Source organism: Qipengyuania sp. SS22 (assembly GCF_025736935.1).
Classification (GTDB): Bacteria; Pseudomonadota; Alphaproteobacteria; order Sphingomonadales; family Sphingomonadaceae; genus Qipengyuania.
In genome coordinates, this window is sequence record NZ_CP107048.1 from 1 (window position 1) to 56,141 (window position 56,141).

Here is a 56,141-nt window from a genome sequence, read left to right on the forward strand (position 1 = left end):
CGGCAGCGTCAGATGGTGGCGAGCCGCTTGGTCAGCAGCTTTTCGGTGACCTGGAACGTCCGCTCGTTGTCGACATCGATGGCGCAGTGCCCGTGGCTCATCTCGATCGGCACCATTGCAAAGCCGAACCGGCGCGAAACCTGCGCGAAGAGTTTTTCCTTGGTGCCCCAGCCGAGGAAGAAGCGGATCAGGTTGATCACGCCGAAGGCCTTGGCGATGCGCTTCGGGAATTTCACGAACTGCCCGCCGCCGCGCATGATCTCGGCCGCGGCGAGCGCCTGCGGACTGCCAATCCAGTAAGCGTTGCAGTTCGAATAGCCGCCGTCGGAAAATTCGTAGAACTTCTTCTGCCCTTCGGGATCGGCGGCCTGCACGTCTTCCTTGTGCGCCAATGCCGCGGCGGCGCCCGCACCGCTGGCGATCGCCTTATCGGCAAATTCGGTGAAATCCTCGGGCAACCACAGGCAATTGTCGGCGGTGGTGATGAGGATCGGATAATCCGCGCCCTCGGCCCCGGCGAAGACGCTGTCGACGAGGTTGAACGCGCCGGGCTTGAACACCAGCCGGCCTTCGGCCTGCAGCTTGGCGATCGAGGGAATGGCGGCAATTTCGTCGGCTTCATGCGCCACGACACGGATTTCGCCGATGCGCGGGCTCGCGGCGACATTCATCACCACGCGTTCGATCATCGGCATGCCGCCAACGGGAACGACGCATTTCTGGGCCACATTGGCGCGCTCGGCGAGCGGATCGAGCACGCCCGAACGCTTGCCCGCCATGATCAGCGCGGTGACCTTGCCATTGTTATCGTGTGTCATGGCCGCGCAAATAGGACCGAACGGCGCGGTTGTCACTGTTGGCCGGTTAAGGCACGGGGATGGCGTGCGAATTATCTTCTCTCGCAAGGGGTTCGACAGCGCCTCGGGCGGCGGACCGTCGCCGATCGTGGGCGGGCGGCCGGTCAGCTTGCCGATCCCCGCGGGCACCGCCTCGCGTACCACCTATGGCGATCTCGGGCTGGGCGAATTGGCAGCGCGGGCCAGCCGCGGACGTGTCGACGCAAAGACATTGTGCCACCACGACCCGATGTTCCTCGCCGATGGCACCTGCCTGTTCGGCCAGTGCGGCGCGGCGCAGACGCATCTGGCGAACCGTGGCGTGGGACTGGGGGATGTGTTCCTGTTCTTCGGCCTGTTCCGCGCCGAAGGCGGCGATCTCCACCACCGGATTTTCGGCTATCTCGAAGTGGCCGAGATTACCGATCTTGCGCGCGGAGCACCCGATTGCCTGGTCGAGCGCGGCCATCCGCATGCGCTGGCGCTCCATGCCGCGAATGACGTGATTTACGCGGGCCCCGGCGTGGAAGCGCGGCACGCCAGCGATGCGCTGCGGCTCACGGTCCCCGAGGGACCGCCATCCTTATGGAACCGCCCCGCGTGGCTCAAACACGGCGGGCTGAGCTATCACGACCGCACCGACCGCTGGCTGCGCGGCGGGCGTCTGAAAAGCGTGGCGCGCGGGCAGGAATTCGTTGCCGATATCGGCCGCCGCACGGCCCCGCGCGAATGGCTCGCGCGGGTGATCGAGGACCTCAAAGCGTCTTGATGATCGCCGAGAAGTCGAGCCCGCCGTTGTCCTCGGCGAATTGCTCGTAAAGCTCCTTTGCTTGGCGACCGAGCGGGGTCGAGGCATCGGCGGTCTCGGCCGCTTCCATCGCCAGCTTGAGATCCTTGAGCATCAGTCCGGTGGCGAAGCCGCCCTGGTAGTCCTTGTCCGCCGGGCTTTCGATGCCGACGCCGGGCAGGGGGGTGTAAGCATTGAGCGACCAGCAATAGCCCGAGGACTGCGAACTGATCTCGTAGAACTTTTGCGGATCGAGCCCGAGCTTCTCGGCCATTTTCATCGCCTCGGCAGTGCCGATCATCGAGATGGCGAGCAGCATGTTGTTGCAGATCTTGGCGGTCTGCCCCGCGCCGGCATCGCCTGCGTGGATCACTGCCTTGCCCATCGCGTTCAGCACCTCTTCGGCGCGCTTGAACGCTTTCTCGGTGCCGCCGACCATGAAGGTCAGCGTTCCGCCATTCGCCGCCGCAATGCCGCCCGAAACCGGCGCGTCGACCATGTCGTAACCGGCGGCCTCGGCTCTGGCGATGACTTCCTTGGCAGTGGCGACGTCGATGGTCGAGCAATCGAGTAGCACCGCACCGGCGGGTGCCTTGCCGATGACGCTGTCTTGATAAACCGACTTCACGATGGCGCCATTGGGCAGCATCGAAACCACTGCGTCGACGCCCTGAACGGCTTCGGCGGCATCGGTGAAGGGCGTGCAACCATTGTCCTTAGCCGCGGCAAGCGCTTCCTCGCTGAGGTCGAAGGCGTTCACGGCATGCCCCGCCTTGACGAGGTTGGCGGCCATCCCGCCACCCATATTGCCGAGGCCGATAAAGGCGATTTTCATGGTGTATCCTCTCGCAAATTGCTGCGCCCGGGCGACACTCGGGCGACAAAGGCGACAGTGTGTCGCCCCAATCCAACATCGCAAGATGCTGAACTCTCGTGTATTTTTGGGCCGAAGGCGACAGCCTTGCCGATATGACGCCCCCCGGCCCAGGTGGCGGCGGCCCAGCCGGAAACGGGCTTAACAGTTTTGCGGCGGCGTAGGAAAGCGGTGCATTCGCACCAATGGCTTACCGCCCCTTCCACTTGCCTTCGCGCTTCTCGACGAAGGCGGCCATGCCTTCGGCCTTGTCCTCGCTCGCGGCGAGGATCTGGAAGATGCGGCGTTCGATGATCAGGCCCTGGTCGAGGCTGGTCTCGAAAGCGGCATTGACCATTTCCTTGTTCGCGATTGCGGCCATCGGCGGCATGCTGGCAATCTGCGCGGCGGTCTTCAGCGCTTCGTCGAGCAGCGTGTCATGCGGCACGACGCGCGCGACCAGATTGCTGCGCTCGGCTTCCGCGGCATCCATCATCCGGCCCGTCAGGCACATTTCCATCGCCTTGGACTTGCCCACTGCCTTGGTCAGGCGCTGCGATCCGCCCATGCCCGGCGCAACGCCCAGCTTGATTTCGGGCTGGCCGAACTTGGCGTTTTCCGAAGCGATGATGAAGTCGGCCATCATCGCCAGCTCGCAGCCGCCGCCCAGCGCGAAGCCGTTGACCGCGGCGATCCAGGGCTTGCGCGTCTTCTTCACGATCTCGCTGGTCCACGGACTGAAGAAATCCTCGAGATAGAAATCCGCAGCGGCCTTCTCGCTCATTTCCTTGATGTCCGCGCCCGCGGCAAAAGCCTTGTCGCCCGATCCGGTCAGCACCGCGCAGAGCTGGCTGCTATCGGCCTGATAAGCGGCGAACGCTTCGGTCAATTCCTTCAGGATCGTGCTGTTGAGTGCGTTGAGCGCTTGGGGGCGGTTGAGCGTGATCAGCGTCACTGCATCGCGCTGTTCGACGGTGATGGTTTCGTAAGCCAAGGTTCTCTCCACGTCGCTCCTGCGAGAGCAGGAGCCTAGATGACTAACAGGCCGCGCGGAACAACCGCGGCGGCGTATGGGCCTCTGCCTGCGCAGGGGCGACGAATCTTAGTTGCCGAGCGGCGTCCATTCCTCGCCCTGGGGCAGCGGGGCGAAGATGCTGTCGATCAGTTCCTCGCTTACGCCTTCGGGGGTTGCCGGGTTCCATTGGGGATCGCCGGTCTTGTCGACGATCACCGCGCGCACGCCCTCGGCAAAGTCGGGCCGGGTCAGCACGCGGCTGGCGATGCGGTATTCCATGCGCATGTTGTCGGCAAAGCTGCCGAGCTTGGCGCTGTCCGCCAACTGGCGCAGTGCGACCTTGCAGGTCTGCGGGCTCTTGCTGCGCAGCGTGGCGAGCTCCTTTGCCGCCCAGTCGCTATCGTCTGCCTCGAGGCTGGCGAGGATGTCCTCGTAGCGATCCGAGGCGAAGTGCTTCTTGATCAGCGCGGCATTCTCTTCCAGCCGCGCGGCCGGCGGGGTGATCGATAGTTCGGACAGGATACCGCCGATCCGATCGGGATGCTCGATAATGCGCGCCTTGGCTTCGGCGAGTTTCTCGGCGGGCAGGTAATGCGTGGCGATACCCGCCCAGACGCATTCGGCGCCGTCGAGCCGCGCACCGGTCAGCGCGAGGAACTGGCCGAGCCGCCCGCCCAGCCGCGAGAGGTGCCAGCCGCCGCCCACGTCGGGGAACAGGCCGATCCCGCTTTCGGGCATGGCGAAGCGCGTGTTCTCGGTCGCGACGCGATACTCGCAGGGCAGCGCAATGCCCACGCCGCCGCCCATGGTGATCCCGTCCATGAAGGCCACGATGGGCTTGTCATATTCGAACATCTGGTGGTTGAGCTGGTATTCGTCGTGGAAGAACTCGCGCCCGCTTTTACCGCCGTCGTTAAGCGCGGAATGGCGCAGCAGGTTGATGTCGCCACCCGCGCAGAAGCCGCGGCCTTCGGCATGGTCGAGAATAACGGCCTCGACCGTATCGTCGCCAGCCCAATCGGCCAGCGCCGCGCTCATCGCGTGGCACATGTCCAGCGTCAGCGCGTGGAGCGCCTTGGGGCGGTTGAGCGAGAGGTGGCCGGTGCGGCCATGGGTGTGGATGTTCACTTCGTCGGTCATGCGGCTTTCTCGTATTCGATCAGGTCCCAGCGATTGCCGAAAGGGTCGTTAAATACGGCGACAGTGCCGTAGCTCTCGCGGCGCGGGCTTTCTTCGAAAGAAATGCCCGCGTCGCTCAGTTTGCGGTGGGTTGCGGCGAAGTCGTCCGTCTGGAGAAACAGGCCGACCCGGCCGCCGAACTGGTTGCCGATGGCGGCGCGCTGCTCGTCGCCCTTGGCCTTGGCAAGCAGGATGCGTCCACCCGTCTTGCCGCCGACGACGAGCCAGCGTTTGCCATCGCCAAGATCGCTGTCCTCGATCAGGTCGAAATCGAGCACCTGGGTGAAGAAGGCCGCGGCTTCGTCGTAATCGGGGATGACCAGCGCCACCAGTGCAAGGCCGGTCGCGCTCACTGGCGCAGCATTTCCCGGCCCACGATCATGCGCATGACCTGATTGGTGCCTTCGAGGATCGAATGGACGCGCAGATCGCGCCAGAAACGTTCGATGGGGTATTCTTTCAGATAGCCATAACCGCCGAACAGCTGCAGCGCATTGTTGACGACATTGCTGCCGCTGTCGGTCGCCAGCCGCTTAGCCATGGCGGAGAACTTGCTCTTGTCGGGCGCATTGTCGGTGACCTTCGCAGCCGCCAGATAAAGCAGCGCGCGCGCCGCTTCCAATTCGGTCGCCATGTCGGCGAGCATGAACTGCGTGTTCTGGAAATCGGCAATCGCCTGGCCGAACTGCTGGCGTTCCTTGGTATAATTCACCGCCTCGTCGAGACAGCGCTGCGCCCCGCCGAGCGAACAGGCGCCGATGTTCAAGCGCCCGCCGTCGAGTCCCATCATGGCATAGCGGAAGCCGTCGCCTTCGGGGCCGACGCGGTTGGCCACCGGCACCCGCGCATCCTCGAAGATCAACTGCGCGGTCGGGCTGGCATTCCAGCCGAGCTTCTTTTCCGGCTTGCCGAAGGACACGCCGGGCGTGTCCTTGTCGATCACCAGGCAGGTGACGCCCTTGGTCTTGTGCTCGCCCGTGCGGACCATGGTGACATAGACATCGTTGAAGCCCGCACCCGAAATGAACTGCTTGGTCCCGTTGAGGACGTAGTGGTCGCCGTCGAGCCTGGCGCTGGTCTTGAGCCCCGCGGCGTCCGAACCGCTGCCGGGTTCGGTCAGCGCATAGCTGGCGACCTTCTCCATCGTGACGAGGTCGGGCAGGTACCGCGCCTTCAGTTCCTCGCCGCCGAAGCGGTCGATCATCCAGGCGGCCATGTTGTGGATCGAAATGAACGAGCTGGTCGCGGGGCAGCCATAGGCCATGGCTTCCATGATCAGCGCCGCTTCGAGCCGGCCCAAGCCGATGCCGCCCGCTTCCTCGGACACGTAGATCGCGCCAAAGCCCAGCTCGGCGCTTTGCTTGATCACGTCGATGGGGAAATGCGCCGTCTGGTCCCATTCGCCCGCATGCGGGGTGATGTTGTCGGCGGTGAAGCGCTGCGCCACTTCCTGGATCGCGAGCTGCTCTTCGGTAAGCTGGAATTGTCCTGTCATGTCGAGTGACCTAGCGGTGGTGAGGGGGCGTGAAAAGGGCTGCGGCAGTCAGCCTTCGATGATTGCTTCGGCCTCGATTTCGACTTTCCATTCCGGTCGGCATAGCCATGCCACACCTGCCATCGTTGCGGTGGGCGGGGCCTCGCCAAAGAAGCGGGCATGGACTTCGCCGACCGCTTCCTGGTCGGCCGGATCGGTCAATAGCATCCGCGTGCGCACGACATCTTTCGCGCTGCCGCCCAGTTCCTCGATCGCGCGCAGGATGAGCACGAAACAGCGTTCGGCCTCGGCCGCGGCGCCGCCCTGGGTGGAACTGCCGTCATCTTCGATCGGTCCGGTCCCGGCGACGAGGATGCGATTGCCGTCACGCACTGCGCGGGCGAAGCCGAACTGCGTTTCGAAAGGCGAGCCGGTGAAGGCGCGGCGGCGCGTCATCCGCAGGTAATCTTGGTGATCAGCTGCGCTTCGTCATAGCGTACGTTCACGCGATCGGTGCGGTAATCCATCGTCCACGCCGAATTGGGCGGGCCCCAGCGCAGTACTTCGGCGCCGCTGTCCGCCAGGATTGCGGCACCCGCTTCCTCGGTCGCTTCACGGCCGACATGCACCCGCGCCGAAGCTGCGTCGCAGACCCTGACCATGGCATCGCGGGGCGGTTCCGAGGGTGCAGGTGCGGGTTCGGTATAGCCGGCGCAAGCTGCCAGCGGCAGGGCAAGCGCGGTAAGGATCAGGATACGCATGGTAACACTCCCTATTCACATTTCTTGAGCGGCATCGGTTCGAACTGCTCTTCACCGACAGGCATGGAAGTGAGCGTGCGTCCACCTTCCGTCAGCGTGAAGCGGCGTGCCATCTCCCATGTTTCGCCTTCGCCTTCCATTGCCAGCGAAACGACGATGTCCTGCGGGCTGCCGACTTCGATCCGCGTCACATCGCCATGCGATTCGTAGAACTGCATGGTCTCAGGGCCGATATCGACACGCATGTCGGATGCCGGGTCGCAGCTTCCCTCGACATAGTCCCATACGCCGCGGAACGCAGCGGGGATTGTCTCGGCGACCACCGGTTCGGGCGATCCGGCCCCGTCGCCAATCCCGCCATCGGGTTCGACCGGCATCATCGTTTCGGCAGGTTCTGGCTCGGCCGCGTTGTCGGACGCGCCCGAACAGGCGGCAAGCAGGATGACCAGCGACAAGGTGGCGGGGAACAGTGTGCGTTTCATCGTCTCTCTCCAGATTTGCGTGCCGCGGCGTTTATCCCATCGTCGGAATAACGAAGGCGTTCGATCCATCGCCGCCGCCATCGGGCCAGCGCTGGGTGACCTTCTTGGCCTTGGTCCAGAACTTCAGGCCTTCCTGGCCATACTGGTCGGTGTCGCCGAAGCCCGAACGTTTCCACCCGCCGAAGCTGTGATAGCTGACCGGCACGGGAATCGGAACGTTGATCCCGACCATGCCGACATTGACACGGTGCGCGAATTCGCGCGCCGCATGGCCGTTGCGCGTGAAGATCGCGACGCCATTGCCATACTGGTGTTCGCTCGGCAGCCGGACGGCGTCCTCGAAATCCTTGGCGCGCACGATCTGGAGGACCGGGCCGAAGATTTCCTCGCGGTAGCTTTCCATGTCGGTGGTGACGCGGTCGAGCAGCGTCGGGCCGACGAAAAAGCCTTTCTCGTGGCCCTGCAGGGTGAAACCGCGTCCGTCGATGACCACCTCGGCACCTTCCTGTTCGGCAGTGTCGATCCACTGTTCTACCCGCGCCTTGTGCTCGGGTGTGACGACCGGGCCGTAATGCGCGTCGGGATCGGTCGAGACGCCGATGCGCAGCGCATTGATCGCAGGGATCAGCTTCTCGCGCAGCCTGTCCGCCGTGTCCTCGCCAACGGGCACGACCACCGGCAGCGCCATGCAGCGTTCACCCGCGGACCCGAAGGCAGCCCCGGCGAGATCGCCCACCACCTGGTCGAGATCGGCATCGGGCATGACGATGCCGTGGTTCTTCGCGCCGCCCATGGCCTGCACACGCTTGCCCGCAGCGACACCGCGCTTGTAGACGTAATGCGCGATATCGCTCGACCCGACGAAGCTGACCGCGGCGATGTCCTCGTGATCGAGGATCGCATCGACCATTTCCTTATCGCCGTGGACGACCTGCAGCAGCCCCTCGGGCGCGCCGGCCTCGACGAACAGTTCGGCCAGCCGGATCGGCACGCTGGGATCGCGTTCGGACGGCTTGAGGATGAAGGCATTGCCCGCCGCGATCGCCATGCCGAACATCCACATCGGGATCATCGCGGGGAAGTTGAACGGGGTGATGCCCGCCCCGATGCCGAGCGGCTGGCGCATCGAATAAACGTCGATGCCGGGACCCGCGCCTTGCGAATATTCGCCCTTGAGCGCCTGCGGGATGCCGCAGGCATATTCGATCACTTCGAGCCCGCGCTGCACATCGCCGTGCGCATCGTCGACGACCTTGCCGTGCTCGCTGGCAAGCAGCTCGGCCAGTTCCTGCTTGTTGGCTTCGACCAGCCGTTTGAATTCGAACATCACCCGCGCGCGGCGCTGCGGGTTGGTCGCCGCCCATTCGGGCTGGACCTTCCTGGCGGCGGCGACCGCGCGGTCGAGCAAGGCGGCGTCGCCCAGCGGAACCTCGGCCTGGACTTCGCCCGTCGAGGGGTTCCAGATCTTGTGGGTGCGGGCCGTGGGAGCGCTCGCTCCGCCGGCGATGAAATGGTCAAGCTGACGCATGAAAGTTCCTCTCTTTTCTTTGCAACGGCCCATACGCGCGCAAGGTCCGAAAGCAACCGGTATCGGGTGAAACCTTTGCCGCGCGCGGCTAGCCGACGGCCGCCATCATCTGCGCGCACAGGATCGCGCCATAGGTCCCCAGCGCATAGCCCAGCACGGCCAATAGTACGCCGACCGGGGCCAGCGCGGGATGGAACGCCGCCGCCACCACCGGCGCCGAGGCCGCGCCGCCGATATTGGCCTTGCTGCCCACCGCGACGAAGAAGAACGGCGCCTTGATGAGCTTGGCGACCGCGAGCAGCAGGATGACGTGGAACAGCATCCAGATGAAGCCGATCGCCATGAAGGCGGGCGCATCGGCGATCTTGGTCACATCCATCCGCGTGCCGATCACCGCCACCAGCAGGAAGATGAACAGAACGCCGAACTTGCTGGCGCCAATACCTTCGAGCTTGCGGGCGCGGGTGAAGCTGGCGGCCAGCCCCGCGGTGGTGGCGATCACCACGACCCAGAAGAATTCGCTCGCCAGCGTGGCGTCCTCGCCCTGCGCCGCGGCGAACCAGCCGCCCAGCCAGCCGCCGAGCAGATGCGCGAGACCGACGATGGCGAAGGTCACCCCGAACAGCAGGACATAGTCATTGGCCTTGGCGACGCGTTCGATGCTGGCGGTGTAATCGGCCATCGTGTCTCGCAGCCGGGCGATCGACGAACTGTCCGCGCCCAGCCATTTGTCGACGCGTTCATGCGCGCCCGCGCCATAGAGCAGGAAGACCATCCAGATTTCCGCCACGATGATGTCGACCGCCAGCAGCGCGGCGAAGCCTTCGAGCGGATAGCCATATACTTCGAGCATGGCGGTCTGGTTGGCACCGCCGCCGATCCAGCTTCCTGCCAGCGTCGCCAGCCCGCGCCAGGCGGCGGTGTCGCCCGCACCGATGATCGAAGGTTCGAACTGCGCCACGATCCACAGCGCCAGCGGCCCGCCCAGCACGATGCCGACCGTCGCGGTCAGGAACATGACGATCGCCTTGTTGCCGAGACCGAGGATACCCTTGATGTCGATCGACAGCGTCATCAGGAACAGCGCGGCGGGAAGGAAATAGTCCTTCGCCACCGGCCACAGATTGCTCTCGGATACGTCGATCAGCCCGAAGGTCGTCATCAGGCTGGGGACGAGATAGCAGACCAGGATGATCGGTACGAAAACGTAGAACCGCTGCCATCCGGGCCGGTCGCGCGTCGCAAATACGAAGCCCAGAACCAGGGCCAGAAGCCCGAAGATAATCCTGTCGTCACTGATCATGGGTGTCGCGGCCTGTCCTTCAGATATGCGTTTGCGCGCGGCCTAGCGCGGCGGCGGGGGAAAGCCAATCGGGGCGCCGGGATCGTGCCCGACTGCACCGCATTCCCGAACGCTCGCCCCTCGTTAGCGCAAGCTAACGCATGTCAGTCTCGGATCAACGAGCGCGCAAGCGCGTTTGGCCGGTAGTGATATGCGCGTCCGACCGGGCGCGCGGTCGCATACGTGGGGTTTGCGCAGCGCGCCGATCCTGCGGCCTTCTGTTGGGTTTATCGCGAGGTTTCCAGTGTTCACGCAACTCAATCCGCCGCTTCCGGTGCTGGTAACCGACAAGGGTGCGGGGCTGGCTTTTGCGGTGATCGACTACGGGGTCGAGCACAATCTGATCTGGGTCACCGCGCTCGACGGGTCGGGCGAGATCTGGTGCGCGCCCAATCCCAAGGTACGCCTGCAGGCAAACTGGTCGATGGGCCGCACGAAAGACACCAGCCTGCAATTTGTGCCCGAGGGGGTGTCGTCGCAATGAAGCCCGGCGTTCTGGCGGTCGACGATAGCGTCGCCCGCGACATCGAAGCGCAGTTTCGTGCGCATATCGCCGATACGGCGTTCCCCTGCGTCGGCGCGAAATCGGCGCAGGCGCGCGACCTGCTCGACGTGCTCGTCGCGCACGACATGCGCAGCGGGTGGGACGATCTGCGGATCCACGACCGGCTCATCGAATGGGCCGAGCAATATCGCAACGACCCCGCAGGGCTGCGCAGCATGGCGGTGGTGTTCGAACAACCCGGTTCGCTCGACGAGAACGAATATGAAAACCTGCTGTGGGAACGGCTCCAGTCCTTTGCTGAAAAGGACAATTGGCTCGGCCAGAGCTACGATCCCAGCGTCAGCCCCGACCCCACCGATCCGCATTTCTCGCTCAGCTTCGGCGGCGAAGCCTATTTCGTCGTCGGCCTGCACCCGCATGCCTCGCGCCCGGCGCGGCGCTTTGCCTATCCGACGATGGTCTTCAACCTGCACAACCAGTTCGAGGCGTTGCGTGAGGACGGGCGGTACGAACGCATGCGCGAGGCGATCCTTGATCGCGACCGCACGCTGGCGGGCGATATCAATCCCATGCTCGCCCGCCACGGCGAAAGCAGCGAAGCGCGCCAATATAGCGGCCGGGCCGTCGACGACGACTGGACCTGCCCGTTTCGCGATCCCCGATTGGAGAAGCAATGAACCGCATAGAACCACGCAGCGGCGTGGCGTTCGAACTGCCCAAAGGCGCGCAGCTCACCGTCTGCGATCCCGAAGGCAGCCAGGTATCCGACCTGCTGGCCTATAATGCGCAGGATGTCCGCGAAGTCATCTCCAACGGGCGCACCTTCGATTACGAAGAGACGATCCGGCTGGGCCGCGGGCACCGCCTGTGGTCGAACCGGTCGAACCCGATGCTGTCGATCACGTCGGACACGGTCAAACGGCACGATTTCCTGCTGACGCCGTGTTCGGAAGACACCTTCAAGCACTTCTATCCCGACAAGCCGCTCCATCGCGGCTGCTTCGGCAATCTGGTCGAGGCGCTGGAGCCGTATGGCATCGGGCCGGACGATATTCCGACCGCGTTCAACCTGTTCATGAATGTCCCCGTCGATGGCGACAGCGGTGTCCTGACGGTCAAGCCGCCGCTGAGCGAGCCGGGCGATACGATCGTAATGCGGGCCGAGATGGATTTGATCATCGGCCTGACCGCCTGTTCGGCCTACGATTCCAACGGCGGGTCGTTCAGGCCGATCGACTATCAGGTGAGCACGAGTGGCTGAGGCGCTGAACCTCTGGTCCGGCTGGGCCAGAATGCTCGAAATCGCCGGCAATGCCTTTCTCTTCTATGTCCTGATCATCATCATGGTTCGCGTGGTCGGCAAACGCACGACCAGCGAACTCAACAATTTCGACTGGATCATCAATGTCGCGGTCGGCAGCTTGGCGGCCAGCGGTATCCTGCTGCGCAATGTCGCCACGCTCGATGCGGTCACCGCGATCATCGTGCTGGCCGCCTGCCAGTATCTGACCACAAAAATGGTCCAGAAGAGCGGGACCGCCGCCGATGTGGTCAAGGCGGAGCCGACCCTGTTGACGCATAAGGGCGACTATCTGCGTGACGCGATGGAACGTACGCGGATTTCGGAGGAAGAGATCAAGACCGCGCTGCGGCAAAGCGGTATCACGGCCAATGCCGATGCCAATTGGGTAGTGCTGGAAACCAATGGCGAGCTGTCGGTGATCCCGCGCCAGGACGTTCGCTGGGGCGAGGCCGACGCGCTGTCGGGTGTTCACTGCCCGGACGATCTCGAAGACTAGTCCCAGTCTTCCTTCACCTTCAGCGGCCCGTCGCCATAGAGGTAGTCGGGGTCGAACTGCGCATAGCGCTTCAGCGCGGCCCAATCATTGGTGTACAGGTCGCCGCGCCGGATTTCGGCGATACCCAGCTCGCGTAACTTGCCCACCGCGCGGTTGGCGTGGATCGCGCTCACCCCGCACATATCGGCCATGTCGAACTGGGTGAAAGGCGTCCGCAGCGCGCGCGTTACGCCGCGCCCGACCAGCTCCAGCCGCGTGTGTAATTCGGCATAGAGATGCGCGATCCGCTGCGGCGCATCGAGCTGTTCGAGCGTCTGGATCCACTTGCGGTGTATCGCCGCGTCGAGCAGCGTGGCGAACCACATCGCGCGCGCCACGCCCGGCCGGTCGCGCATCACCTTGCGCAGCGTCTCGTGGCTGACCGAACCGACTTTTACCTTGCCCGCCGCGTCGATATTGTGATCGAGCCGCTTGAGCGCGAAGGCATGCAGATCGACGAAATCGCCCGGGACATGGACGCCGGTGATATAGCGCTTCTTCTCGCTCTCGATCGTGCGGAAGATATAGCCGTCGATCAGGATCATGCTGCGGTCGGTCTTCACGCCGCGAGCGAGCAGGCGCGCGCCGTCATCGTGCTCATCGACCGCCTCCACGAGCCCTTCGATATATTGCAGATCGTCGAGACTGAGATTCTGCCGCAGGCGACCCGCGAGGAAGTTGCCGGTCAGCGGGAAACTTGCCGTTCCCAAGAGTTCGGTGGTCCCGTTCATCGGGCGCCGTAAAGCAACTTGTGCAAACAGCGTCTATTAACGGATGTTAGCTTTCTGTTCTTTTTGTGCCGGGCGATCATTTTTCGTCCGATCGGCAAGTCAGCAAGTGCTCGGTCGTCTCTTGTATTCTCCGCAAGGGGTGCGTGCAGTGCGGGGTGAAATCGGACACTTTTCCGCCGGGGAGATAGCCCCAGGTTTGCAGCCGCTTGGCCAGGTCGCCGCTTGCGCGGTGCGCGGTGCGATAGTCGGCATTGCCATCGCGCAATTCGATGCCCGGGTCGTGATCCTCGAGATCGAGAAATGCGAACAGCGCCTGCCGCGTTACATCGGGGCGGGCGACGAGATCCTCGTAGCGGATGACCAGTGAGGCATGCAGGTATGGCAGGTCCGCGGCAACGATATCATAGGCATCGAGCGCATAGCGGATGAGCGTATCGGGCTCGTCATCGACCCATTTGGCCAGCGCTGCCGCCATTATTTCGGGGTGGCGCAGGATCACGATGAATTGCGAGGTGGGAAACAGCTGCTGGTACAAGCGCATGCGGGTCAGGTTCACCGGCGATTTTTCAAGCCACCATGGTTTGGCCCGGTCCAGCCACTGCGACCAGTCCGACAGCATGCGCTGCTGCGTCTCCAGCGTATTCCAGCGCGATGCCTCGGTATGATGCTGGTGCGGATCGGTCGCATAATGCCCCGGTCGGCCATCGCGCGCGGTATGCGGGATACCGCCCTGCAGATAGCAGCCTTCGTTCTCGGGGACCGGCGCGCCTTCGATCCCGCCGACCGCCGGATGCGCGCCGAGAATGCGTGCCAGCAGGCTTGTCCCGGTGCGATGCAGCCCGGCGACGAACACGAACCGGTTGTGGCGGTGGCTCAAGCGAATTCGCGCAGCGACAGCGCGCCGTCGCCGTAGAGGTAATCTGGGTTGAAGCCGGCGTAGGCCTCGAGCCTTTCGCGATCGGCAATCCGTACCTTGCCGCGCTGGAAATCGGCCAGGCCGTTCTTCCTCAGGTCGGCCAGTGCGCGGTTGGTATGGATCGAGGTCGCGCCGCACATATCGGCAATGTCGCTCTGCCGCAGCGGAGTTTCGAAGCCATCGGCATAGCCAAGGCCGACCATTTCGAGCCGCCGCCAGATCTCGGCGAAGATATGCGCAATGCGCTTGGGCGCGGTCAGTTGCTCGAGCTTCATGATCCATTCGCGGTGCATCGCCGCGTCGAGCAGGGTCGAGAACCAGAACAGGCGCGCCAGATGCGGGCGGTTCGCCATTACGTCGGCGATCGCCGCATGCGGCACCTGACCAAGCTTCACCGAACCCACGCAATCGATGTTGTGATCGAGCCGCTTGAGCGCAAAACAGTGCAGGTCGACGAAATCTCCCGGCACATGGAAGCTCACGCCATAGCGCCGGTCCTCGCTTTCCAGCGTGCGCAGGATGAAGCCGTCGATCAGCAGCGTGGAGCAATCGCATACATCGCCGCGCGCGATCAGCCGCTCGCCATCTTCCAGCGTCAGGGTCCGCGAGACCAAACCTTCGAGTTCGGACTTCTCGGCATCGGTCATGTCGTGCCGCAAGCGCCCGGTCAGGAACCGTCCGGTCATGGGATAGCGGTCCAGCTCGTCGGTGAGCGCCATCATTTCCTCCTGTCGAGAGAATGCAATGCGATGCCGGCCGTTCCGGTAGCACACTGTATAAATGTTAGCTTTGCGGAGCGGCGGCAGATGGCGCGTTTGCCTGACATGTCTCGCAATTGCCTGATCCGCCCATGAAAATCGCGGTCCTCGCCCATATCCGCCATGCCATCGCCGAACCCTTCGGGGGCGGGATGGAGGCGCATTGCGACATGCTGTGCCGCGGGCTTCGCGCGGCGGGTCACGAGGTCGATCTCTTCGCCGCCGAAGGATCGCATGACGAGAACCTCGTGCCGATCTGCGCCGCGCCCTATGACGAGGTGCTGCCATGGCGCGTTTATCGCGGGACCAGCGAACTCGCCGCCTATCAGCGCGCCGCTTTCGAACGCGTGTTGCTCAAGATCGGCGGCGGCGGGTATGATGTGGTCCACAACAACTCGCTCTTTCCCGAAATCATCGCCTGGTGCGCGCAAGCGGGTATCCCCTGCGTCACCTCGCAGCACGTGCCGCCCTTCGGCACGATGTTCGATGCGGTGGAAGCGGCACGTGCGCAGCCGCACATCGGCTTCACTGTGACCTCGCATGACCAGCAATCGCTATGGGCCGATCGCGGCTGCCCTGGTCTCGATGTGATCTCCAACGGTATCGATACCGACCGCTGGGTGCCGGCGGGCGAGCCGGGCGACTATTTGACATGGGTGGGCCGTATCGTCCCCGACAAGGGGCTGGCCGAGGCGATCCAGGCGGCGCGCAAGGTGCGGGCCCGGTTGAAGATCTTCGGACCGGTCGAGGATGCCGCGTATTTTACTGCGAAGGTCGAACCCTTCCTGTCCGAGGGCATCGAGTTCCACGGGCACCGCTCGACTGAAAGGCTACGTCAGGAGGTCGCGCAGGCCCGGGGCGCGTTGGTCACGCCCCTGTGGGACGAACCGTTCGGTCTGGTGGCAGCGGAAGCGCTGTCCTGCGGCACGCCCGTCGCCGGGTTCAATCGCGGGGCGCTGTCCGAAGTGGTCGGCGACTGCGGCATCCTGGTCAAAGGCGGCGATGTCGGCGCGCTGGCGCACGCCATCCGCCGACTTGACTCGATCGACCGAACCGCGTGCCGCGAGCGGGCGACGAGCATGCTCTCGATCGAGGCGATGATCGCGGGGTACGAGCGGTGCTACGCCAAGGTCATCGCCGGGGCGCGGCTCGCTTCCTTGCCGCGGCTTGCCTGGGCCTCGAGCTGTTCGAGCACCACCGAACTGCTCGCATAGGGCTGGTGTTCCTGTTGCCGGGTGAGCGCGAAATGCGCCTCGCCCGGTTCGCGCAGCTTGATCCAGCCGCCGCGTCCGTCGGGCTCGATCAGCCCCATCAGGCGGAACGCACGCAGCCAGTGCTGCATCGTCGGTTCGCCCCATTTCTCCGCAAAGATCTGTGCATTGGCGACGACGCTGTCGAGATGGTGCACCGGCGGCATGTGGTGCTTATGATACTGGTGATAGGCCTTCGCCCCGCGCGCCCACCACAGCGGGACGTCATGCGCCGCAATGGTGCGCCCGAAATCGGTATCCTCGCCGCCATAGCCGACATAGCGCGGATCGAACCCGCCCAGTTCTTGGAAGGTCTTGGTCCGAAGCGCAAAATTGAGCGACCAGAAGCAGCGGTAATCGCCGCAATGGCCGACCATCCCGCGCGGTGGTCCGGCCCGGTCGGAATGCTTGACCGCCAACCGTTCGAACTTCGTATAGTCGATACCGTCCTCGGTCGCGCCCTGCGGAAGATAGCCGACTTCGCCCATCAGCACGCCTTCATTGAAGGCAGAGGCGGCGGCATAATCCTCGATCAATCCCGGCGCGGGGATGCAGTCGACATCGAGGAAGACCAGCAATTCGCCGCGCGCATGTTCGGCGGCGGTGTTCCTCGCTTCCGCGAGGCAAATGTCCCCGCTGCCGAGCAACACCTGCCGGATCGGGAAGCTGGTGCTGGGTAGCTCGTAACGGTGGTCCTGCATGACCGCGATCACCAGTTCGCAAGGCGGGCGGCGCGAATGGTTCAGTCCGCTGACCAGATTGCGCAGATGGTCTTCGCGTCCATGCGCGAGCGTGCATACCGAAATCGTCATGCCACGACCTCCAGCGCGGGCTTGCTGTCCATTCCCTGCCACAGCTCGGTCGCGAGCGTGTCCAGCCATGCCGCGGCCGCTTCGGCCGGGTGTGGTTCGATGATCGCCCGCTGCTGTTCGACATCGATCAGCGCCGCGGCCGACCACAGCCGCTGCCACGCGGCGGGGTGCGAAGGCCAGTGGCGCGACACCGCCGCCAGCCCTTCGCGATCGAGCACTTCGGCCTTGCAGAACTGCTCGTCGAAATAGCGCCATTCGGGAATGACTACCCATGGCTTGCCCGCCGCCAGCACCATGTGCACGGTAGTATTTCCGCAGGACGAAACCACGCGATCCGCTGCGGCGATCCAGTCGCGCGGATTCTCGACCCAGCCGCGATGGTCGAGATTGCCCGGCGGGGTCTCGTGCCATTCGCTGCGGACCTTGCCGATGGTGATCCAGCGGGCCTCGGGTTCGGCGCGCGCGCCCAGCGTCAGCGGGGTCGACGGAGTGCCTTCACCACCGCCGCCGGCAATGACCAGCACGATTTCGTCTTCCCCGCCCAGTCCGAGTTTGCGCCGCGCTTCGCGCTTGGTGGGAAACTGCGTGCAGTCGATCCCCACGCCCGAGGCATAATGCGTCTTCCGGCGCAGATAGGCCGGGCGGTCATGCTGTTCGATCTGCTCCGAATAGGGGGCGAGCAGGCCGACCGCGCTATCATAGGCGGCGAGATGCCCCGGATCGCCGCGTTCGCCATGCTGGAGCACCGCGACATGCGGCACCGAACACAGCCGCGCCAACTGGCCAAGTTCGGCGGAGACATCGGTTACGAAGAGGCTGGGTCGTGCCTGCGCGAACCACCCCGAAATCGTTGCGAACGCATCGGTGATCGTTGGCCAGCCGAGCGGGGCGCAATGAACCGTCTCGGGCATCGGAAGCGCGGCCATGGCAGGCGCTTCCCGTCCGGTCGGCTCGAACAGCGAGGGGATCGTGCGGATTTCGATCCGCTCGTCGAGCGCCGGGAAGATGTCGTCCCGTGCGCAGAACAGCGTCACGCCGCGCGACCCGATCAATTCATTGGCGATCGCCGCCGCGCGCTCGGCATGGCCGCGCCCCTGGTGGTGGACGAAATAGCCGATGGGGCCGGTCATGCTCATGCTGGAATCCTTGTATCCTGGCGCTCGCGAAGCCGCTGCGCGCGGTGCTGCGCGAGGATGCCCTCGAGCGTGCCGGAGGCGTGGCTACGCCGCGCCAGATAGACATTGGGACGCCTTGCCAATGCGGCGATCTCCGCCGCGTGATTGCCGACCATGATCGCGTTCTGGCAGGCGGTCAGCATATCCTCGTCATTGCCGCTGTCGCCGGCCGCGAAGACCTGTTCGACCGGCACATCGAACATGCGTGCGACATGCCCCATCGCCGCTGCCTTGCCAGCCATGGGCGGCAGGACGTCGAGCAGGCGGTCGTGGCTGAATACGACGCGCGCCGGGATGCCATGGCTGCGCAGCCGATCCTCGACCTGCGCCGCCAAATCGGGCGAGCTGGCGAAATAGCTGCGCTTGAAGGGGCGTTGCTCGTAGCTCGCCTGCGGGATCAGTCCCGGCAGGTCGCCCAGCGCCTCGTCGATGGCAGTGGGGTGCCATTCATAGCTGATGCCATCGGCATAATCGGTATCCAGCACCAACGTGCCGCCGCGCTCGACATAGATCTCGGTCCCGACCGAAGTGATCCAGGCGCGCGGGTCGGGCAGCTTCCAGTCACGCACCAGTCGGCGCGCTTCGACGATCGAGCGACCGGTGGCGATCACAAAACCGAACTGCGCCTGCCGCTGGAAGAACTGGCCGATGCGCAGCGCACCGCGGTCGCAGCCGGTGAGCGTGTTGTCGAGATCGCTGACCAACAGGTGAGCAGGCCGCGGACGCAACGGGGTGGCGGGCGCGGTGACCTGCCTGGCAATCGCCATGAAGCCGCCCGCATAGGCATCCCAATTGACCCCCCGGCTGTTGGCCTGCGCATTATGCGAGCATGTGTCCCACAGTCGGCGATCGGTGACCAATTGCTCGATCGCCTGGCTTATTTCGCTCTCGCTCCCCGGGTCGACCAGCAAGCCATGCTCGAGTTCGCCGACGATATCCTGCGGGCCGCCGATCTTGGTGGCGACGACGGGAACGCCATGCGCGGCGGCCTCGACCAGTGTCAGGCCGTAGGGCTCCATCAGCGCGGGATTGACGAACACGCCGCGCGTCCGGGCGGCGAGGGTATAGAGCTCCTTCACCTGCTGGCGCGTGTGCGACTTGGGATAGGCGACGCTGCCGTAGAGATCATGGCGGTCGACCGCATCGATGAGACCGCGCAGCACATCCTGCTGCTCCGCTTCGCCCGATTGCAGATCGTCGCGCAGCCCGGCGAGGACGACCAGATTGCATTGCTCGCGCAGCGTAGCCGACTTGCCGAAGGCTTCGACGAGCCGGACGAGATTCTTCTTGTGGACGGGGCGGGCAATCGCCAGCAGCACCGGCTTCATCGGTTCGCGCAGGAAGGGGGAGATCAGTTCGATCGCCGAAGAGATTTCGCTGCCCGCGGAACTGCGGTCGATACCCGGGATGAGGCGATGGATCTTGCCGATCCGGGACGAAGGATAGGCCGCCAGCTGCCGTTCGCATTCGTCGCGTGACGAGCCGATGATGGCGCGCGCACCCGCAATCGCCCGATCCTCTTCCGCGATCCGCGCATCGAGCGGGGCGCTCGGCGCATCCATCGCGAGGCGCTTGTCCATGCCGAGCGAATGCGCGGTGTAAATGAAGGGAATGCCCAGCGCGTCTTCGACCTTGCGCGCCACATCCGCTGCATCGGCAAAATGCGCATGTATCAGGTCGGGGAGCCGCTCGCGCTGTTTGAGCTCCGCGATCAGCGCCTCGGTAAAGGCGGCGCGGTCGGCGCTCAGCGCCTCCTTGGCCAGATAGCGCCGATTGCCGCTGTCGATCCGCCGTACCACCAGCTTGGGGCCAAGCCATTCCTCGGCCTCGGCATGGATCGCGCCGAGCCGCGGATCGTCGAACCGCCGCGTAATGATTTCTGTCATTTCCACATCGCCGCGCCGGGCAAGCGCTTCCATCTCGCCCAGGATATAGGTGATGTGCCCCCCCGTATCTTCGGTGATCCCGTACCGGACCGGCTCGCCTTTCAGGCAGCCGCCGAGTGCGAGCGATACGATATGCAAAACTGGTCCCCTTGATTGGCTTCGCCCAGCTAACGGGCGAAGCCGCGTCGCCGCCTCCCAACCATCATTGCGTAAGCTGGGAACAGGGGATGGCCGAAGGGGTTAGCGGCGCCCGGCGGGGTTCTGCGACGAGAGCGCGAGCAGGTCTTCGGGCGTATCGATGTCCGCCAGCGTGGCGGCGCTGGCCGGAGCGATCGCACTTGCGTCCGCCAAACCGAGGCTCCGTGCGCCCGCTTCGCCTTGCAAGGCGCAGAGGCGATCGAAGATGCTGCGTGGAAAGCCCGCCGGGGATCCCTCGGCGCCGCTGGCATAACGCGTGAAGACCGGACCGCCGGTTTCGGCCAGCAGGCGAAGATGGGCAGGCTCGACGAAGGGCATATCGGCCAGCGCAATGACCACGCGCGAACAATCCTGCGCAGCACGCACGCCTGCCGCAATCGATGTCCCCATACCCTCGGCGGCGCGGTCATTGGTCACCGCATGCCAGCCGCTCCGCGCCGGGATGGCGGAATGCGGGCCGCTCACAATGTAACGCTGCGCAAAGCCCGCCTCTTCCGCTGCTAGCGCGACCCATGACCACAGCGGCTGACCGCGGAAGTCCTGGGTGAGCTTGTCGCGGCCGAACCGCTTTCCCCGGCCCGCAGCGAGGAAGATGAACCCGACCCCGGGGTCAATCGGCGGCACGCAATCGCTCATATTCGGCAACGATTTCCGCCAGCGCGGACAGCGCCAGCGTGGTGGGGGATTTGCAGGAGGGGATCAGTCCGATCGGGCTGCGGATGGAGGCAATCGCCTGCTCGTCCACGCCGCGCGCAGCTAGCGTCAGCGCGCGGTCCATCCGCGCATTTTCGCCGCCCTGCGCGCCAATGTAGAAAGCCTCGCCCGAGGTTATTTGTTCGAACAGCGCGGCTTCCCATTCGTGGTCGTGGAACAGCAGCAGCGCGGCAGTCCAGCGGTCGAGTGTGATATGCGGGGCGGGCGAGCCGAGCGTGAGGTGGTCTTTGCGATGGGTCTCGATATGCAGCCTCATCGCTGCGCCAAGCTGCGCGAAGGCTTCGAGCTCGGGCCCTTCGCCGATAACCGCGATTTTCAGGCGCGGCTGATAGCGGCGCTCAGCCAGCGGGGACGGGGATGGCAGCGGGAGAACGGCCGGGCGGCGGCTGTCGAGTGCTTGCACGATATCGCGGCAGGCGATGCGCTGGGGTGCAGGGTCGAGCAGGATATCCAGCCCGCCGCCACAGGGCAGGCGGAAGTCGATCATCGCCGAACCGCTCCCGTAGCGGATGACGCGTGGGCCGGTTTGCGCGTGCAGATCGCTGACAAGTTGCGCTTCGAGACAGCCATCGGACAGGTTGCCTATGGTTGTCCCATCGGGACGCACTGCCAGTTGCGCGCCCAGCCGCCGCGAAAAGCTGCCTTCGATACCGACGATCGTACACAGGCCGACCCCGGGTTCGCAGGCGGCGACCAGTGCGGCGTGATCCTCGTCGACATCCTGCCGAAATGTCTGCTCGGCCAGCATCAATCGGGCATGGCCGCCAACACGCGGTCGGGGGTCATCGGATAGTCGAACAGCCGTGCGCCGCAGGCGTGGTAGATCGCATTGGCAATCGCCGCCGCCCCGCCGCACATGCCCAGCTCGCCGATGCCCTTGGCCTGGATCGGGCTAGCAGCGGGATCGCGTTCCTCGACCATGATGACCTCGAGGTCGGGCACATCGCGATGCACGGGGACATGGTATTCGGCGAGATCGCAATTCACCAGATGGCCGTCGCGCGGATCGAATTCGAGCGCTTCGGTCAGCGCCGCGCCGATGCTCCAGGTGATCCCGCCGAAGCATTGCGAGCGCGCGGTCTTGCGGTTGAGCACGCGGCCGAAGCCAAACGCGCCGAGCATGCGATCGACGCGGGTCTCGCCGGTGTAGTGGTTGACCCGCACCTGTGCGAAGAACGCGCCAAACCCGGCCGCGGTAAAGTCGTCGTCGATCGCGCCGGGTTCGTAATGGCCTTCCTGCGCGAGTTCGGTGCCATCGAGCAGTTGCACCAGCGTTTTGCCGCCGACGACCTGGCCATTGGCGAGATCGAGTTCGGTCTCCGCCACGCCGACACGCGACGCCAGTTCCTCGCGCAGCGCCTTGCACGCCACATAGACCGCCGAACCACTCGAAGCCGCGCCCCAGCTGCCGCCCGAACCCGGTCCGCGTGGATGGCGGGTATCGCCCAGATCGACCAACACGTCGGCGGTATCGAGACCGAGCATTTCCCCCGCGATCTGCGCCAGGATGGTATAGGTCCCGGTGCCGATATCGGTCATGTCGGTTTCGACCAGCGCAGTGCCATCGGGCTTGAGCGTGACGCGGGCATTGGCCTCGCCGACATTGTGGACACGGGCCGCGCTCGCCATTCCGGTCCCCACCCACCATTCACCCTCGCGCGTCATCCGCGGTTTGCGCGGACCCGCATCCCAGCCAAAGGCATCGGCGCCCTGCCGGAGGCATTCGGCGAGCTTGTGCGACGAGAACGGCAGGCCCTCCTCGGGATCTTCCTTGGGGATATTGCGCAGCCGCAGTTCGACCGGATCGATACCGACCTCTTCGGCGAGCACGTCCATCGCGCCTTCGAGCGCCGGCATACCGACCGCTTCGCCCGGTGCGCGGACCGAGCCGGCGGTCATAAGGTGGATGCGCGCGACGTTGAGCATAAGCTCGCGATTATCCCCGCCATAAAGGAAGTGCGAGGATTGCAGCACGGGCTCGGCGAAGGTTTCGCCCGGCAGGTTCGACACCAGCGCCTCATGGCCAAAGCCGACCAGCCCGCCATCCGCATCCGCTGCCAGCCGCAGGCGCTGGGTCGTCTCCGACCGGCGCATGATGCATTGAAACACCTGCTGGCGCGACATGACGACACGCACCGGGCGCTCGAGTTCCATGGCAGCGAGAGAGGCGGCGACGGTCTCCTCGCTGATCCCCAGCTTGGAGCCGAACCCGCCCCCGACGAAGCGCGAAACCAGCCTGACCTTGTCTTCGTCCAGACCCAGCGAGTCCGCCAGTTCGGAGATGTTATAGTTCAGCATCTGGAGCGATGCATGGACGGTCAGTTTCTCGCCGTCCCATTCGGCAATGGCGGCATGGGGTTCCATTGCCGCCGAGGCGTGCCCCTTGGTGGTGTAGGTAACGTCGACGCTATGCGCGGCGGTGGACATGGCCTGCGCCAGGTCGCCTTGCCGGACGGTCTCGTCTTCCTGCTCCTCGGGCTCGACATTGGCCGGAGACAGCGGCGCGCCGGGCTCTTCGCGATATTCGACAACCAGATGCTTCGCTGCGTCGCGTGCCTGTTCGAACGTCTCCGCCACCACCAGCGCGATCGGCTGGCCCCAATAGCAGACGGTTTGCGGCGATTGCTGCGGTGCCTCGTTCGCGGTGCCCTGCGCGGCGCGCGTGGTCAGCCGCTGATCGTCGATCACCGCAATGACGCCCGCTCGGCCCAGCACGCTATCCTTGTCGATGCGGACGATCTCGCCGTGCGTGATCGTCGCCGTGACCAGCACGCCTTCGGCGCAGCCGTCCACCGGGTATTCGGCAGCATAGGGTGCGGTTCCGGTGACCTTGGCCAGCCCTTCGACACGGCTGAGTGGTTTCCCGATTACGCCCTGCTTCATCGAATCCAGCCGGTTGGCGGTATCGGGTTCGTCCTGCTTGAGATGCGCGCTCATGCGGCGTCCTCCGTCGCTTGCGACAGCACCGCATGCAGGGTGCGCCGCGCCAGGGGGATCTTGAAGTCGTTCTCGCCATAGCCGCGCGCGCCTTCGAGAAGCACGTCGGCCGCGGCATCGAACAGTTCGGTGGACGGGACTTGGCCGATTAGCGTCTCGGCAATCCGCTGATCGTGCCACGGTTTGTGCGCCAGCCCGCCAAAGGCGAGATCGGCGCGTGAAATCTTGCCGTCCTTCACTTCGACCACCGCCGCAATCGACACCAGGGCGAAGGCATAGGACGAGCGTTCGCGCACCTTGCGGTAAAGCTGCGTCCCGCCCACCGGGCGCGGAAGCGTAACCGCAGTGATCACTTCGCCGGGTTCGAGGACGTTCTCGATCCATGGCGTATCGCCGGGCAGGCAGTGGAAATCGCGCACCGGGACCGTCCGTTCGGCATCTTCGCCGGTGGCAATATGGACCGTCGCATCGAGCGCGCTCAGCGCCACAGCCATGTCTCCGGGATAGGTGGCGATGCAGTCTTCACTGGTGCCGAGGATCGCATGCAGCTTGGCAATCCCGTCGATCGCGCCGCAGCCGCTACCGGGTTCGCGCTTGTTGCACGGCTGGTCGATATTCATGAAATAGAAGCAGCGGGTGCGCTGGCACAGATTGCCGCCGGTCGTGGCCTTGTTGCGCAATTGCTGCGTCGCCCCGGCCAGGATCGCCCGCGCGAGCACGGGATAGTCCGCGCGGACCCGCGGATGCACCGCGGTCGCGGTATTTGTCGCTAGCGCGCCGATGCGCAGACCGCCATCGTCGGTATCCTCGATTTCCGCAAAGCCCACCCGGTTGACATCGGCCAGCTGCCCCGGCGTTTCGACCTGCAGTTTCATCAGGTCGAGCAGATTGGTCCCGCCCGCGATTGCAGTGGTTTCGGGTTCGGCGAGCATCTGCGCCGCATCCGCCAGCGTCCGTGCGCGATTGTATTGGAAAGGCCTCATGCGACCTCCTCCGCCGCGACTTCGCGAATGGCGGCGACGATATTGGCATAGGCGCCGCAGCGGCACAGATTGCCGCTCATCCGCTCGCGGATTTCCTCGTCGCTCAGTTCGATGGCGTCCAGATCGCCGCTCGCATCGCTCGGCCAGTCATTCGCCAGCTCCTCGATCAGCGCAGTAGCCGAACAGATTTGCCCTGGCGTGCAATAGCCGCACTGGAAGCCGTCATGCTCAAGGAATGCGCGCTGCAGGGCCGAGGGCGCGTCGGGCGTGCCCAGCCCCTCGATGGTCGTCACACTGTCGCCGTCATGCATCGCGGCGAGCGTCAGGCAGCTGTTGATGCGGATGCCGTTGACGATCACCGTGCAGGCCCCGCACTGGCCATGGTCGCAGCCCTTTTTGGTGCCGGTCAGGCCGACATCGCGGCGCAGGAAATCGAGAAGGGAGACCCGCGGGTCGTCGGGGATCGGGTGCTGGTTTCCGTTAACGGATATCGTGTCGGCCAAGGACGCCTCCTTTACCCGATTAACCCTTTCCGGGCTAAAGGTGTCCGCGTCTCTGAAAATATCCGGTCGGTGCTGCCGCCTACAGGTCGGGCAGCCGCTGGTCGGCAAAACCCCAGCCGTGCAGCGATTTCGACTGCGCGCGATCAAGCAGGGTCTTGGCATCGTCGATAGAATAGGGATGCGCATTGTCCATCCCTTTCAGCTCGTTCCACGCGAGCGGAATGGCGACCGGCGCGCCCGAGCGAGCGCGCGCCGAATAGGGCAGTACGGCAGTCGAGCCGCGCTGGTTGCGCAGCCAGTCGATGAAGATCCGTCCCTTGCGCTTGGCCTTGCTCATGGTGGCGGTAAACCGGTCGGGCTCGGCCATGCTCAGCGCTTCGGCGAACCGGCGCGAGAAATCCTTGTGCTGGTTCCAGTCATGGCCGGGGGTCAGCGGCACCACCACATGCACGCCCTTGCCGCCCGTCAGCATGGCAAAGCTGGTCAGCCCGAGATCGGCCAGCTGCGCGCGAATATCGCGCGCCGCCTGTTTGACCTCGTCGAACCCCAGCCCCTCGTCGGGATCGAGATCGAAGATCATCCGGTCGGGCCGTTCGACCGCATCCGAGCGCGCGCACCAGCCGTGGAACTCAATCGTACCCATCTGCACGCATTGAAGCAGCCCGCGCGCCTCGTCGATGAACAGGTAATCCTCGTGCCCACCATCTTTCTCGCGGATCGGTACGTGGTGCACCGCATCGCCGAAGCTGCCGCTGTCGTGCTTCTGGAAAAAGCACTTCTTCGCGCGGCCTGACGGGCAGCGCACCAGGCTGATGGGGCGCCGCGCGGCGAAGGGCAGCATGATCGGGGCGACCGCGTCGTAATAGTCCGCCAGCGCGCCCTTCGTCTGGCCGCTGTCGGGAAAAATCACCCGGTCGCGGCTGGAGATTTTCACCGCGTCACTGGTTTCGACCGGCTTGGCTGGTGCCTCGGGTTTGACGCTGCTCGCATCCTTGTCATCGCGCAGACCTAGGTAGCTGCCGTGGCGGACATTCCCGTCGGCGGTAAACTCGGCAAAGGCGATTTCCGCGACCAGCTTGGGCGTGACCCAGGTGACTCCGCGCGAGGATGCCCGATCAACCTCGGCGGGCGGGGTCTTGCGCTTCAGACGCTTCATCTTGCCAGCTAGATCGTCGAGATCGTCGGCGGAAAAGCCGGTGCCGACATTGCCCTTGTACACCAGGTCGCCGCCTTCATGCTGCGCCACCAGCAGCGAAGCGAACGGCCGCCCCTTCGCGCTCGACTTCTTCCATCCGATGATCACGAATTCCTGCCGCCGGGTGCATTTGACTTTCACCCAGGACTTGCTGCGGCGCCCCGCATACTTGCCATCGACCGTCTTTGAGATGATCCCTTCCTGCCCCGCACCGCACATCGTCCGGTAAAGCTTCTCGCCCGCGCCCAGCACATGTTCGGCGACATGGATCGGCGGATCGGCGGCGTCGAGCAGGGCTTCGAGACGTTCCTTGCGTTCGATATTGGGCAGACCGGTCAGATCCTCGCCATCGAGTTCGAGCAGGTCGAAGGCATAGAAGGCGAGCTTGTCCTCCTTGCCCTGCGATCCATGCCCGCGCTTAAGCACTTGTTGCAGGGTGGAGAAATCGGGATTGCCCTTGCTGTCGTAAGCGACGACTTCGCCGTCGATCAGGCACGAGGGCAGATCGAGCGCGGCAATCGCCTCGACCAACGGGCCGAACTTGTCGGTCCAGTCCTTGCCGTTGCGGGTGAACACGCGGACCGTATCGCGCTTGACCGCCACCAACGTGCGATAGCCGTCGAACTTGATCTCGTGCATCCAGCGATTGCCGGCGGGCACGTCGTCGACCAGAGTCGCGAGCTGCGGCTTGCGGTAATCGGGCAGCGGGGCAACCTTGCGGCGTTTGGATTTGGATTTGCCGACATTGCGGGCGGAGGCCTTCTGCATTTGCGCAAGGAAAGCATCGTCCTTCTTCCCCGCCAGCGGATATTCGCCCTGCTTGTCGCTGGCGATTTCGGCCATCGAACGTCCGGTCAGCACGCTGGTCAATTCGCGCTGGACCAGCCCATCGCCCGCTTCGGCATGGTCGTCCTGCAATTTGCGCAGCAGCCAGTTCTCGCGCTTCTCCCCGGGCTTCTGCTTGAGCCGGATCAGCAGCCATTCGCCCTTCATCCGTTCGCCTTCGAGACAGAAGTGCAGGTGCCCTTCGTCCAGATCGCTGGCGCTCTTGCCCTCGATCGGCTCCCACGTTCCGCGGTCCCACAGCATCACCGTACCGCCGCCATATTCGCCTTTGGGTATGACCCCTTCGAAATCGGCATAGGACATCGGATGGTCTTCGGTCCGCACCGCCAGCCGCTTGATGTCGGGATCGGGGGATGGTCCCTTGGTCACTGCCCAGCTTTTCAGCACTCCGTCGACTTCCAGCCGCAGGTCCCAGTGCAGCCGGGTCGCGTCATGCTTCTGGACGATGAAGCGATTGCCGGTCTCGCTGGCGAGCGGCTTGCCTGACGGTTCGGGCGTAAGCGAAAAATCGCGCTTGGCGTTGTATTCGGCGAGGGGGTCCTTGCGCGCGGCCATGGTCTAGGCGGACTTCTTGCCGCGCGATGTCTTCTTGGGCTTCTCCTCCCCAACCGACTTCTTCAGCGCCGCCATCAGATCGATGACGTTGGAGCCGCTGGCACTGTCGGGATCGTCGACATCCTCGATCACCGCGGTCTTGCTCTTCGACTTCGCCTTCTTGTCGATCAGCTTGCGCAGCGCCTGACCGTAGCGATCCTGAAACTCGCTCGCATCGAAGGGCGCGCTTTTCTGCTCGATCAGCGTGTTCGCCAGCTCGAGCAGTTCCTTCTTGGGCTTGGCATCGTCGATGTCGTCGAAGAACGACTGGCCTGCGCGCACTTCGTCGGCGTAGCGCAGCGTTTCCAGCAGCAGGCCCCGACCGCATGGCTTGATCGCGACCAGTTTCTCGCTGCCGCGCACCGACAGCTGGCCCAGCGCGACCTTCTTGGCCTTGCGCAGCGCTTCGCGCAGCACGATGAACGCTTCCTCGGCGAGCTCGTCCTGCGGCGCGACGTAATAGGGCTTTTCGAAATACAGCGGGTCGATTTCGCAGGCGTCGACGAATTGCACCAGTTCCAGCGTCCGCTTGCTCTCGATCCTGACCGCGTCGATCTCGTCCTCGTCGAGCAGGACGTAATTGCCCTTCGAAACCTCGTAGCCCTTGATGATTTCGTCGCGGTCGACCGGTCCGATCCCCGGCACGACCTTCTCGTAGGAGATGCGCTTGCCGCTGGGTTCGTGGATCTGGTTGAAGCGGATCTTCGCCCCCGACTTGGTCGCGGAATAGATTTCCACCGGGATCGAAACCAGCGCCAGCCTGATCTGTCCCTGCCAATACGCGCGTGCTGCCATGTGCCTTCCCTTCAGGCGAAACAGCGTTCCGGGCGCATATGCGTTCCTGCGCGCGTGGACGGCGGCGCGTCCGGCGCCCCACTCCCTTGCAGGGCGGGAGCCCCTCAGTCCTGTATTGACCAAATACCGGGGATCGTGGCAAGCGGCCCGCGCATTACAGGCAGCGCGAGCGAGCCGACCGACAACCCTCGTGGTGGCCAGCTCGATTTCTCCGCGATTGCCAGTGCCTTGCGGGTGTAGCTCAATGGTAGAGCAGCAGCTTCCCAAGCTGACGACGAGGGTTCGATTCCCTTCACCCGCTCCAGCCCTTCCGCCGGCGCGACTATGCGGACTCGGCGCGACTATGCGGACTCGGCGCGACTATGCGGACTCGGCGCTGGTTAGCCGGCGGCGAAGGTGCCGGTGTCGAAGAAATGCGCGATTTTCCTGCGTTCGCGCGCGATATCGAAGCCCTTCTGCGCCAGCCAGCCATCATCGAAGATCGTATCGGCATAGCGCGCGCCGTCGTCGCACAGGATCGAGACGATCGACCCCTTAATCCCGCGCGCGGCCATCTCGGAGGCGAGCGTCGCGCAGGCCCAGACATTGGTCCCGGTCGAGCCGCCGCAGCGCCGGCCGAGCCGTTCGCTCACCTCGTGCGTGGCGGCGATCGAACAGGCATCGGTGATGGTTTCCATCCGGTCGACCACATCGGGCAGGAAGCTCGGTTCGACCCGCTGCCTGCCGATCCCCTCGATACAGCCTGAAGGATGCTCGACCCGCTCGATCGAGCGATCCGCCCAATGGCGGTGGAATACCGAGCCCTCGGGGTCGGCGACGCAAATCCGCGTGGCATGGCGGTTGTAGCGCGCGAAGCGGCCGATCGTGGCCGAGGTCCCGCCGGTGCCCGCGCCGCAGACGATCCATTGCGGGACCGGATACGGTTCATACGCCATCTGCGCGAAGATCGATTCGGCGATATTGTTGTTGGCGCGCCAGTCGGTCGCGCGCTCGGCATAGGTGAACTGGTCGATGTAATGCCCGCCCAGATCGGCCGCGAGCGATTGCGCCGCGCCGTACATTTCCGCCGGATGGTCGACGTAATGGCATTCGCCGCCGTAGAAGGCGATCGCGTCGATCTTCGCCTGCGCAGTAGAGCGGGGGACGACGGCAATGAAACGCAGGCCGAGCATCCGCGCGAAATAGGCCTCGGACACGGCGGTCGAGCCGCTTGAAGCCTCGATCACCGGCGTGCCGTCGCAGATCCAGCCATTGCACAGGCCGTAGAGAAACAATGAGCGGGCAAGCCGGTGCTTGAGGCTGCCCGTGGGATGGCTCGATTCGTCTTTCAGATAGATCGCGACGTCGGGCAGCGCGGGGACGGGCAGGGGGATCAGGTGGGTGTCGGCCGAGCGGTTGAAATCCGCTTCGATCCGTCCGATCGCCCAGCTTGCCCATTCGCGCTTCGTCATCATGGGGCCCTTCTATCGCACAGACGGGGGAGGGGAAGCCCCGTGGGCGAGGCTATCCTCCGAACACGCTATCTCGGCGGCATGCGGATTGCGCCGTCGAGCCGGAACTGGTGCGCGTTGATATAGCTGTTGCGCGCAATCTCGCAGATGAGGGAGGCGAATTCCTCCGGATGGCCGAGCCGCTTGGGGAAGGGTACGCTGGCATTGAGCTGGTCCCACATCTGCGGGTTGCGGTCCTTCATGCCGAGCATCAGCGGCGTTGCGAAAATGCCGGGCATGACCGAGTTTACGCGAATGCCGAGGTCCATCAGATCGCGCGCCATCGGCAGGACGAGGCCGTTTACCCCGGCTTTGCAACTGCCATAGATGACCTGGCCGATTTGCCCGTCCTGCGCGGCGACGCTGGCAGTCAGCGTGATGCAGCCGCGCTCGCCATCCTCGTTCAGCGGTTCCGCATTGGCCATGCCCAGCGCCGAGAGGCTGGCGATCCGGTAGGACGAAACGAGGATGCCCTCCGCTCCGAATGCGTAATCCTCGGTCGACAGCCGTTTGTAGCCGCCGCTTGCCTTGTCCCAGCCGAGCGTCTTGCCGCGGCGGCTGGTCATTGCACAATGGACTGTTACGCGCTCCTGGCCATGCGCGCCGCGCGCCTTGGCGAAACCGTCGATGACCGCTTGTTCGTCGGTGATATCGACATGCGCGAAGGTGCCGCCGATGGCCCTGGCATGCGCTTCGCCGGCTTCGTCATTCACGTCGAAGATCGTCACCTTGAGCCCCGCATCGGCCAGCGCCTGCGCGCTCGCCTTGCCCAGACCCGATGCCCCGCCGGTGACGACGGCAGCCATGCCCTGTTCCAGTTTCACTCTTGCTCTCCCCTCTATGTTTCCCTTGCGCCCGTGCTATCGCAAGCGGCCGGGTAGAGGAAGGGGAGCCGAGACTGCCATGACATCGCTGCTGTTTGCCATGGTCGCCAGCTTCCTGACCGCGACGGGAGCGCGCGACCAATTGCTCGTCGCGCGGCTGGCGGGCGTGCTGGGCGCGTCCACCCCATTGCTCGTCGTGGCGCTGGCCAGTTCGGCCGTCACTGCGGGTATCGCGGCATGGGCGGGGGCCTGGCTGGCCGAGACCATGTCGGAAGATGCGGCGACCATGTTCGTCGCCATCGCCCTGCTGCTCGCGGCGGCCGAATGCGCGTGGCCCAATCGCGAAAAGACGCCGAGGGAACCGACCCGCTCGCTCGGCGCGATCGCGATCGTGCTCTTCGCGCGGCAATTGACCGATGCCTCGCGTTTCCTTGTCGCGGCTTTCGCGGTGGTCTTCGCCTACTGGCCGCTCGCGGGGCTGGGCGGGGCGCTGGGCGGCGGCGGCGCAGTGGCGGTGGGCTGGACGCTCGGATTGGCGCTGGAGGAAAGGCTCCCGCTGCGCGCAATCAGGATCGCGCTGGCGTTGATCCTGTTTATCCTTGCCGCAGTTACGGGACTGAGCGCACGCGGCATTATCGGATAAACCGATCACTGAGACCGCCCATAATCGAGAAACCCAAGCCGAAGTTTCGCGTTAGTCTGGTGAATTCCATATTTACGAAGGGGCAAATCATAATGGCAGAAGTTGGCGATAATTCGAAAGCCGGTCTCGTGAGCGCGCTCAATGGCGCGCTGGCCGATACCGTGGCACTCTATTTCAAGACCAAGAACTTCCACTGGCATGTGGCAGGGCCGCGTTTTCGCGACCTTCACGTCCTGTTCGACGAACAGGCTGCCCAGCTGGTCGGCACGGTCGACGATCTCGGCGAGCGCGTGCGCAAGAACGACGAATACACGCTCACCTCGATCGGCAGTGTGACGAAGAACACCCGGATCAAGGATCAGGACGATGTCACGCTCTCGGCCGACGCGATGGTCAAGGAACTGCGCGATGACAACAAGACGCTCCACAAGCGCCTCGGCGAAGTGAAGGAGGCGGCCGAAGAAGCGGGCGATAACGCCACCAGCGGCGTGGTCGACGACTGGATCGACGAATGCGAGGAGCGCATCTGGTTCCTCAACCAGACCAGTAAGTAGGCAACCCGCACCATACAGGTACACTGGCCGCCTTTCCCCTTGGGGAAGGGCGGCCTTGGTGTATCAGGGATGCATGGAAAATGTGACCATCGTCGAGGGCTGCAATGATGCGGCCATAGCCGACTGGCTGGCAACACGGCTGGGCGAGGCGCTGAGCGCGAGCGCCGGACCGGTAACGATCACCGTGCCGGGCGGTTCGACCCCGTTCCCGATTATCGAAGCGTTGCTGACGCACGATCTCGACTGGACCCGGCTGGTCGTCTGGCCAGGCGACGACCGGGTGGTGCCCGAAGATCATGCTGCATCGAACACCGGCCGGTTGCGCGACCTCTTCGAACCTGCGGGGGCCGAAGTGGTCACGCTGACCGAAATGGAAGCGGTGCCGCCGTTCGCGCTGGCCTGGCTCGGCATGGGCACCGACGGCCATATCGCCTCGCTCTTCCCCAATACCGATCCGCAGGTCGACGATCCGCGCCGGATCGTGCGCCTGACCCCCGATCCGCTGCCACCCGAGGCGCCCTTCGACCGGATCAGCCTGACCATGCCTGCGCTGCTCGACAGCGCGGCATTGCTGTTCGTCATCCGCGGTGACCGAAAGCGTGCCATTTTCGAACAAGCCCTTGTGGGCAAACATGATTTCCCGGTTGCGCGTCTGCTGGGCGCAGCTAAACAGCCGGTCACATGCTTCACCTGATACCCAAGCCGCTGCATCGGTTGGTACTCCGTCTGGCCCACCGATTGCGCCATCACTGGCGCAAGGCCAGCGGCCGGACGGGTGCGGGGGTGAGCGTGATCGCGCGCGACCTCGGCGGTCAGATTTTGCTGGTGCGTCACAGCTACGGTCCGCCGGGCTGGTTCCTGCCCGGCGGCGGGATCGGGCGCCGCGAAACTCCCGAACAGGCCGCCCATCGCGAAATCCGCGAGGAAATCAGTTGCACCGTCGAAGGGCTGAAACTGCTGGGGGTGATCGAGGAAGAACTCTCGGGCGCTCCGCAGAGCGCACATATCTTTGCCGGTGTGGTCGATGCGATGCCGCGGGTGGACGGGCGCGAAGTGGTGGAAGCGCGGTTTTTCCCGATCCATTCGCTGCCCGAACCGCTCAGCGCGCGCACCGCGGCGCGGCTTGCACTGTGGCAGAACCGCAAGAACTGACCTGCGGATTCGGCTCGGGTCCTAGAGAAGCGATAGCTGCGCGTCGGGGCGCTGGTCCTCGTCATCGCCCTCGCGTTCGAGCTTCGACAGCGTCAGCCCCATCAGCCGGATCGGCATGGGCAGCGGCAGCACCTCTTCGAGCAGCGCGCGGCCGATCGCGGCGAATTCGGCCTTGCTGGCGATCGGCTGGTCGAGAGTTTTCGCGCGGCTGAAAATCTGGAAATCGCTGTATTTCATCTTGAGCGTGACCGTGCGGCCGCGGGCTTCGGCACGCTCGATATAGCCCCAGACGATATCGATAATGTCTTCCATCGTCTCGCGCAGTTCTGCACCTGCGGACAAATCGCGGCTGAAGGTCCGTTCGCCGCCGACCGATTTGCGGATACGGCTCGAGCGGACCGGGCGCAGGTCGATCCCGCGTGCGGCGCGGTAGAGATAGTCCGCAAAACTGCCGAAATGCGCGCGCAGCCACTCGATCTCCCTGGCCGCGATATCGCCGCCCGTCTCGATCCCCAGCCGCGCCATCTTTTCCGCGCCCTTGGGGCCGACCCCGTGGAACCGGCGGATCGGCAGTTCGGCAACGAAGGCCGCGCCTTGCCCGGGGCGAATGACGCAGAGCCCGTCGGGCTTGTTCTGGTCGCTGGCGATCTTGGCGAGAAACTTGTTGTAGCTCACCCCCGCGCTTGCGGTCAGCCGCGTCGTGGCGCGGATTTCCTGCCGGATCAGCTCGGCAATCCGCGTGGCGCTACCGATACCGAGCTTGTCCTCGGTCACATCGAGATAGGCTTCGTCGAGGCTCAGCGGTTCGACCAGTTCGGTATGGTGGCGGAAGATCGCGCGGATTTGCTGGCTGACCGCGCGATAGACGTCGAAGCGGCTCTTGCAGAAGATCAGGTCGGGACACAGCCGCTTTGCGGTGACCGAGGGCATGGCGCTACGCACGCCGAACCGCCGCGCTTCGTAACTGGCGGCGGCGACCACGCCGCGCCCGCTCGACCCGCCCACCGCCACCGGCTTGCCGCGCAGTTCGGGATTGTCGCGCTGTTCGACGCTGGCGAAAAATGCATCCATATCGACATGGATGATCTTCCGCAGCCCATCGGCTTCGCCTGCCTCCTCCGTGTCTTTCGCGTCACTCATGATGGACCCCAGATAGGACTGTGGGTTGCAAAGCGGAACCTTGTCCGTCACCTGCCATTTGGTGCAGATGCGAAACGAACCCCTTGCCGGCGGCGAGCGCCCGATAGCCCAAGCCGCCCATGGGCGACGGATCGGCGAGCGCGAGCTCATCTGGATGATGGCCCTGCTGATGGCGTGCAACGCCTTTGGCATCGACGCAATCCTGCCCGCGCTCGACGAATTGGCGATCACGCTGGGCGCGGCGGGGAACGACCGGCAATTCGTGGTCGCGGTCTATCTGCTCGCCGCGGGGATCGGCACGCTGGTCCCCGGCGCCTTTGCCGATCGCTATGGCCGGCGGCCGGTGCTGTTCACTGCGCTGGCTTTCTACATCGTCCTGTCGCTCGCTTGCGCGGCGGCGACCAGTTTCTCGCAATTGATCGTGCTGCGCGCGCTGCAGGGGTTCTTTGCCGCAGGCATAATCGCGCTGCCCCCGGCGATCATCCGCGACCGCGTGGGCGGCGACAAGATGGCACGGATGATGAGCCTTATCTTCGTGATCTTCCTGCTGGTGCCCGCCGTGGCACCCAGCATCGGGCAGGGCGTCCTGCTGCTCCTGGGCGACTGGCGGTGGATCTTCGTGGCGATGGCGGTGCTGGGCGTGGCGATGACCGCCTGGGTCTATGTCCGCCTGCCCGAAACGCTGCACGAGGCCGACAAGCAAGCAATCGACATCGCGGTCATCGCCAACAACATGCGCAGCGCGGTGACCTTGCGCTCGACGATCGGCTATACGCTGGCCAGCGCGCTGGTGTTCGGCGGGCTGTTCGGCTTCATCAATTCCTCGCAGCAGCTGATCGGCGAGGCGTTTGGCGCTGGGGACATGTTCCCGCTGCTGTTCGCGATCTGCGCCGGCTGCATGGCGCTCGCCAACTGGTCCAACAGCCGGATCGTCGAACGCGTCGGTGCGCGGCGGGTGAGCCATACCGCGCTGTTCCTGTTCATCATCATCGCCGGGCTGCAGCTGTGGTTCGCCATCCAGCCGAACGAAAGCCTGTGGACCTTCCTCCCGCTGATGGCGGCGAATATGAGCCTGCTTGGCTTTATCGGCGCGAACTTCGGGTCGATTGCGATGCAGCCCTTTCGCCACATCGCGGGTGCCGCATCGAGCGCGCAAAGTTTCCTGCGGATGACCACCGGCGCGCTGCTCGGCGCCGGCGTGGGCTATGCCTATGACGGCACCGCGCGCCCGCTGGCGCTGGCGCTGCTGGTAACGGCGCTCGCTAGCCTGCTGCTGGTGCTTTATTCGGAGCGCGGCGTGCTGTTCGGCCCGCCCGAACCCGATATGGACGAAGACTAGGCTTCGCTTTCCAGCCTGCGCCAGGCAAGCTCGGCATATTCACACAGCAACGGGCGGGTGTCGCGCGGGTCGATGATGTCCTCGACATTGAAGCGTTCGGCGCTGCGGAAGGGCGAGGTTACCTGGTCCAGCCGCGCGCGGATCGCGGCGAGTTCGGCTTCCGGGTCCTCGGCGGCTTCGAGATCGGACTTGTAGGCCACTTCCAATCCGCCCGCGATGGGCAGGCTGCCCCAGTCGCCCGACGGCCAGCAGAAGCGGTACTGGTAGGTCTCGGCATTCGACATGGCGCTGCCGGCAATACCATAGGCGCGGCGCAGCACGACCGAGGCGAGCGGGACGCTGGCCTTGTAGACCGCGTTCATCGCCTGCACCCCGTAGCGGATCGTCCCTGCCATTTCCGCTTCGCGCCCGATCATGAAACCGGGATTGTCGACCAGATGGACGATCGGAAGGCGGAACTGGTCGGCCAGCTTGATGAAGCGTTCGACCTTCTCGCTCGATTTTGCATCCCACGACCCGCCGAGATAGGACGGGTCGCTGGCAAGCACCGCCACCGGCCAGCCGTCGAGCCGGGCCAGCGCGGTGATGCAGGCGCGGCCCCACATGCGGCCGATTTCGAACACGGTGCCCTGGTCGAACACCATCTCCATGCAGCGACGCATCGAATAGACCGCCTTGGGATCGCGCGGGACGAGACTCAGCAAATCCTCCTCGCGCCGATGGACCGGATCGGTGCAGTTGGACCGGCGCGCGAGCTGGCCGACATGTTCGGGCATGAAGGCGAGGAAATGACGAGCGCGCGCGAAGGCCTCTGCCTCGCTGGCAACCTCGTCGTCGACCACGCCATTGCGCGTATGGATGCCGCTGCCACCGAGGTCTTCCTTGGCCTGCTGGTGGTCGGTCGACCCCTTGTAGCTTTCGCCCAGTCCGTCGACCACTGCCGGGCCGGCCGCGAAGATCTGGCTCAGGCCTTTGACCATGACCGAATAATGGCTGGCGACCACACGCGCCGCACCGAGGCCTGCAGTGGGGCCAAGCGCGAGCGCGACCACCGGGATTGTATCGAGATTGGTTACCACGTCGCCCCAGCCGGGGACCGCGGGAATGTATGTCGCGCCGATCTGTTCGAGCGTCTTGACGCTGCCGCCGCCGCCGGTGCCGTCGATCATGCGGATGATCGGCAGCTTGAGCTCGTGCGCCATCTTCTCCGCCTGGACCATCTTGCGGCTGATCCCGGCATCCGCCGCGCCGCCGCGAATGGTGAAATCATCCGCCGTGGCGACGACCGGGCGGCCGTTTACGAGCGCCTTGCCGAACAGGAAGGGGGCAGGCAGGACGCTCTCGAGATTGCCGTCTTCGTCGTAGCTGCCCTTGCCCGCGATCTTGCCGATCTCGCGGAAGGTGCCGTCATCACAGAGCGCGGCGAGCCGGGCGCGGGCATCCATCTTGCCGCGGCCATGCTGGCGGGCAACCTTGTCGGGCCCGCCCATTTCCTCGGCCAGCGCTTCACGTCGGCGCAGTTCCTCGAGTTCTTTTTCCCAGGTCATCCCCACCCCATAAGCAAACCGTCATCCCAGCGAAAGCTGGGAACGCTTTCCACCGGGCACGACTTCGATGGCGATCCCAGCTTTCGCTGGGATGACGGCTATTCCTCGGTCGGCACTACCACGCACAGCACCGCCTCGACCTGCACCTGCCCGCCTTCGTTGGCGGCGAGTTCGGTCACGGTCCCATCGAACGGCGCGGTAAGCGCGTGTTCCATCTTCATTGCTTCGAGCACTATCAGGCGCTGGCCGGCGGTGACCGCATCGCCCTCGGCCACATCGACCGCGATGACCTTGCCCGGCATGGGGGCGAGGATCGCCCCGTCGCCAGCTGCAGCGGCCCCGCTGCCGCGGCTTTCGAGCGCGAATTCGAAACTCTGGCCGTCCGCAAAGACCACGGTCCGCGCATCTTCGACGAAGCCGGTCGCATGCGCGGCATCGCGCTCGCCGGTCACGGCAATGGTCCGGCTTTCGCCCTTGTAGCACAGCGTGGTGGCAACGCGCGGCGCGGCATTGAGGCGAAATCCGATCGCCGCCGGAGCGGTTTCTTCCAGCGCATCGAGCAAGGTAAAATCGGCTGCGGCCTGCCAGATCGCATCATCGGGTGCGTCGTCGCCGACCAGCCGGTCGAGCTTGCGTTCGATAAAGCCGGTGTCGAGTTCGGCCTCGACGAAATCGTCTTCGAGCAGCGCGTTGGCAAGGAAGGCGGCGTTGGTCTTGACCGGCCACACTTCGACGCTCTCGGCAATGTCGGCCAGTGTCTCGATCGCCCTGTCGCGCGTCTCTTCCCACACCACCAGCTTGGCCACCATCGGATCGTAATGCGGAGAAATCATATCGCCCTCGGCGACACCCGTTTCGATCCGTCCCGTGCTGCCGAGGTCGAAATGGTCGAGCGGGCCGGTCGAAGGGAGAAAGCCGCTGGCCGGATCCTCCGCATAGAGCCGCGCTTCAATGGCGTGGCCGTCTATGCGCAGATCTTCCTGCTTCAGCGGGATCGGCTCGCCGCTGGCGACGCGCAGCTGCCACTCCACAAGATCCACCCCGGTGATCTCTTCGGTCACCGGATGCTCCACCTGCAGGCGAGTGTTCATCTCCATGAAGAAGATGCGGTCGGCGCGCAGGCCTTCGCTGGCGTCGGCGATGAATTCGATCGTGCCCGCGCCCTCGTAATCGACCGCCTTGGCCGCGCGCACGGCGGCGGCGCAGATTTCCTCGCGCGTGCCAGCGTCCATGCCGGGGGAGGGGGCTTCCTCGATCACCTTCTGGTGGCGGCGCTGCAATGAACAGTCGCGTTCGAACAGGTGGACGACATTGCCGTGGCTGTCGCCGAACACCTGCACCTCGATATGACGCGGCGAGGTGATCCACTTCTCCAGCAGCACTTCGTCATTGGAGAAGCTGGCCTTCGCCTCGCGGCGGCAGCTTTCGAGCGCGGCTTCGAAATCCTTGGGCGCGTCGACCTTGCGCATCCCTTTGCCGCCGCCGCCTGCGACGGCCTTGATCAGCACGGGATAGCCGATCGCGTCGGCTTCGGACTTGAGGCGCGCGACCGATTGGTCTTCGCCTTCATAGCCCGGCGTTACGGGAACGCCCGCTGCGCGCATCAGCTTCTTGGCGGCATCCTTCAGCCCCATCGCCTCGATGCTCGACGGCTTGGGGCCGACCCAGATCAGCCCCGCGTCGATCACGGCCTGCGCAAAGGCAGCGTTCTCGGACAGGAAGCCGTAGCCCGGGTGGATAGCATCCGCACCGGTCTGCTTGGCCGCGGCGATGATCTTGTCGCCGACGAGATAGCTTTCGGCGGCGGGCGAGGGGCCGATATGCACTGCCTCGTCGGCTTGCCGGACATGCAGCGCCCTGGCGTCGGCGTCCGAATAGACCGCGACCGTCGCCACGCCCATGGCGCGCGCGGTGCGGATGATGCGGCAGGCAATTTCGCCGCGATTGGCGATAAGGAGCTTTTGGATCATGGCGGTGCCGCTAACCCATTTCCAGGGTCTTTGCGAGGGGTTGGCGAAGCGATCTGCCGCGCCGGGTATCGGCTGAACTCGGGAAGCCATCTCGAGCGGCCCCGAATCCAAATCGCGGGTGCCTACCAGCCGGCCACCGGCTTGAAATCGTGGCGCGACCAGATGATCGGCTCCTGCGGCTGGGCCGGGCGGTTCCAGATCGCCTCGAAGAAGGCAGCGAACATATGCCACACCTTCTCCAACCCGTTCACCCGGGTTCGCGTGTCCCAGGCCAACTGCCCGCGATCAAGAACCTTGCGCCCGATCGCGCCATAGATCCGTGCTGCGGCCAATACCGCCCAGCGCTGGCGGAAGCGCAGGCGCTTGGCACCCAGCTTGGCCGCTGCCTCGTGCTTTTCCATCAACGCGATCAGGCGCGGCATCAGGCTGGCGAGCTTGAAACGGTTTTCGGGCAGCGCGTGTTCGCCCGCCTGCCAGCCCATCGTATCGAGCCAGGTCCGCGGCAGGTAACAGCGCCCGGCCTCGGCATCCTCGACGATATCGCGCGCGATATTGGCCATCTGGAATGCCAGCCCGAGGTCGCAGGCGCGATCGAGCGTGTCGCCATCGTCCGGGTGCACCCCCATGATCCGCGCCATCATGATTCCTACCGCGCCCGCGACGTGATAGCAGTAGCGCAGCATGTCGGCTTCGGTGGTGGGGCTCCAGCGCGCGGCGTCGAGCGCAAACCCGGCGATCACGTCGTTGGCCTCGGCCAGCGTCAGCCCGCATTCGTCGGCGACAAGGCCGAAAGCGTCGAAGGCGGCATCGGCGGTCGGCTGTTCCTCGAAGGCCCGCTTGGTGAGGACGCGCAGCGCCTGCACCCGGTCCTCGGCATCTTTCAGATTGCCCTGGTCGCCCAGCGGGCCGCCCTTGTCCTGATTGTCGGCAATGTCGTCGCAGCGGCGGCACCAGGCGTAGAGCAGCCAGCTGCGCTCGCGCGTGGCGCGGTCGAACAGCTTCGAGGCAGCGGCGAAGCTGTGCGAGCCCTGCTCGATCGACTCGAGCGATTTGTCGACCAGTACCGCGCGATCGCGGCCACCCCCGGCGCGGGCCGGGGTGGCGCGCAAATAGCGCGACTGGACGAGGGTGCGCGGCTTGCTCAGAGGTCGTCGGCCTTCATCTGGAAGATCGGGGTGTGCGGTTCATAGGCTGCCATCCGGTCCAGCAGCCCGGCAAGCGTGGTGTCATGCACCAGGATCTTCTGATGCACCGGACGCACAAAGCCGACCTGCGCCATCTTGCTGTTGAAGGCGATCAGTTCGTCGTAAAAGCCGAAGGCGTTGAGCAGACCGACCGGATTGCCGTGATAGCCCAATTGCGCCCAGCTCATCGCTTCCCACAATTCGTCCATCGTGCCGACCCCGCCGGGAATGGTGACGAAACCGTCGCTGAGATCGGTGAAACGCTGCTTGCGTTCGTGCATGCCGCCGACGGTGTAGAGCTCGGTACAATCGTGATTGGCGACTTCGCTATTGGCCAGTGCATCGGGGATCACGCCAATCACTTCGCCGCCCGCTTCCAGCGCGCCGCGCGCGGTCGCGCCCATCAGGCCGAGGCGTCCGCCGCCATAGACCACGCCGATGCCGCGCTCGGCCAGTCCGCGCCCGACATCATACGCCAGCTGGATATAGCGCGGGTCGCCGGGCGAGGCGGAGCCGCAATAGACGGCGATACGGTTCAGTTTGCGGCTCATTCCGCGAGATCCTCCAGCATCAGTCCGGCAGTCGCCTTGGCGCTGCCCACGACGCCGGGAATCCCGGCGCCGGGATGAGTCCCTGCCCCGACGAGGTAGAAATTGTCCAGCACATCATCGCGATTGTGCCCGCGGAAATAGGCGCTCTGCGTCAGCACCGGCTCGAGACTGAAGGCGCTGCCCATATGCGCGTTCAGATCCATCGCGAAATCGCGCGGTGCGTAGTGGAACTTGGTGACGATCCGCGCCTGGAGATCGGGGATCAGTCGGCGTTCGAGTTCATCCAGGATGCGCTTCTCGAGCAGCGGGCCCATTTCCTCCCAATCGACCGCCAGCTTGCCCATATGCGCGACCGGGACCAGCGCGTAGAACGTGCTCATCCCCTCGGGCGCCATGGTCGGATCGGTCACCGTGGGATGGTGCAGGTAGATCGAGAAATCCTGCGGCAGCACGCCGTGATCGTAAATATCCTCGAGCAGGCCCTTATAGCGCGGCCCGAACAGGATCATGTGGTGCGGGATACCCGGCCAGCTGCCCTCGATCCCGAAATGGACCACGAACAGGCTCGGGCTGTAGCTCTTGCGCGACAGGCTGCGGGCATAATCCGCGCCGCGCTTGGATCCGGCGAGCAGGTCCTTGTAGCTGTGCATGATATCGGCATTGCTGGCCACGGCATCGAAGCGTTCGCGCCAGCCCGAGTGCGTTTCGACCTCGCTCACCTGCTTGCCCAGCGTGTGGATTTGGACCACCGGATCATGCATCCGCACGGTCCCGCCGAGCCGTTCGAAATGGCGCACCATGCCCGCGATCAGGCGATTGGTGCCGCCCTTGGCCCACCACACGCCGCCATCCATTTCGAGCTTGTGGATCAGCGCATAGATGCTGCTGGTCTTCATCGGGTTGCCGCCCACCAGCAGCGTGTGGAAGCTCAGCGCCTCGCGCAGCTTCTCATTGTCGACGAAGCTCGATACCATCGAATAGACGCTGCGCCAGGCCTGCTGCTTGGCCAGTGCGGGCGCCGCCTTGAGCATCGACTTGAAATCGAGGAAGGGCACATGGCCCAGCTTGACATAGCCTTCTTCGTAAACCGCCGCGGAATATTCGAGGAAGCGCTGGTAGCCCGCGACATCGGACGGGTTGAGCTGCGCGATTTCGCGGAACAGCTGTTCCTCGTCGTTCGAATAATCGAACTGCGTCCCGTCGGGCCAGGCGAGCCGGTAGAACGGCATCACCGGCATCAGTTCGACATCCTCGGCAATGTCGTGCCCCGACAGCGCCCACAATTCCTTGAGGCAGTCGGGATCGGTGATGACCGTCGGACCCGCATCGAAGGTGAAGCCGTCGCGTTCCCAGAAATAGGCGCGCCCGCCCGGCTGGTCGCGCGCTTCGACCACGGTGGTCTGGATACCGGCGGATTGCAGCCGGATCGCCAGCGCCAACCCGCCAAAGCCCGCACCGATGACGCAGGCGGTGCGGCCGGTGGCAACGGGCTCGCGCGGTTCGACGGGATCGCTGGTGGAGAGGGGGGTGACGGTGTCGGGGGTCATGGAGATCTTTCATGGACGAGCGGCCTGCCCTTGCCAAGCAGCGCCCGGATGGCAGCGAATACAGGTACGGGCGGTTTGCCCGAGAGGATGCGCAGCTTGTCGAGGCGCGTCGTGCGCCCCGCATAGAAGCGTTCGACCAGCGGTTCGCGCAGGCGATAGAAGCGCTCGAACACGCGATAGCGTTCCTCGGGCCGCGCCGCATCGAACAGCATCCGGCCAAGGCTGCGGTAAAAACGCATCGCGCGCCAGTGATCGCGCGCGCGCTTGTCGAACAATGCGGCAAGCTGTTCGCCCGGCAGCCGCGCCTCGCGCGCCAGCGCCAGCGCATTGGCGACCGCGAAGGGCAGGGTATAGCTGGTCAGCGGATGGACGAAGCCGCCACGCGCGCCAGCGCGCACCACGCCCGGCGGACCCAGATCGCGGCGATAGGCGGCAAAATCGCCCCCGGTAATGACCGGCAGCACGCCGGTCTCGCCGCCGAGGATGTCGCCGTGCCAGCCCGCCCTTTCGCAATAGCGGTCGATCCGGCCCGACAGCGCATTGCGATCGAGCACGGGCTCGTCGGCGTAATAGGTATCCTCGACGAACAGCTCCTCTGCCCCCAGCGGCAGGCTGTAGACGAAGCGGTAGGCGCCGTGTTGCCGGACATGGGCATCCATCACGATCGGGCGGGTGACATCATGCGGCATGGAGGTGCGCAGATGGCGACCCATGAACACCTGCCAGCCGCCGCGCAGATGCGGCGAAGGCTCGAAGTCGCGGCAATCGACCACCACCCGCGCAGGAATGTGCTCGCCATCCTCCAGCGTGACCCCATCGGGGGCAAGCCGGGTGACGCTGGCCTGCGTGCGGATTGCGTCCTGCGGCAGTTCGCGGCGCAGCGCAGCGTCGAAATCGTGGCTGGCGAGCGAGCGATAGGTCGATGACAGGCGCCGCTCATGGCCGGGGAAGCGCACCGTGTAGCCCGCATCCCATTCGGTTTTGCGAAATTCAGCAAGCAACGCGGTGCCATCCGCGTCGAGATCGCTGGTGAACCAGCTCCAGCGGTGGTTGCCACCAAGCGTGTCCTTCGCCTCGAACAGCGCGATGAGCATATGCGGATGCGCGCGATGGACCGCCAGCGCGGCCAGCCCGCCAGCCAGCCCGCCGCCGACGATAGCCAGATCGATCATGCGCCCGCTCATTGACGCAGGACTTAGGGGTGAAGCGCACATGCGGCAAACGGTTTGGTACAAGCGACGGGAACGTGGCACTGTGACGATAGTTGGACGACAATTAGATTTACCGAGGGATCCATCATGAAGTCACTGTTCGCCGCAACCGGTTCGCTTGCGCTTATCTGCGCGACACCTGCGCTCGCCCAGAATGTCGAGGCACTGCCCGAGGGCGGCGAAGATGTCGTTTACGACGACACCTGGATCTCGATCGGCGCCGGAGCCGTCTATTCCCCCAGCTACGACGGGTCGGACGATTACGTCGTGTCGGCAATTCCCATCATCCAGGGCAAGATCGGCGGCGTCCGCATCAGCCCGCGCCCCGGCGGCGCAGCGCTCGATTTCGTCAATGACGATAGCGACGGCGCGAAAATTTCCGCGGGCGTGGCGGCCAAGCTGAACCGCAACCGGGCCTCGCAGATCGAGGACGAGGTCGTGCTGTCCTACGGCGAACTCGACACGGCCTTCGAAGTCGGCCCCACGATCGGCGTCAGCCTGCCGGGCGTGCTCAACCCCTACGACAGCCTCAGCTTCAACATCGACACGTTGTGGGATGTTGCCGGGGCGCATGACGGCATGACCGTCAATCCCAGCGTCACCTACTTCACCCCGGTCAGCCGCGGTGCGGCGATTTCGCTCTCGGTCAGCGGCACCTATGTCGACGACGATTATGCCGAATACTACTATTCGGTCCCTGCTGGCGGCGCGCTGCCAGCCTTCCAGGCCGATGGCGGCTGGAACAGCGTCGGCGTGAACCTGTTGACCGGCATCGATCTCGATGGCGATTTGACCAATGGCGGTCTCGCCCTCATCGCGCTGGGCGGTTATTCGCGCCAGCTGGGCGATTCCAAGCGGACCCCGTTCACCGCGATCCGCGGCAGTGCCGATCAGTGGATGGGCGCACTCGGGATCGGCTATACTTTCTGATATGGCTTGATACGCGCGGGCCGTGCGGGCATCCCCTTGCGAAACCAAGGGGATAGAGAATGAGAACCACCGCACTGCTCGCGCTCGCCGGAGCGCTGATCGCCACGCCCGCACTGGCCGACACCACCGTCATCCATGCGGGGGCGGTGATCGTCGATGCCGACAGCGCCCCGCGCGGGGCGTCCACCATTACCGTGACCGATGGACGGATCGTCTCGATCACCGATGGTTTCGACATCGGCCCCGCGGATGCGAAGACGGTCGACCTCAAGACCAAGACGATCGCCCCCGGCATGATCGACCTGCATGTCCATCTGACCGGCGACCCCGGCGGCGACTTCTGGAAAGGCGCGGTCGAACCCGATGAATGGGATGTCGTCGTCGGCGCCAAGAATGCCCGGCTGACCGCGCTCGCCGGGTTCACCACCGTACGCGAAGCGGGCAGCGGCCCCGCCAGCGCCTTCTCGCTGCGGCGCGGAACCGCAGAAGGATTCATCGACGGTCCGCGCATCATCGCCGCTGGGCCCGCGCTTGCGATCGTGGGCGGGCATGGCGATGTCAGCGGCTTCCGCCCCGAGGTCAACGAACTGCTCGACAGCGGGTTCACCTGCACCGGCGCGGTCGAATGCGCCGAGAAGGTCCGCCTCGCCAGCCAGAATGGCGCGGATATTATCAAGATCACCGCCACAGGCGGCGTGCTCAGCCAGCAGGGCCGCGGGCTCGAAGCGCATTTCACCGATCCCGAGATGAAGAGCATTGCCGATACCGCGCATTCGCTCGGCCTCAAGGTCATGGCGCATGCGCATGGCGCACGCGGGATCGAGGCTGCCAGCCGCGCGGGTATCGATTCGATCGAACACGGCACCTATCTCGACGAAGCTGCCGCGCGGGCGATGAAGGCGAATGGCACTGTGCTGGTGCCCACGCTGATGGCGTTCAAGGGGGTCACCGAACGGCTGGGCCAGGGCGTCTATACGCCAGTGGTCGAAGCCAAGATCCGCGACGTCGCCGATACCGCACGCGTGTTCATGGGCAAGGCGCTGCGCTGGGGGGTGCCGATCGCTTTCGGCACCGATGCAGGCGTGTTCGGCCATGGCCGCAATGCAGGCGAATTCGCGCTGATGGTCGAACAGGGCATGAGCCACCGTGATGCCTTTGCCTCCGCGACGACCAATGCTGCGAAGGTGCTGGGCATGGAAGGCCAGATCGGCCGGCTGGCACCGGGCTATTCCGCCGACATCATCGCGGTCGACGGCAACCCGCTGGACGATACCGCCACGCTTGAAAACGTTGGCTGGGTAATGGTTCGCGGGCGGGTCATCGACTGATCGAACGCGGCACTGCGCGCGGCGGCGCCGCGCATGGCGCTGGTCGAACACTGTCACGCTTTCGTCGCACCGCGCGCTTGCGTGCGGGCGCGGAAGCGTGTTTTAACAAAGTAATACAGGTAGCAGGGGAATTACCATGAAACTCGTCCGCCACGCACTCGCTTCGGGTGCCGCTCTTTCGCTCGCGCTGGCCGCCAATCCGGCCTTCGCGCGCGATCACCATGCCGAGACCGAAACCGCCGCCGAACCGACCGAGCATGACAAGCTGGTCGCTTTGTTCGCCGAATCGGATGCGCGCAGCCTCGAGCTCAACCCGCTTGGCCGCCTGTTCCGCGGCGATGATCGCAATGCCGACCGGCTGGGTGATTTCCTGACCGATTCGTCTTTTTATGCCAACCGCCTCGACACGCAGCTCAATCTTGCCAAGCTGGCGCTGATCGACCGCAGCGAGCTGAGCGACACCGACCAGCTCGCCTATGACGTGTTCAAATATAACCAGGAATCGGCGCTGCGCGGGCAGACCGATGAAATCCGCGCGCTCACCGAAGTGCGGCCGGTCAACCATTTCACCGGCTTCCACACCTTCTATCCCAATTTCGCGAGCGGCGATTCCGCGGCGCAGTTCAAGACGCTGGCCAATTACGAGGACAACCTCTCGCGCCATGACGACTATATCGAAATAGGCGAGCGCGCGATCGGCAAGTTCCGCGAAGGCATGGAAAGCGGGGTGGTCGAGACCAAGCTCACCATCGGCCTCGTGATCAAGCAGCTCGACACGCTGCTGGCGATCCCGATCGAGGATTCGCAGTACATGAAGCCGGTGAAGAACTTCCCCGAAGACTTCTCCGAGGCAGACAAGGCCCGCCTGACCGAGGCCTATGCCGCCAAGACTGCCGAACTCTATGCGGCCGATAGGGCGATGCGCGATTTCCTGCGTGACGAATATCTGGCGGTGGCACGCGAAAGCGTGGGCCTCAGCCAGATGAAGGGCGGGGACAAGCTCTATGCGCAGATGATCGAGAACACGACCACGCTGCCGCTTACCGCCGATTACCTGCACGATCTCGGCCTCAGCGAAGTCGCCCGGATCAAGCAGGGCCTGGAAGAGATCAAGCAGGAGGTCGGCTTTACCGGCACGCTTGGTGAGTTTTTCGACTACGTTCGCACCGACGAACAGTTCAAGCCGGAAAGCCGCGAGGCACTGACGCAGAGCTATTACGATATCGGCAAGGAAGTGGACGCCAAGATCGGCGAGTATTTCTCGCTGGTCCCCAAGACCCCGCTCGAGATCAAGCCTTACGACCCCTCGATCGAGCAGTTCCAGGCGGGCGGTTCCTACCAGTCGGGCGCGCCCGACGGTTCGCGCCCCGGCACCTTCTATTTCAACGCCTATGACCTGCCCAGCCGCCTCACCACGGGCAATGTCACGCTCTACCTGCACGAAGGTGCGCCCGGGCATCACTTCCAGATCAGCCTCGCGCGGGAAAACGAGGCGCTGCCCGCATTCATGCGCTTTGGCGGCAACACTGCCTATGTCGAAGGCTGGGCGCTCTATTCGGAGACGCTGGGCTATGAAATGGGCTTCTTCGACGATCCGTGGAACCGCTATGGCACGCTGCAGGACGAACAGCTTCGCGCCATGCGGCTGGTGGTCGATACCGGGCTCCACGCCAAGGGCTGGAGCCGCGAGCAGGCGATCGAGTTCATGCTCGCCAATTCGGGCATGACCCGCACCGAAGTGGTCGCCGAAGTGGAGCGCTACATCGCCATCCCGACGCAGGCGCTCGCCTACAAGGTTGGCGCGCTCAAGATCCAGGAACTGCGCGAGAAGGCCGAAGCGCAGCTCGGCGACAAGTTCGACATTCGCGAATTCCATGCCGAAGTGCTCGATACGGGTAGCCTGCCGATGCCGGTGCTCGAATCCAAGATCGACCGCTGGATCGCATCGAAGGCGAGCTGAACCACGGTTCGGGCGGGGGATTGGCTCCCGCCCGAACTGGCTCCCTCTCGCTTGGCGCGCTACCTCGGTCGCGAACTGACGCGATGTGAGGGGTGAGCGGCGATGGACTGGCTGCGCCGGGCGGACTGGCTGACCCGCGAGCGGGTGCGCGGTTATGCGCTGCTGCTGGCGCTCGCCAGCCTTGCGCTGCTGGCCAATTCCTATCTCAAGGCAATGGGCCCCGCAGGGACCGATTTCCTGGCCTTCTGGGGCGCCGGCCAGGTCACCGCCGAGGGCGCGCCCGCAGCGGCCTATGACCTTGCTGTGCAGCAAAGGGTGCAGACCGGCACCGGCAGCGAAGGCTGGTTCGCTTTCGTCAATCCGCCACCGTTTCTCTTTATCGCCGCGCCGTTCGGAACGCTGCCGTTCCCGATCGCGTGGATCGCGTGGGTAGCGGTCACCTGGGGCCTGTGGGCCTGGGCGAGCATCCACGCCTTCCCGCGTCTGTGGCCGCTGGTGATCGCCTATCCCGGCGCGCTGCTCGCTGCGGGGCATGCGCAGACCGGCCTGCTGACCGGGGCCTTGCTGGTGCTGGCGGCACAGCATCTCGGGCGGCGACCAATCCTCTCGGGTGCAGCCATCGGTGCGTTGATGATCAAACCCCATCTCGCGCTGCTTGCGCCGTTCTGGTTTGCCGCTGCCTGCAAATGGCGCGCCTTCTGCGCGGCTGGCGTCACCGCGCTGATGCTGGGCGCGGCCTCGTGGCTTGCCTTCGGCACCGAGTCCCTTGCCGCCTACACGACCAGCTGGCGCGCCAGCGGCTTGCTGATGGAGGGGATCAATCCGGACTTCCTGCTGCGCATGACGACATTCTATTCGCAGGCGCGGCTGCTGCTGGGTGACAGCGCGGCGATAGCAGCGGGCGGGGTGTCCGGCCTGCTCGGTCTCGCGGTCGCGCTGGGGGCATGGCGGCGCTTTGGCGGCGACGCGCGGGCTACGGGCGCGGCGGTCCTGGCCGCGACTGCGCTCGCATCGCCCTATCTGTTCAATTACGACCTGCCCTTCCTGATCTTCCCGACGCTGTGGCTGGTCGGACAGGGTCTCGAGCGCGGCTTTCGCCCTTATGAGAAGCTCGTGCTAATACTGCTCTATCTTGCGCCCTACGCCACGCGCGCACTGGCTTTTCCGCTCGGGGTCAATCTGATGCCGCTGGCGGCGCTGGCGCTGCTGGCGCTGGTATGGAGCCGCGGCGGCCAGCCAGGCCAGCCGGTAGAGTAGCCGCGCGCGTGTCCGGGCGTCACCGAGCGCCCATCCGCCATAAGAAAAGGGGCCGGAGGTCATATCGACCCCCGGCCCCTTTTCTGTGCCGCTTGAGAGCCGCTTAGTACTCTTCAGGCTCTTCCGGCGTGTCGGCGGTATGCGTCGGACCGGCATCGCGCTGGCCGCGGGCCAGCTTGAACACCACGCCGCTGAGCAGCGCCAGCGCCAGCAGGTTGGGCAGCACCATGGTGGCATTGGAAATGTCGCCAAGACGCCAGACCAGCTCGCTCGGCTGCGCGGCGCCGATGAAGATCACCACGCACCACAGGACGCGCCAGGCCATATGCAGCTTCTTCTCGCCCTCGCGCGTCGATCCCTTCATCCGGTCGTACAGGAAGGTGATCGCGCGTTCGCCGTAATAGCTCCACGTCAGCAGTGTGGTGAAGACGAACAGGATCAGCGCAATCGAGGCAATCAGCGTGCCGATCGGGACCGCTGCAATCTCGACCGGGAACGCCGCCGCAAAGGCGCCGCTGGTCATTTCGAAACCGACCCGGTCCGACTGCCATGCATGCGCCACCGCTTCACCGCCCGCAGTGAAATCGCCGCGTACGGTTAGGATCACCAGCGCGGTCATGGTGCAGATCACGATGGTGTCGATGAACGTGCCGAGCATGGCCATGCGGCCCTGCTGTTCGGGATCGTTGGTCTGTGCGACCGCATGGGCGATCGGGGTCGAACCCTGGCCCGCCTCGTTCGAGAACAGCCCGCGTGCAACGCCTGCGCGGATCGCCATGATGATCGCCGCGCCGGTAAAGCCGCCGACTGCGCTCTGCGGGTTGAAGGCACCGTGGAAGATCAGCGCGAAGGTTTCGCCCAGATCGCTGAAGTTCAGGATCAGCGCGATCACAGCCATGACGATATAGGCTGCCGCCATGAACGGGATCACGCTTTCGGCCACCTTGCCGATCGACTTGATGCCGCCGATGATGACGATGAAGACCAGTCCCGCGGTCAGCAGGCCGCCCAGCCATTCGGGCATGCCGAACAATTCGTTCATCCCGTCGGCCATGGCATTGGCCTGGATCGAATTGCCCGTCACCAGCGCGCTGAACAGCGTGCCGAGGCAGAAGACCACTGCGAGCCAGGTGAACCGGGGGCCGAGACCCATCATGATGTAGCTCATCGGGCCGCCGCGATAGACGCCGTCGCTGGTCTTTTCGCGATAGCGGATCGCCAGCGAACCTTCGGCGAAGGCCAGCGCCATGCCGAATAATGCAGTGATCCACATCCAGAAGATCGCGCCCGGTCCGCCCAGCGCGATGGCCGTGGCGACGCCCGCGAGGTTACCGGTGCCAACCTGGCCCGACAGCGCGGTCGAGAGCGCGGCGAAGGGCGAAATCTCGCCCGCACCGCTGCCCTTGCGTCCGGCGAACAGGCCCTTGATCGCGCTGCCCAGCCGGACGATCGGATAAAAGCGCAGTCCGACCATGAACCACAGGCCCACCCCAAGCAGGATGATCGCCAGCGGCGGGAAGGGAATCACCGCCTCGCCGTTCCACGTCCCGCCCCAGATGAAATCGGATATGTTGGTGACCGGCTGGATTAGCCGCTCGCCCAGACTCGGAGCCTGGCCAGTTGCCATGTCGATTATTCCCCTCATGCGTCCCGGAATTGGAAAGCGCGCAGGCTAGTCGCGCTGCGGTCGCTTGCAAAGGGGGAGAATGGGGCACGTCCCCGGCTTGCCTTTTGCGCCGCGCGGGACTAGATGCAGCGCCGTCTTCCGACATTGGGATCGATAAAAGCCCCTCCCGGACTTGAACCGGGGCGGCGAAAGACCCTACCTGAAAGGGACGTGGCGGAAGGCGGCACGATTTTTACGCGAGAGACGTGAGCATGGCAGACGAGAAGAAGACCAGTCCGGCGGAATTCCTCCGGCAGGTGCAGGCCGAAGGGCGCAAGGTCGTATGGCCGACGCGCGAGGAAACGGTACGCACGGCTATCTTCGTGTTCATCATGATGGTCATCCTCTCGCTTTTCTTCCTCGGCGTCGATTCGCTGTTCAGTGCCGTGGTGCGCTGGCTGCTGACGCTCGCCTGATCCGCATTTCGACAGGGTAACGAGAACACATGGCACGCTGGTACATCATCCACGCCTATTCCGGCTTCGAGAACAAGGTCCGCGACGCGATTATCGCCGAGGCCGAACGCCTTGGTCTGTCCGAGGGCGTCGAGGAGGTCGAGGTTCCGACCGAGACCGTCACCGAGATCAAGCGCGGCAAGAAGGTGCAGATCGAACGCAAGTTCATGCCCGGCTACGTGCTGGCCAAGCTGAACATGACCGACGATGTCTATCACCTGGTCAAGAACACGCCCAAGGTGACCGGCTTCCTCGGTAACAACAACAAGCCGCAGCCGATCTCCGAAAAGGAAGCGGCGCGCTATTTCGGCGGAGTCGAGGAAGCGCGTTCGGCACCGAAGAAGGAAATCAGCGTCGATTACGAAATCGGCGACCAGGTCAAGGTGCTCGACGGCCCCTTCGCCAGCTTCAACGGCCTTGTCGAGGAACTCGATTTCGACAAGCAGAAGGTCAAGGTTTCGGTCTCGATCTTCGGTCGTGCGACGCCGGTCGAACTCGATTTCGAACAGGTCGAACTGGTCAAGTAAGACGCTCTTTGCCCGCTCAGGTGCGGGCAAATTTCCCGGCGATGAAATCCATGACGGGTTCCGGCTGGTCGAACAGCAGGAAGCTGCCCGCATCGGCGATGATGCGCGGTTCGGGTAGCCCGAAGCGCTGCGCTGTCAGCCGTGCGAATTGCGGGGAAATGTTCGCGTCGTCATCGCCCTGCAGCAGTTCGATCGGGACCGCCGCGTCCTTCAGCAGTGGCGACCATTCGACGGACCAGTTGAGCATGGTGTCGATCGGGCCCTTGGTTCCGGATTGCAACATATAGGCAGCGGCGCGGCGCATTCCCCGCACTGTTTCGGGAGCCTGGAAGGCGCGCAACTCGCGCGGGCACCCCTCGTAGAAATCCTCGACGAAGCGATAGAACTCGCCAGTGCCCATGCTCGCCAGCATTGCGCGCATATGGACTTTCGCGAATGTCGGAGCGCTGCGGCTGATGCGGAAATGTATCCGCTGGCGTCTCGACAGGAAATCGTAGTCGGACGATCCGATCAGCGGCAGGAATGCCCCCACTCCGACAGCCGCGATCAACCGGTCGGGACAGCTGGCTGCCAGCCCCGCGAGCCATGGCATCCCGGCCTGCGCTGCCATGCCGACTACCCTCTCGATACCGAGATGATCGAGAAATGCGGGAATGCGACGCGCGAATTCACGCGGCGACCCGCGCCCGTGTGCCTTGCCGGTGGTCGCCCCGTGAAACGGGCGCCAGGGTGCAATGATGCGCAGTTTCGCACGGCGCGCGGCAGCCTGCGCACCGCTGCTCAGGAACAGGCCTTCGAGGGGGTGGCAATAGAGAACCGGCTGGCCGTTGGGGTCGCCGAACTCCTCCCATGCGATGGTATTGCCATCGGTCTGGGTGAAAATATTCCCGCACTGGTAACTTTCAGCCGCGTCCTCGTCGCCGGGCGGATCGAGCGAATGGACGAAGCCTGCATAGAGCAGGAGCAGGTCCGCTTGCGAATTGATCGCCAGTTTTCGCTGCAATGCTTTCAGCTGGTTGCGCGCCGTGCCCACCGCTCGCCCCCGCTGCTCGGCGAACTCCCTCAAGCTGCCGCCCTTGACCAGGTGACCGGTCAGCGCGAGTTCGGTCTTGGTCAGGCCAAGCGCCTCGCGGAAAACCTCGCCGACCTTTTCGGTCCATCGCAGCCGTACCGCGTGAAGCGCGATCCCGGTCGTGTCTTCGGTCGCTATCGGCCAGGCGCGAAACCAGCGTCCGTTTTCGTCCTCGGGAGAGGTGAACAGCCGCAGGAACAGGCGCGGGTTCTCCCGCTTGCCCGCGACGAGGGACCGCAGACGTGTGCGATCGCGCTTGTCGCTGACGGGGTCGAGCAGCCATTCGGGAATGCCGTCCCCGATATGGACGGAACCGTTCGGGAACAGGCGCTGGTTGCAGGAAACGACGGTTAGATTGGTATCGAGTTCGAGGTCGCATTCCACGGCCTGTTCGCGCCGGGTCGTGAGCCCGCTGTAGTCGGTGTCTTGCAGCGGATACATCTTGTCGAAAATCGCAAAGGCGTTCTCGAAATGCAGCTCGGTCGCCTCTTCGAACCCGGCGAGCTCGGTATCCGCTTCGACCATCTCCGAGAGCAGGGGGACAAAGCCTTCGGGGTTCGCGATGGCTGCATAGGCCTTCGCGACAACCTCGTTCAGCTGTGCATTCCTGTCGTCGCTGCCCATCGCGCCCCTCCCCCGGCAGGGTCATAGAGGGCAATCGCGCTGAAACAAGGCCGCGGTGCAGCTTGGTCGAGATGATGCGGGCGGGGCGGCGCAATGCCTCCCCACCCGCATCGCCGTCTGTCCTCGTGCGCGGGTCGCGAGCGCATGGAGGACCGACGGATTTAACCGGGCTGGATGCTCGAGATCGCCATGGGACGTGAGCAGAGCCTTTCCAAACCCGGGATGCCTCAGCGCGAGCTGGCGCTTCTGCGATAGGCGAAGGCGACGACGCTCTTGCCCGACGCCTCGTTGTAATACTGGCAATAGAAGTCGGTGCCCTTGTCCGTGTGCAGATTGGGCATGTTGAAGCCGAGCATATGCATGCCGCGCCGTTCCAGATCCGCATCCCACGCCCCCGAACGGCTCGAATTGCTGCCCGAAGCGGTCGGCGTGTAACCCAGCGAATTGCCGGTGTGCAGCATGACGTCCTTGCCCGAGACATTGCTCCAGCTGGGCAATGCCGAGGGGTTGGCGTTCTGCCCGGTGGCCATATCGACGCACTGCATTCTCCAGCCGCCCTTCATGGCCGCCCATTGCTTGGCGGGGACCTCGATATACAGCACGTCGCCGCTGCCCATGCTGGGCATGAAGCAGCCGTTGCTGGCGTTGACCGGCTCGCGGTCGATCACGCCGCTGCGCGACTCCTGCGAGAGACCTTTCTGGAAAGTGTAATCGCCCCATTTGCCAATGAAGGCATTGTCGATCGGCAACCCGGCACATTGAGTGAGCGAAGCGTATTTGGCAGGCACCGGACCTGCGCGGCCCCCGCCGCCGGTCGCGGTGGCGACGGTGCGGCCGCCCACAGCCGCACCGAGCAGGCTGCGGCCATTGGTGCGCTGCGCATTATCGACCGTATCGACGACGTCTCTGGCATCCTCTGCGGTCTTCTCGACCTTCTTGACGGCCTTCTTGAGCTTGTCGAACGGGCCGGCTTCGGCCGGAACAGCGGCCAGACCGACCGCAGCAATGGTCAGCGAGGCTGCTGTAATCAAAAGATGTTTCATGGAGCACGATCCACTGGTTGACTGGTTCGTGCCGACTAGCGGGGACGGGAGCGGGCGATAATGTCCCATATGGGCCAAACGGTCGCGATTAATGCGGTCCCGCTGGCCGCCGGAGCCCTGCCCGGACGATCCGGGCAGGGCTGGCGTGGTTCAGAAGGTTTGGCTCAGCGAGACCGAAGCGCGCCAATCCTCGGGCAGTTGGATGCCGTTGAGGTCCTGGTAGAGCGGCACACCGACTTCCATCCCGATCTGCGGACGATGACGCCCGCCCACGGGTAGTGCGATGTTTGCCCCGAAGCCGGCCAGCACCCTGTCGCCGCCATAATTGGCCTGGATGTCGGACGGGGTGCGGTGGTTGTGGGGGCCGTTGTAATGGCCGAGGATCTGCCCCTCGTGCTCCCACGTCAGGCGGCTCGTCAGGCTGAATCCGCTATCGACCAGATAGCTGACCCAGCCACTCGCCTGCGCCTTGTCGCCGAAGGCAAAGCCGCTTTCATTTGCATCGTCGGTGCGCCAGCGATAGCTCGCCTGCGCGCCATAGCCGATCATGCCCGACTGGCCGGTGACGGTCAGCGCCGGTTCGATGTCCCATGTCCCGCTGCCCGACTGCATCATGTAATGGACGAAGGTGCCATCCGCGTTCTTGCGGTCGACCTTGCCCGTCGGGGCCCAGACGCCCAGCGTCGCATGCGCCTTGAACCCCGGCGTGTTGGCGAGGCGGTAGCTCACCGAAACCAGCGTATCGCCAAAACCCTGCGTCGAATGGGTCATGCTCTGGCCGAAGGCCATTCCGTGATGGCCATGGTCCATATCGCCCATGTCCATGCCGTCCATCGGCATGCCGGTGTTGCTCGGATCGATCCCGACCATGGTCATTTCGTGCCGCATCCAGTGCGGCATGAGCATGAAGGTGAGCGTGTCGTTGGGGGCGTACATCAGGTCGAGCATGACCATATCCATGCTCATTTTGCTCGCCGCAACGGTGTACCCCGCAGCAAGTACCTCGGCATCGGACACGGTATCGGTGCCCGACTGGTTGGCGCCCGAATAGCTGTTGCGGGTGTAGCGCAGCCCGATCATGAACTCGCCCCCGTCGTGGGTATGGCCGTTCATCAGCCCGGCGGCGGGATAGACCGCCACCGGCGTGACGACGATCGGTTCTTCCGCTGCGGGCGGGCCTTCGGGAGCCTCCTGGGCATAGGCGGGATAGGCGGCGAGGAGCGGCAGCGACGCC

Annotated in this window: 54 protein-coding genes and 1 tRNA gene (1 of these 55 running past the window's edge); 18 read left to right on the forward strand and 37 right to left on the reverse strand. The window is 64.7% G+C overall.

All coding sequences use genetic code 11. The features are described from left to right. Positions 1 to 8 precede the first annotated feature (8 nt). Positions 9 to 818 (reverse strand): NTP transferase domain-containing protein, encoded by an 810-nt coding sequence (locus N6L26_RS00005; protein ID WP_263606025.1) that lies wholly within the window; start codon positions 816 to 818, stop codon positions 9 to 11. Positions 819 to 882: 64 nt separating this feature from the next. On the opposite strand from N6L26_RS00005, the gene N6L26_RS00010 reads away from it, so the two are divergent. Then, positions 883 to 1,605, forward strand: coding sequence for a hypothetical protein (locus tag N6L26_RS00010; protein WP_263606026.1), 723 nt, complete (start codon positions 883 to 885; stop codon positions 1,603 to 1,605). On the opposite strand, the gene mmsB is transcribed toward N6L26_RS00010, so the two are convergent. The 10 genes from mmsB to N6L26_RS00060 all read right to left on the reverse strand — a co-directional run bounded on the left by mmsB (position 1,592) and on the right by N6L26_RS00060 (position 10,218). Further along, on the reverse strand, positions 1,592 to 2,458 hold the full coding sequence (gene mmsB / locus N6L26_RS00015) for a 3-hydroxyisobutyrate dehydrogenase (RefSeq protein WP_263606027.1): 867 nt from the start codon (positions 2,456 to 2,458) through the stop codon (positions 1,592 to 1,594). The genes N6L26_RS00010 and mmsB overlap by 14 nt on opposite strands. Positions 2,459 to 2,687: 229 nt before the next feature. Beyond that, positions 2,688 to 3,470 carry an enoyl-CoA hydratase-related protein gene (locus tag N6L26_RS00020; protein WP_263606028.1) on the reverse strand — a complete coding sequence of 261 codons (783 nt, stop codon included), beginning with the start codon at positions 3,468 to 3,470 and terminating at the stop codon, positions 2,688 to 2,690. 108 nt (positions 3,471 to 3,578) lie between these two features. After that, the gene (locus N6L26_RS00025; RefSeq protein WP_263606029.1) at positions 3,579 to 4,631 is read right to left on the reverse strand and encodes an enoyl-CoA hydratase/isomerase family protein; all 1,053 of its coding nucleotides are present in this window, start codon (positions 4,629 to 4,631) and stop codon (positions 3,579 to 3,581) included. Then, complete coding sequence (locus tag N6L26_RS00030; RefSeq protein ID WP_263606030.1) at positions 4,628 to 5,023, reverse strand: VOC family protein; 396 nt, start codon at positions 5,021 to 5,023, stop codon at positions 4,628 to 4,630. The genes N6L26_RS00025 and N6L26_RS00030 overlap by 4 nt, the downstream gene beginning before the upstream one ends. Further along, positions 5,020 to 6,165, reverse strand: a complete 1,146-nt coding sequence (locus N6L26_RS00035) for an acyl-CoA dehydrogenase family protein (protein WP_263606031.1) — start codon at positions 6,163 to 6,165, stop codon at positions 5,020 to 5,022. Before N6L26_RS00035 ends, N6L26_RS00030 begins: the two co-directional genes overlap by 4 nt. A gap of 48 nt (positions 6,166 to 6,213) precedes the next feature. After that, on the reverse strand, positions 6,214 to 6,600 hold the full coding sequence (locus tag N6L26_RS00040) for a RidA family protein (protein WP_263606032.1): 387 nt from the start codon (positions 6,598 to 6,600) through the stop codon (positions 6,214 to 6,216). Next, entirely contained in the window at positions 6,597 to 6,905 is a 309-nt protein-coding gene (locus N6L26_RS00045) for an I78 family peptidase inhibitor (RefSeq protein ID WP_263606033.1), read from the reverse strand. Before N6L26_RS00045 ends, N6L26_RS00040 begins: the two co-directional genes overlap by 4 nt. Before the next feature lie 11 nt (positions 6,906 to 6,916). Next, positions 6,917 to 7,387 carry a hypothetical protein gene (locus N6L26_RS00050; protein WP_263606034.1) on the reverse strand — a complete coding sequence of 157 codons (471 nt, stop codon included), beginning with the start codon at positions 7,385 to 7,387 and terminating at the stop codon, positions 6,917 to 6,919. Positions 7,388 to 7,418: 31 nt separating this feature from the next. Further along, positions 7,419 to 8,915, reverse strand: coding sequence for a CoA-acylating methylmalonate-semialdehyde dehydrogenase (locus N6L26_RS00055; RefSeq protein WP_263606035.1), 1,497 nt, complete (start codon positions 8,913 to 8,915; stop codon positions 7,419 to 7,421). 88 nt (positions 8,916 to 9,003) lie between these two features. Continuing rightward, positions 9,004 to 10,218, reverse strand: a complete 1,215-nt coding sequence (locus N6L26_RS00060) for a DUF819 domain-containing protein (RefSeq protein ID WP_263606036.1) — start codon at positions 10,216 to 10,218, stop codon at positions 9,004 to 9,006. A 283-nt stretch (positions 10,219 to 10,501) separates the two neighbouring features. Here N6L26_RS00060 and N6L26_RS00065 point away from each other — a divergent pair, with 283 nt between their 5' ends. The 4 genes from N6L26_RS00065 to N6L26_RS00080 are packed head-to-tail and all read left to right on the forward strand — an operon-like array spanning position 10,502 to position 12,561. After that, a complete protein-coding gene (locus N6L26_RS00065; RefSeq protein WP_253519439.1) occupies positions 10,502 to 10,741 on the forward strand; it encodes a hypothetical protein in 240 nt (79 codons plus the stop codon). Beyond that, a complete protein-coding gene (gene gntA, locus N6L26_RS00070) occupies positions 10,738 to 11,439 on the forward strand; it encodes a guanitoxin biosynthesis heme-dependent pre-guanitoxin N-hydroxylase GntA (RefSeq protein ID WP_263606037.1) in 702 nt (233 codons plus the stop codon). The genes N6L26_RS00065 and gntA overlap by 4 nt, the downstream gene beginning before the upstream one ends. Then, positions 11,436 to 12,023 carry an urea carboxylase-associated family protein gene (locus N6L26_RS00075; RefSeq protein ID WP_263606038.1) on the forward strand — a complete coding sequence of 196 codons (588 nt, stop codon included), beginning with the start codon at positions 11,436 to 11,438 and terminating at the stop codon, positions 12,021 to 12,023. Before gntA ends, N6L26_RS00075 begins: the two co-directional genes overlap by 4 nt. Then, a complete protein-coding gene (locus tag N6L26_RS00080; protein ID WP_263606039.1) occupies positions 12,016 to 12,561 on the forward strand; it encodes a DUF421 domain-containing protein in 546 nt (181 codons plus the stop codon). The genes N6L26_RS00075 and N6L26_RS00080 overlap by 8 nt, the downstream gene beginning before the upstream one ends. On the opposite strand, the gene N6L26_RS00085 is transcribed toward N6L26_RS00080, so the two are convergent. From N6L26_RS00085 to N6L26_RS00095, 3 genes are all read right to left on the reverse strand, one after another. Next, on the reverse strand, positions 12,558 to 13,331 hold the full coding sequence (locus N6L26_RS00085) for a Crp/Fnr family transcriptional regulator (RefSeq protein ID WP_263606040.1): 774 nt from the start codon (positions 13,329 to 13,331) through the stop codon (positions 12,558 to 12,560). The two genes, N6L26_RS00080 and N6L26_RS00085, sit on opposite strands and share 4 nt — an antisense overlap. Positions 13,332 to 13,407: 76 nt before the next feature. Then, positions 13,408 to 14,208, reverse strand: coding sequence for a sulfotransferase family protein (locus N6L26_RS00090; protein ID WP_263606041.1), 801 nt, complete (start codon positions 14,206 to 14,208; stop codon positions 13,408 to 13,410). Next, complete coding sequence (locus N6L26_RS00095; RefSeq protein WP_263606042.1) at positions 14,205 to 14,966, reverse strand: Crp/Fnr family transcriptional regulator; 762 nt, start codon at positions 14,964 to 14,966, stop codon at positions 14,205 to 14,207. Before N6L26_RS00095 ends, N6L26_RS00090 begins: the two co-directional genes overlap by 4 nt. Positions 14,967 to 15,097: 131 nt before the next feature. On the opposite strand from N6L26_RS00095, the gene N6L26_RS00100 reads away from it, so the two are divergent. After that, complete coding sequence (locus N6L26_RS00100; RefSeq protein WP_263606043.1) at positions 15,098 to 16,219, forward strand: glycosyltransferase family 4 protein; 1,122 nt, start codon at positions 15,098 to 15,100, stop codon at positions 16,217 to 16,219. Here N6L26_RS00100 and N6L26_RS00105 read toward each other — a convergent pair. The 10 genes from N6L26_RS00105 to N6L26_RS00150 all read right to left on the reverse strand — a co-directional run bounded on the left by N6L26_RS00105 (position 16,126) and on the right by N6L26_RS00150 (position 28,893). Next, positions 16,126 to 17,067: a glycosyltransferase family 2 protein gene (locus N6L26_RS00105; protein WP_263606044.1), complete on the reverse strand. Its 942-nt coding sequence runs from the start codon at positions 17,065 to 17,067 to the stop codon at positions 16,126 to 16,128. The two genes, N6L26_RS00100 and N6L26_RS00105, sit on opposite strands and share 94 nt — an antisense overlap. Next, complete coding sequence (locus N6L26_RS00110) at positions 17,064 to 18,203, reverse strand: hypothetical protein (RefSeq protein ID WP_263606045.1); 1,140 nt, start codon at positions 18,201 to 18,203, stop codon at positions 17,064 to 17,066. The genes N6L26_RS00105 and N6L26_RS00110 overlap by 4 nt, the downstream gene beginning before the upstream one ends. Beyond that, positions 18,200 to 20,266, reverse strand: coding sequence for an HAD-IIB family hydrolase (locus N6L26_RS00115; RefSeq protein ID WP_263606046.1), 2,067 nt, complete (start codon positions 20,264 to 20,266; stop codon positions 18,200 to 18,202). The genes N6L26_RS00110 and N6L26_RS00115 overlap by 4 nt, the downstream gene beginning before the upstream one ends. A 102-nt stretch (positions 20,267 to 20,368) precedes the next feature. Further along, positions 20,369 to 20,950, reverse strand: a complete 582-nt coding sequence (locus tag N6L26_RS00120; protein ID WP_263606047.1) for an NTP transferase domain-containing protein — start codon at positions 20,948 to 20,950, stop codon at positions 20,369 to 20,371. Continuing rightward, a complete protein-coding gene (locus N6L26_RS00125) occupies positions 20,937 to 21,788 on the reverse strand; it encodes an XdhC family protein (protein WP_263606048.1) in 852 nt (283 codons plus the stop codon). The genes N6L26_RS00120 and N6L26_RS00125 overlap by 14 nt, the downstream gene beginning before the upstream one ends. Further along, positions 21,788 to 23,977 carry a xanthine dehydrogenase family protein molybdopterin-binding subunit gene (locus tag N6L26_RS00130; RefSeq protein WP_263606049.1) on the reverse strand — a complete coding sequence of 730 codons (2,190 nt, stop codon included), beginning with the start codon at positions 23,975 to 23,977 and terminating at the stop codon, positions 21,788 to 21,790. The genes N6L26_RS00125 and N6L26_RS00130 overlap by 1 nt, the downstream gene beginning before the upstream one ends. After that, positions 23,974 to 24,960, reverse strand: coding sequence for an FAD binding domain-containing protein (locus N6L26_RS00135; RefSeq protein WP_263606050.1), 987 nt, complete (start codon positions 24,958 to 24,960; stop codon positions 23,974 to 23,976). The genes N6L26_RS00130 and N6L26_RS00135 overlap by 4 nt, the downstream gene beginning before the upstream one ends. Next, positions 24,957 to 25,463, reverse strand: a complete 507-nt coding sequence (locus N6L26_RS00140) for a (2Fe-2S)-binding protein (protein WP_263606051.1) — start codon at positions 25,461 to 25,463, stop codon at positions 24,957 to 24,959. Before N6L26_RS00140 ends, N6L26_RS00135 begins: the two co-directional genes overlap by 4 nt. Positions 25,464 to 25,542: 79 nt before the next feature. After that, a complete protein-coding gene (gene ligD, locus N6L26_RS00145; protein WP_263606052.1) occupies positions 25,543 to 28,059 on the reverse strand; it encodes a DNA ligase D in 2,517 nt (838 codons plus the stop codon). Positions 28,060 to 28,062: 3 nt separating this feature from the next. Beyond that, positions 28,063 to 28,893, reverse strand: a complete 831-nt coding sequence (locus tag N6L26_RS00150) for a Ku protein (protein ID WP_263606053.1) — start codon at positions 28,891 to 28,893, stop codon at positions 28,063 to 28,065. Between the two features lie 230 nt (positions 28,894 to 29,123). On the opposite strand from N6L26_RS00150, the gene N6L26_RS00155 reads away from it, so the two are divergent. Continuing rightward, positions 29,124 to 29,197 (forward strand) — tRNA-Gly (locus tag N6L26_RS00155). A gap of 76 nt (positions 29,198 to 29,273) precedes the next feature. Here N6L26_RS00155 and N6L26_RS00160 read toward each other — a convergent pair. After that, a complete protein-coding gene (locus N6L26_RS00160) occupies positions 29,274 to 30,344 on the reverse strand; it encodes a PLP-dependent cysteine synthase family protein (protein WP_263606054.1) in 1,071 nt (356 codons plus the stop codon). Positions 30,345 to 30,412: 68 nt separating this feature from the next. Continuing rightward, positions 30,413 to 31,207 carry an SDR family oxidoreductase gene (locus tag N6L26_RS00165; protein ID WP_263606055.1) on the reverse strand — a complete coding sequence of 265 codons (795 nt, stop codon included), beginning with the start codon at positions 31,205 to 31,207 and terminating at the stop codon, positions 30,413 to 30,415. Between the two features lie 79 nt (positions 31,208 to 31,286). Between N6L26_RS00165 and N6L26_RS00170 the strand changes: the two genes are divergently transcribed. From N6L26_RS00170 to N6L26_RS00185, 4 genes are all read left to right on the forward strand, one after another. After that, on the forward strand, positions 31,287 to 31,850 hold the full coding sequence (locus N6L26_RS00170; protein ID WP_263606056.1) for a hypothetical protein: 564 nt from the start codon (positions 31,287 to 31,289) through the stop codon (positions 31,848 to 31,850). A 92-nt stretch (positions 31,851 to 31,942) separates the two neighbouring features. Then, a complete protein-coding gene (locus tag N6L26_RS00175; protein WP_263606057.1) occupies positions 31,943 to 32,404 on the forward strand; it encodes a Dps family protein in 462 nt (153 codons plus the stop codon). A gap of 73 nt (positions 32,405 to 32,477) precedes the next feature. Next, on the forward strand, positions 32,478 to 33,098 hold the full coding sequence (locus N6L26_RS00180) for a 6-phosphogluconolactonase (protein WP_263606058.1): 621 nt from the start codon (positions 32,478 to 32,480) through the stop codon (positions 33,096 to 33,098). Next, the gene (locus N6L26_RS00185) at positions 33,086 to 33,556 is read left to right on the forward strand and encodes an NUDIX domain-containing protein (protein WP_263606059.1); all 471 of its coding nucleotides are present in this window, start codon (positions 33,086 to 33,088) and stop codon (positions 33,554 to 33,556) included. The genes N6L26_RS00180 and N6L26_RS00185 overlap by 13 nt, the downstream gene beginning before the upstream one ends. Positions 33,557 to 33,577: 21 nt before the next feature. Here the strand turns inward: N6L26_RS00185 and dinB are convergent, their stop codons facing one another. Continuing rightward, positions 33,578 to 34,696, reverse strand: a complete 1,119-nt coding sequence (dinB, locus tag N6L26_RS00190) for a DNA polymerase IV (RefSeq protein ID WP_263606060.1) — start codon at positions 34,694 to 34,696, stop codon at positions 33,578 to 33,580. Positions 34,697 to 34,763: 67 nt separating this feature from the next. Between dinB and N6L26_RS00195 the strand changes: the two genes are divergently transcribed. After that, positions 34,764 to 36,035, forward strand: a complete 1,272-nt coding sequence (locus N6L26_RS00195; RefSeq protein ID WP_263606061.1) for a multidrug effflux MFS transporter — start codon at positions 34,764 to 34,766, stop codon at positions 36,033 to 36,035. Here the strand turns inward: N6L26_RS00195 and N6L26_RS00200 are convergent. The 6 genes from N6L26_RS00200 to crtY form a co-directional block, all read right to left on the reverse strand. After that, positions 36,032 to 37,582: an acyl-CoA carboxylase subunit beta gene (locus tag N6L26_RS00200; protein WP_263606062.1), complete on the reverse strand. Its 1,551-nt coding sequence runs from the start codon at positions 37,580 to 37,582 to the stop codon at positions 36,032 to 36,034. The genes N6L26_RS00195 and N6L26_RS00200 overlap by 4 nt on opposite strands. A 98-nt stretch (positions 37,583 to 37,680) precedes the next feature. Continuing rightward, positions 37,681 to 39,552 carry an acetyl/propionyl/methylcrotonyl-CoA carboxylase subunit alpha gene (locus N6L26_RS00205; protein WP_263606063.1) on the reverse strand — a complete coding sequence of 624 codons (1,872 nt, stop codon included), beginning with the start codon at positions 39,550 to 39,552 and terminating at the stop codon, positions 37,681 to 37,683. 122 nt (positions 39,553 to 39,674) lie between these two features. Then, positions 39,675 to 40,661 carry a phytoene/squalene synthase family protein gene (locus N6L26_RS00210; RefSeq protein WP_263606064.1) on the reverse strand — a complete coding sequence of 329 codons (987 nt, stop codon included), beginning with the start codon at positions 40,659 to 40,661 and terminating at the stop codon, positions 39,675 to 39,677. Positions 40,662 to 40,693: 32 nt separating this feature from the next. Continuing rightward, on the reverse strand, positions 40,694 to 41,275 hold the full coding sequence (locus N6L26_RS00215) for a TIGR00730 family Rossman fold protein (RefSeq protein WP_263607315.1): 582 nt from the start codon (positions 41,273 to 41,275) through the stop codon (positions 40,694 to 40,696). Positions 41,276 to 41,283: 8 nt separating this feature from the next. After that, positions 41,284 to 42,834 (reverse strand): phytoene desaturase, encoded by a 1,551-nt coding sequence (locus N6L26_RS00220; protein ID WP_263606065.1) that lies wholly within the window; start codon positions 42,832 to 42,834, stop codon positions 41,284 to 41,286. Then, on the reverse strand, positions 42,831 to 44,006 hold the full coding sequence (gene crtY, locus N6L26_RS00225; RefSeq protein ID WP_263606066.1) for a lycopene beta-cyclase CrtY: 1,176 nt from the start codon (positions 44,004 to 44,006) through the stop codon (positions 42,831 to 42,833). The genes N6L26_RS00220 and crtY overlap by 4 nt, the downstream gene beginning before the upstream one ends. A gap of 126 nt (positions 44,007 to 44,132) precedes the next feature. On the opposite strand from crtY, the gene N6L26_RS00230 reads away from it, so the two are divergent. The 4 genes from N6L26_RS00230 to N6L26_RS00245 all read left to right on the forward strand — a co-directional run bounded on the left by N6L26_RS00230 (position 44,133) and on the right by N6L26_RS00245 (position 49,520). Then, positions 44,133 to 44,975, forward strand: coding sequence for a MipA/OmpV family protein (locus tag N6L26_RS00230; protein ID WP_263606067.1), 843 nt, complete (start codon positions 44,133 to 44,135; stop codon positions 44,973 to 44,975). 59 nt (positions 44,976 to 45,034) lie between these two features. Beyond that, positions 45,035 to 46,303: a metal-dependent hydrolase family protein gene (locus tag N6L26_RS00235; RefSeq protein ID WP_263606068.1), complete on the forward strand. Its 1,269-nt coding sequence runs from the start codon at positions 45,035 to 45,037 to the stop codon at positions 46,301 to 46,303. A 136-nt stretch (positions 46,304 to 46,439) separates the two neighbouring features. Continuing rightward, positions 46,440 to 48,263 (forward strand): DUF885 domain-containing protein, encoded by a 1,824-nt coding sequence (locus N6L26_RS00240; RefSeq protein WP_263606069.1) that lies wholly within the window; start codon positions 46,440 to 46,442, stop codon positions 48,261 to 48,263. Positions 48,264 to 48,365: 102 nt separating this feature from the next. Continuing rightward, positions 48,366 to 49,520, forward strand: coding sequence for a glycosyltransferase family 87 protein (locus N6L26_RS00245; RefSeq protein WP_263606070.1), 1,155 nt, complete (start codon positions 48,366 to 48,368; stop codon positions 49,518 to 49,520). A 103-nt stretch (positions 49,521 to 49,623) separates the two neighbouring features. Here the strand turns inward: N6L26_RS00245 and N6L26_RS00250 are convergent, their stop codons facing one another. Continuing rightward, complete coding sequence (locus N6L26_RS00250) at positions 49,624 to 51,147, reverse strand: alanine/glycine:cation symporter family protein (RefSeq protein WP_263606071.1); 1,524 nt, start codon at positions 51,145 to 51,147, stop codon at positions 49,624 to 49,626. 251 nt (positions 51,148 to 51,398) lie between these two features. Here N6L26_RS00250 and secE point away from each other — a divergent pair, with 251 nt between their 5' ends. Together secE and nusG are read left to right on the forward strand one after the other, a co-directional pair. Beyond that, on the forward strand, positions 51,399 to 51,602 hold the full coding sequence (gene secE, locus N6L26_RS00255; RefSeq protein WP_253523008.1) for a preprotein translocase subunit SecE: 204 nt from the start codon (positions 51,399 to 51,401) through the stop codon (positions 51,600 to 51,602). A 29-nt stretch (positions 51,603 to 51,631) separates the two neighbouring features. Next, the gene (gene nusG, locus N6L26_RS00260) at positions 51,632 to 52,168 is read left to right on the forward strand and encodes a transcription termination/antitermination protein NusG (RefSeq protein ID WP_253519255.1); all 537 of its coding nucleotides are present in this window, start codon (positions 51,632 to 51,634) and stop codon (positions 52,166 to 52,168) included. Between the two features lie 16 nt (positions 52,169 to 52,184). Here nusG and N6L26_RS00265 read toward each other — a convergent pair whose 3' ends face one another. The 3 genes from N6L26_RS00265 to N6L26_RS00275 all read right to left on the reverse strand — a co-directional run. Next, positions 52,185 to 53,864 carry a hypothetical protein gene (locus tag N6L26_RS00265; protein WP_263606072.1) on the reverse strand — a complete coding sequence of 560 codons (1,680 nt, stop codon included), beginning with the start codon at positions 53,862 to 53,864 and terminating at the stop codon, positions 52,185 to 52,187. A 227-nt stretch (positions 53,865 to 54,091) separates the two neighbouring features. Beyond that, positions 54,092 to 54,907: a hypothetical protein gene (locus N6L26_RS00270; protein ID WP_263606073.1), complete on the reverse strand. Its 816-nt coding sequence runs from the start codon at positions 54,905 to 54,907 to the stop codon at positions 54,092 to 54,094. Positions 54,908 to 55,057: 150 nt separating this feature from the next. Then, positions 55,058 to 56,141, reverse strand: partial view of a transporter gene (locus N6L26_RS00275; protein WP_263606074.1) — the 3' portion only. The gene runs 29 nt beyond the window's last position; only the last 1,084 of its 1,113 coding nucleotides appear in the window; the start codon falls outside the window, past its right edge; its stop codon occupies positions 55,058 to 55,060.

Excerpts from the sequence above, each read along its gene's own strand:
- N6L26_RS00175 (WP_263606057.1), top strand. The coding sequence starts at position 31,943 with ATGGCAGAAGTTGGCGATAATTCGAAAGCCGGTCTCGTGAGCGCGCTC.
- N6L26_RS00180 (WP_263606058.1), top strand. The coding sequence starts at position 32,478 with ATGGAAAATGTGACCATCGTCGAGGGCTGCAATGATGCGGCCATAGCC.
- N6L26_RS00135 (WP_263606050.1), bottom strand. The coding sequence starts at position 24,960 with ATGAGGCCTTTCCAATACAATCGCGCACGGACGCTGGCGGATGCGGCG.
- mmsB (WP_263606027.1), bottom strand. The coding sequence starts at position 2,458 with ATGAAAATCGCCTTTATCGGCCTCGGCAATATGGGTGGCGGGATGGCC.
- N6L26_RS00245 (WP_263606070.1), top strand. The coding sequence starts at position 48,366 with ATGGACTGGCTGCGCCGGGCGGACTGGCTGACCCGCGAGCGGGTGCGC.
- N6L26_RS00265 (WP_263606072.1), bottom strand. The coding sequence starts at position 53,864 with ATGGGCAGCGACGACAGGAATGCACAGCTGAACGAGGTTGTCGCGAAG.
- secE (WP_253523008.1), top strand. The coding sequence starts at position 51,399 with ATGGCAGACGAGAAGAAGACCAGTCCGGCGGAATTCCTCCGGCAGGTG.
- N6L26_RS00025 (WP_263606029.1), bottom strand. The coding sequence starts at position 4,631 with ATGACCGACGAAGTGAACATCCACACCCATGGCCGCACCGGCCACCTC.
- gntA (WP_263606037.1), top strand. The coding sequence starts at position 10,738 with ATGAAGCCCGGCGTTCTGGCGGTCGACGATAGCGTCGCCCGCGACATC.
- N6L26_RS00160 (WP_263606054.1), bottom strand. The coding sequence starts at position 30,344 with ATGACGAAGCGCGAATGGGCAAGCTGGGCGATCGGACGGATCGAAGCG.
- N6L26_RS00185 (WP_263606059.1), top strand. The coding sequence starts at position 33,086 with ATGCTTCACCTGATACCCAAGCCGCTGCATCGGTTGGTACTCCGTCTG.
- N6L26_RS00110 (WP_263606045.1), bottom strand. The coding sequence starts at position 18,203 with ATGAGCATGACCGGCCCCATCGGCTATTTCGTCCACCACCAGGGGCGC.
- N6L26_RS00130 (WP_263606049.1), bottom strand. The coding sequence starts at position 23,977 with ATGAGCGCGCATCTCAAGCAGGACGAACCCGATACCGCCAACCGGCTG.
- N6L26_RS00075 (WP_263606038.1), top strand. The coding sequence starts at position 11,436 with ATGAACCGCATAGAACCACGCAGCGGCGTGGCGTTCGAACTGCCCAAA.
- N6L26_RS00240 (WP_263606069.1), top strand. The coding sequence starts at position 46,440 with ATGAAACTCGTCCGCCACGCACTCGCTTCGGGTGCCGCTCTTTCGCTC.
- N6L26_RS00035 (WP_263606031.1), bottom strand. The coding sequence starts at position 6,165 with ATGACAGGACAATTCCAGCTTACCGAAGAGCAGCTCGCGATCCAGGAA.
- N6L26_RS00050 (WP_263606034.1), bottom strand. The coding sequence starts at position 7,387 with ATGAAACGCACACTGTTCCCCGCCACCTTGTCGCTGGTCATCCTGCTT.
- N6L26_RS00105 (WP_263606044.1), bottom strand. The coding sequence starts at position 17,067 with ATGACGATTTCGGTATGCACGCTCGCGCATGGACGCGAAGACCATCTG.
- N6L26_RS00095 (WP_263606042.1), bottom strand. The coding sequence starts at position 14,966 with ATGGCGCTCACCGACGAGCTGGACCGCTATCCCATGACCGGACGGTTC.
- N6L26_RS00200 (WP_263606062.1), bottom strand. The coding sequence starts at position 37,582 with ATGACCTGGGAAAAAGAACTCGAGGAACTGCGCCGACGTGAAGCGCTG.
- N6L26_RS00045 (WP_263606033.1), bottom strand. The coding sequence starts at position 6,905 with ATGCGTATCCTGATCCTTACCGCGCTTGCCCTGCCGCTGGCAGCTTGC.
- N6L26_RS00250 (WP_263606071.1), bottom strand. The coding sequence starts at position 51,147 with ATGGCAACTGGCCAGGCTCCGAGTCTGGGCGAGCGGCTAATCCAGCCG.
- ligD (WP_263606052.1), bottom strand. The coding sequence starts at position 28,059 with ATGGCCGCGCGCAAGGACCCCCTCGCCGAATACAACGCCAAGCGCGAT.
- N6L26_RS00220 (WP_263606065.1), bottom strand. The coding sequence starts at position 42,834 with ATGACCCCCGACACCGTCACCCCCCTCTCCACCAGCGATCCCGTCGAA.
- N6L26_RS00055 (WP_263606035.1), bottom strand. The coding sequence starts at position 8,915 with ATGCGTCAGCTTGACCATTTCATCGCCGGCGGAGCGAGCGCTCCCACG.
- N6L26_RS00125 (WP_263606048.1), bottom strand. The coding sequence starts at position 21,788 with ATGCTGGCCGAGCAGACATTTCGGCAGGATGTCGACGAGGATCACGCC.
- N6L26_RS00040 (WP_263606032.1), bottom strand. The coding sequence starts at position 6,600 with ATGACGCGCCGCCGCGCCTTCACCGGCTCGCCTTTCGAAACGCAGTTC.
- N6L26_RS00170 (WP_263606056.1), top strand. The coding sequence starts at position 31,287 with ATGACATCGCTGCTGTTTGCCATGGTCGCCAGCTTCCTGACCGCGACG.
- N6L26_RS00230 (WP_263606067.1), top strand. The coding sequence starts at position 44,133 with ATGAAGTCACTGTTCGCCGCAACCGGTTCGCTTGCGCTTATCTGCGCG.
- N6L26_RS00060 (WP_263606036.1), bottom strand. The coding sequence starts at position 10,218 with ATGATCAGTGACGACAGGATTATCTTCGGGCTTCTGGCCCTGGTTCTG.
- N6L26_RS00005 (WP_263606025.1), bottom strand. The coding sequence starts at position 818 with ATGACACACGATAACAATGGCAAGGTCACCGCGCTGATCATGGCGGGC.
- N6L26_RS00235 (WP_263606068.1), top strand. The coding sequence starts at position 45,035 with ATGAGAACCACCGCACTGCTCGCGCTCGCCGGAGCGCTGATCGCCACG.
- N6L26_RS00085 (WP_263606040.1), bottom strand. The coding sequence starts at position 13,331 with ATGAACGGGACCACCGAACTCTTGGGAACGGCAAGTTTCCCGCTGACC.
- N6L26_RS00100 (WP_263606043.1), top strand. The coding sequence starts at position 15,098 with ATGAAAATCGCGGTCCTCGCCCATATCCGCCATGCCATCGCCGAACCC.
- crtY (WP_263606066.1), bottom strand. The coding sequence starts at position 44,006 with ATGATCGATCTGGCTATCGTCGGCGGCGGGCTGGCTGGCGGGCTGGCC.
- N6L26_RS00195 (WP_263606061.1), top strand. The coding sequence starts at position 34,764 with ATGCGAAACGAACCCCTTGCCGGCGGCGAGCGCCCGATAGCCCAAGCC.
- dinB (WP_263606060.1), bottom strand. The coding sequence starts at position 34,696 with ATGAGTGACGCGAAAGACACGGAGGAGGCAGGCGAAGCCGATGGGCTG.
- N6L26_RS00205 (WP_263606063.1), bottom strand. The coding sequence starts at position 39,552 with ATGATCCAAAAGCTCCTTATCGCCAATCGCGGCGAAATTGCCTGCCGC.
- nusG (WP_253519255.1), top strand. The coding sequence starts at position 51,632 with ATGGCACGCTGGTACATCATCCACGCCTATTCCGGCTTCGAGAACAAG.
- N6L26_RS00270 (WP_263606073.1), bottom strand. The coding sequence starts at position 54,907 with ATGAAACATCTTTTGATTACAGCAGCCTCGCTGACCATTGCTGCGGTC.
- N6L26_RS00150 (WP_263606053.1), bottom strand. The coding sequence starts at position 28,893 with ATGGCAGCACGCGCGTATTGGCAGGGACAGATCAGGCTGGCGCTGGTT.